The sequence below is a fragment of the Williamsia limnetica genome, from assembly GCF_003217475.1.
Taxonomy (GTDB): domain Bacteria; phylum Actinomycetota; class Actinomycetes; order Mycobacteriales; family Mycobacteriaceae; genus Williamsia; species Williamsia limnetica.
The window spans coordinates 172,480-228,807 of record NZ_QJSP01000010.1 but is presented as its reverse complement, the minus strand read 5'-3'; the positions used below and the strand labels follow the sequence as shown (position 1 = coordinate 228,807).

The 56,328-nt window shown below is 64.8% G+C and carries 58 protein-coding genes and 2 tRNA genes (2 of these 60 cut by a window edge); 42 read left to right on the top strand and 18 right to left on the bottom strand.

Annotated elements, in window-relative coordinates:
• On the bottom strand, positions 1-63 hold the start of the coding sequence (locus DFR67_RS18110; protein WP_110470873.1) for an MFS transporter. The gene continues 1,140 nt to the left of window position 1, outside the view; the window shows 63 of its 1,203 coding nt (coding positions 1-63); its start codon is at positions 61-63; the stop codon falls past the left edge of the window.
• Between the two features lie 122 nt (positions 64-185).
• Between DFR67_RS18110 and DFR67_RS18105 the strand changes: the two genes are divergently transcribed.
• The 7 genes from DFR67_RS18105 (at position 186) to DFR67_RS18075 (ending at position 4,733) form a co-directional block, all read left to right on the top strand.
• Positions 186-992, top strand: a complete 807-nt coding sequence (locus DFR67_RS18105; protein ID WP_110470872.1) for a fumarylacetoacetate hydrolase family protein — start codon at positions 186-188, stop codon at positions 990-992.
• A 4-nt stretch (positions 993-996) separates the two neighbouring features.
• Positions 997-1,824 carry an alpha/beta fold hydrolase gene (locus DFR67_RS18100; RefSeq protein ID WP_110470871.1) on the top strand — a complete coding sequence of 276 codons (828 nt, stop codon included), beginning with the start codon at positions 997-999 and terminating at the stop codon, positions 1,822-1,824.
• 65 nt (positions 1,825-1,889) lie between these two features.
• Positions 1,890-3,362, top strand: coding sequence for a glutamate--tRNA ligase (gltX, locus tag DFR67_RS18095; RefSeq protein WP_110470870.1), 1,473 nt, complete (start codon positions 1,890-1,892; stop codon positions 3,360-3,362).
• A gap of 101 nt (positions 3,363-3,463) precedes the next feature.
• Positions 3,464-3,535 (top strand) — tRNA-Gln (locus DFR67_RS18090).
• A 27-nt stretch (positions 3,536-3,562) separates the two neighbouring features.
• A tRNA-Glu gene (locus tag DFR67_RS18085) sits at positions 3,563-3,635 on the top strand.
• A 323-nt stretch (positions 3,636-3,958) separates the two neighbouring features.
• Entirely contained in the window at positions 3,959-4,384 is a 426-nt protein-coding gene (locus tag DFR67_RS18080) for a hypothetical protein (RefSeq protein WP_110470869.1), read from the top strand.
• Positions 4,385-4,508: 124 nt separating this feature from the next.
• Complete coding sequence (locus DFR67_RS18075; protein WP_146240471.1) at positions 4,509-4,733, top strand: hypothetical protein; 225 nt, start codon at positions 4,509-4,511, stop codon at positions 4,731-4,733.
• 74 nt (positions 4,734-4,807) lie between these two features.
• Here the strand turns inward: DFR67_RS18075 and DFR67_RS18070 are convergent, their stop codons facing one another.
• Positions 4,808-5,314, bottom strand: a complete 507-nt coding sequence (locus DFR67_RS18070; protein WP_110470952.1) for a pyridoxamine 5'-phosphate oxidase family protein — start codon at positions 5,312-5,314, stop codon at positions 4,808-4,810.
• Positions 5,315-5,424: 110 nt separating this feature from the next.
• Positions 5,425-6,144 (bottom strand): IclR family transcriptional regulator, encoded by a 720-nt coding sequence (locus tag DFR67_RS18065; protein WP_110470867.1) that lies wholly within the window; start codon positions 6,142-6,144, stop codon positions 5,425-5,427.
• Positions 6,145-6,216: 72 nt separating this feature from the next.
• On the opposite strand from DFR67_RS18065, the gene leuC reads away from it, so the two are divergent.
• From leuC to DFR67_RS18050, 3 genes are all read left to right on the top strand, one after another.
• Positions 6,217-7,659, top strand: coding sequence for a 3-isopropylmalate dehydratase large subunit (gene leuC / locus DFR67_RS18060; protein WP_425451297.1), 1,443 nt, complete (start codon positions 6,217-6,219; stop codon positions 7,657-7,659).
• Between the two features lie 26 nt (positions 7,660-7,685).
• Entirely contained in the window at positions 7,686-8,312 is a 627-nt protein-coding gene (gene leuD / locus DFR67_RS18055; RefSeq protein WP_110470951.1) for a 3-isopropylmalate dehydratase small subunit, read from the top strand.
• A gap of 129 nt (positions 8,313-8,441) precedes the next feature.
• Entirely contained in the window at positions 8,442-9,074 is a 633-nt protein-coding gene (locus DFR67_RS18050; RefSeq protein ID WP_110470949.1) for an HU family DNA-binding protein, read from the top strand.
• Positions 9,075-9,177: 103 nt separating this feature from the next.
• Here DFR67_RS18050 and DFR67_RS18045 read toward each other — a convergent pair whose 3' ends face one another.
• From DFR67_RS18045 to cofC, 3 genes are read right to left on the bottom strand one after another with little or no spacing between them, the layout of a single operon-like run.
• Positions 9,178-10,098 (bottom strand): NUDIX hydrolase, encoded by a 921-nt coding sequence (locus DFR67_RS18045; protein ID WP_110470866.1) that lies wholly within the window; start codon positions 10,096-10,098, stop codon positions 9,178-9,180.
• Positions 10,095-12,251, bottom strand: a complete 2,157-nt coding sequence (locus DFR67_RS18040; protein ID WP_245938033.1) for an RNA degradosome polyphosphate kinase — start codon at positions 12,249-12,251, stop codon at positions 10,095-10,097. The genes DFR67_RS18045 and DFR67_RS18040 overlap by 4 nt, the downstream gene beginning before the upstream one ends.
• Positions 12,252-12,306: 55 nt before the next feature.
• A complete protein-coding gene (gene cofC / locus DFR67_RS18035) occupies positions 12,307-13,002 on the bottom strand; it encodes a 2-phospho-L-lactate guanylyltransferase (protein ID WP_245938020.1) in 696 nt (231 codons plus the stop codon).
• Positions 13,003-13,146: 144 nt separating this feature from the next.
• Here cofC and DFR67_RS18030 point away from each other — a divergent pair, with 144 nt between their 5' ends.
• The gene (locus tag DFR67_RS18030) at positions 13,147-14,142 is read left to right on the top strand and encodes an NAD(P)H-dependent glycerol-3-phosphate dehydrogenase (protein ID WP_110470865.1); all 996 of its coding nucleotides are present in this window, start codon (positions 13,147-13,149) and stop codon (positions 14,140-14,142) included.
• A 22-nt stretch (positions 14,143-14,164) separates the two neighbouring features.
• On the opposite strand, the gene DFR67_RS18025 is transcribed toward DFR67_RS18030, so the two are convergent.
• Together DFR67_RS18025 and DFR67_RS18020 are read right to left on the bottom strand one after the other, a co-directional pair.
• The gene (locus tag DFR67_RS18025; RefSeq protein ID WP_245938019.1) at positions 14,165-14,698 is read right to left on the bottom strand and encodes a DUF3515 domain-containing protein; all 534 of its coding nucleotides are present in this window, start codon (positions 14,696-14,698) and stop codon (positions 14,165-14,167) included.
• Positions 14,695-15,003 (bottom strand): Lrp/AsnC ligand binding domain-containing protein, encoded by a 309-nt coding sequence (locus tag DFR67_RS18020; protein WP_110470863.1) that lies wholly within the window; start codon positions 15,001-15,003, stop codon positions 14,695-14,697. The genes DFR67_RS18025 and DFR67_RS18020 overlap by 4 nt, the downstream gene beginning before the upstream one ends.
• Positions 15,004-15,074: 71 nt before the next feature.
• Between DFR67_RS18020 and DFR67_RS18015 the strand changes: the two genes are divergently transcribed.
• The 3 genes from DFR67_RS18015 (at position 15,075) to DFR67_RS18005 (ending at position 17,398) form a co-directional block, all read left to right on the top strand.
• Entirely contained in the window at positions 15,075-16,043 is a 969-nt protein-coding gene (locus tag DFR67_RS18015; protein WP_110470862.1) for a thiamine-phosphate kinase, read from the top strand.
• A 138-nt stretch (positions 16,044-16,181) separates the two neighbouring features.
• Positions 16,182-16,703, top strand: coding sequence for a gamma carbonic anhydrase family protein (locus DFR67_RS18010; RefSeq protein WP_110470946.1), 522 nt, complete (start codon positions 16,182-16,184; stop codon positions 16,701-16,703).
• Positions 16,704-16,708: 5 nt separating this feature from the next.
• Complete coding sequence (locus tag DFR67_RS18005) at positions 16,709-17,398, top strand: uracil-DNA glycosylase (RefSeq protein WP_110470861.1); 690 nt, start codon at positions 16,709-16,711, stop codon at positions 17,396-17,398.
• 30 nt (positions 17,399-17,428) lie between these two features.
• Here DFR67_RS18005 and DFR67_RS18000 read toward each other — a convergent pair whose 3' ends face one another.
• On the bottom strand, positions 17,429-18,250 hold the full coding sequence (locus DFR67_RS18000) for an enoyl-CoA hydratase/isomerase family protein (protein ID WP_245938018.1): 822 nt from the start codon (positions 18,248-18,250) through the stop codon (positions 17,429-17,431).
• A 5-nt stretch (positions 18,251-18,255) separates the two neighbouring features.
• Positions 18,256-18,447, bottom strand: coding sequence for a 50S ribosomal protein L28 (gene rpmB, locus DFR67_RS17995; protein ID WP_084836679.1), 192 nt, complete (start codon positions 18,445-18,447; stop codon positions 18,256-18,258).
• 278 nt (positions 18,448-18,725) lie between these two features.
• Here rpmB and DFR67_RS17990 point away from each other — a divergent pair, with 278 nt between their 5' ends.
• The 3 genes from DFR67_RS17990 to DFR67_RS17980 are packed head-to-tail and all read left to right on the top strand — an operon-like array spanning position 18,726 to position 23,416.
• Positions 18,726-20,378: a DAK2 domain-containing protein gene (locus DFR67_RS17990; protein ID WP_110470944.1), complete on the top strand. Its 1,653-nt coding sequence runs from the start codon at positions 18,726-18,728 to the stop codon at positions 20,376-20,378.
• 13 nt (positions 20,379-20,391) lie between these two features.
• Positions 20,392-22,725 carry an ATP-dependent DNA helicase RecG gene (gene recG / locus DFR67_RS17985; protein ID WP_281268347.1) on the top strand — a complete coding sequence of 778 codons (2,334 nt, stop codon included), beginning with the start codon at positions 20,392-20,394 and terminating at the stop codon, positions 22,723-22,725.
• Between the two features lie 37 nt (positions 22,726-22,762).
• Entirely contained in the window at positions 22,763-23,416 is a 654-nt protein-coding gene (locus DFR67_RS17980; RefSeq protein WP_110470860.1) for an HNH endonuclease family protein, read from the top strand.
• Between the two features lie 82 nt (positions 23,417-23,498).
• Here DFR67_RS17980 and DFR67_RS17975 read toward each other — a convergent pair whose 3' ends face one another.
• Positions 23,499-24,305, bottom strand: a complete 807-nt coding sequence (locus DFR67_RS17975; protein ID WP_110470859.1) for a family 1 encapsulin nanocompartment shell protein — start codon at positions 24,303-24,305, stop codon at positions 23,499-23,501.
• A complete protein-coding gene (locus DFR67_RS17970) occupies positions 24,302-25,429 on the bottom strand; it encodes a Dyp-type peroxidase (protein ID WP_110470858.1) in 1,128 nt (375 codons plus the stop codon). Before DFR67_RS17970 ends, DFR67_RS17975 begins: the two co-directional genes overlap by 4 nt.
• A gap of 245 nt (positions 25,430-25,674) precedes the next feature.
• Here DFR67_RS17970 and DFR67_RS30555 point away from each other — a divergent pair, with 245 nt between their 5' ends.
• The 13 genes from DFR67_RS30555 (at position 25,675) to holA (ending at position 37,648) form a co-directional block, all read left to right on the top strand.
• The gene (locus tag DFR67_RS30555) at positions 25,675-26,301 is read left to right on the top strand and encodes a hypothetical protein (protein ID WP_158539985.1); all 627 of its coding nucleotides are present in this window, start codon (positions 25,675-25,677) and stop codon (positions 26,299-26,301) included.
• On the top strand, positions 26,213-26,992 hold the full coding sequence (locus DFR67_RS17960; RefSeq protein ID WP_110470856.1) for a crotonase/enoyl-CoA hydratase family protein: 780 nt from the start codon (positions 26,213-26,215) through the stop codon (positions 26,990-26,992). The genes DFR67_RS30555 and DFR67_RS17960 overlap by 89 nt, the downstream gene beginning before the upstream one ends.
• 155 nt (positions 26,993-27,147) lie before the next feature.
• Entirely contained in the window at positions 27,148-28,413 is a 1,266-nt protein-coding gene (locus DFR67_RS17955) for a glutamate-5-semialdehyde dehydrogenase (RefSeq protein ID WP_110470855.1), read from the top strand.
• 43 nt (positions 28,414-28,456) lie between these two features.
• Positions 28,457-29,338 (top strand): AAA family ATPase, encoded by an 882-nt coding sequence (locus tag DFR67_RS17950; protein WP_084894221.1) that lies wholly within the window; start codon positions 28,457-28,459, stop codon positions 29,336-29,338.
• A 5-nt stretch (positions 29,339-29,343) separates the two neighbouring features.
• The gene (locus tag DFR67_RS17945) at positions 29,344-30,771 is read left to right on the top strand and encodes a vWA domain-containing protein (protein ID WP_245938017.1); all 1,428 of its coding nucleotides are present in this window, start codon (positions 29,344-29,346) and stop codon (positions 30,769-30,771) included.
• A gap of 23 nt (positions 30,772-30,794) precedes the next feature.
• Positions 30,795-31,451 (top strand): nicotinate-nucleotide adenylyltransferase, encoded by a 657-nt coding sequence (gene nadD / locus DFR67_RS17940; RefSeq protein WP_110470854.1) that lies wholly within the window; start codon positions 30,795-30,797, stop codon positions 31,449-31,451.
• A complete protein-coding gene (gene rsfS / locus DFR67_RS17935) occupies positions 31,448-31,876 on the top strand; it encodes a ribosome silencing factor (protein WP_110470853.1) in 429 nt (142 codons plus the stop codon). The genes nadD and rsfS overlap by 4 nt, the downstream gene beginning before the upstream one ends.
• 40 nt (positions 31,877-31,916) lie before the next feature.
• The gene (locus DFR67_RS17930; RefSeq protein WP_211325098.1) at positions 31,917-32,585 is read left to right on the top strand and encodes a histidine phosphatase family protein; all 669 of its coding nucleotides are present in this window, start codon (positions 31,917-31,919) and stop codon (positions 32,583-32,585) included.
• A complete protein-coding gene (gene octT / locus DFR67_RS17925; RefSeq protein ID WP_110470851.1) occupies positions 32,582-33,316 on the top strand; it encodes a diglucosylglycerate octanoyltransferase in 735 nt (244 codons plus the stop codon). Before DFR67_RS17930 ends, octT begins: the two co-directional genes overlap by 4 nt.
• Positions 33,313-34,167, top strand: coding sequence for a DegV family protein (locus DFR67_RS17920; RefSeq protein ID WP_110470850.1), 855 nt, complete (start codon positions 33,313-33,315; stop codon positions 34,165-34,167). Before octT ends, DFR67_RS17920 begins: the two co-directional genes overlap by 4 nt.
• 101 nt (positions 34,168-34,268) lie before the next feature.
• The gene (locus tag DFR67_RS17915; protein WP_110470849.1) at positions 34,269-35,222 is read left to right on the top strand and encodes a ComEA family DNA-binding protein; all 954 of its coding nucleotides are present in this window, start codon (positions 34,269-34,271) and stop codon (positions 35,220-35,222) included.
• Entirely contained in the window at positions 35,219-36,622 is a 1,404-nt protein-coding gene (locus DFR67_RS17910; protein ID WP_158539984.1) for a ComEC/Rec2 family competence protein, read from the top strand. Before DFR67_RS17915 ends, DFR67_RS17910 begins: the two co-directional genes overlap by 4 nt.
• A 54-nt stretch (positions 36,623-36,676) precedes the next feature.
• Positions 36,677-37,648, top strand: a complete 972-nt coding sequence (holA, locus tag DFR67_RS17905; protein WP_110470941.1) for a DNA polymerase III subunit delta — start codon at positions 36,677-36,679, stop codon at positions 37,646-37,648.
• A 229-nt stretch (positions 37,649-37,877) separates the two neighbouring features.
• Here the strand turns inward: holA and rpsT are convergent, their stop codons facing one another.
• Positions 37,878-38,138 (bottom strand): 30S ribosomal protein S20, encoded by a 261-nt coding sequence (gene rpsT / locus DFR67_RS17900; RefSeq protein ID WP_084836694.1) that lies wholly within the window; start codon positions 38,136-38,138, stop codon positions 37,878-37,880.
• Positions 38,139-38,342: 204 nt separating this feature from the next.
• On the opposite strand from rpsT, the gene DFR67_RS17895 reads away from it, so the two are divergent.
• The 4 genes from DFR67_RS17895 (at position 38,343) to DFR67_RS17880 (ending at position 42,484) form a co-directional block, all read left to right on the top strand.
• Entirely contained in the window at positions 38,343-40,121 is a 1,779-nt protein-coding gene (locus DFR67_RS17895; RefSeq protein WP_110470847.1) for a circularly permuted type 2 ATP-grasp protein, read from the top strand.
• Positions 40,121-41,101, top strand: a complete 981-nt coding sequence (locus DFR67_RS17890) for an alpha-E domain-containing protein (RefSeq protein WP_210405209.1) — start codon at positions 40,121-40,123, stop codon at positions 41,099-41,101. Before DFR67_RS17895 ends, DFR67_RS17890 begins: the two co-directional genes overlap by 1 nt.
• The gene (locus DFR67_RS17885; protein WP_110470846.1) at positions 41,098-41,946 is read left to right on the top strand and encodes a transglutaminase family protein; all 849 of its coding nucleotides are present in this window, start codon (positions 41,098-41,100) and stop codon (positions 41,944-41,946) included. The genes DFR67_RS17890 and DFR67_RS17885 overlap by 4 nt, the downstream gene beginning before the upstream one ends.
• A 67-nt stretch (positions 41,947-42,013) precedes the next feature.
• Positions 42,014-42,484 (top strand): OsmC family protein, encoded by a 471-nt coding sequence (locus tag DFR67_RS17880; RefSeq protein ID WP_110470845.1) that lies wholly within the window; start codon positions 42,014-42,016, stop codon positions 42,482-42,484.
• A gap of 10 nt (positions 42,485-42,494) precedes the next feature.
• Here DFR67_RS17880 and DFR67_RS17875 read toward each other — a convergent pair whose 3' ends face one another.
• Together DFR67_RS17875 and DFR67_RS17870 are read right to left on the bottom strand one after the other, a co-directional pair.
• Positions 42,495-43,016 (bottom strand): type II toxin-antitoxin system PemK/MazF family toxin, encoded by a 522-nt coding sequence (locus DFR67_RS17875; RefSeq protein ID WP_110470844.1) that lies wholly within the window; start codon positions 43,014-43,016, stop codon positions 42,495-42,497.
• Between the two features lie 9 nt (positions 43,017-43,025).
• Positions 43,026-43,670: an alpha/beta hydrolase family protein gene (locus DFR67_RS17870; protein WP_110470843.1), complete on the bottom strand. Its 645-nt coding sequence runs from the start codon at positions 43,668-43,670 to the stop codon at positions 43,026-43,028.
• Positions 43,671-43,703: 33 nt separating this feature from the next.
• Here DFR67_RS17870 and lepA point away from each other — a divergent pair, with 33 nt between their 5' ends.
• Both lepA and DFR67_RS17860 read left to right on the top strand, forming a co-directional pair.
• Positions 43,704-45,614, top strand: a complete 1,911-nt coding sequence (gene lepA / locus DFR67_RS17865; RefSeq protein WP_110470842.1) for a translation elongation factor 4 — start codon at positions 43,704-43,706, stop codon at positions 45,612-45,614.
• Between the two features lie 19 nt (positions 45,615-45,633).
• Positions 45,634-47,664, top strand: a complete 2,031-nt coding sequence (locus DFR67_RS17860; protein WP_110470841.1) for a M3 family metallopeptidase — start codon at positions 45,634-45,636, stop codon at positions 47,662-47,664.
• Between the two features lie 102 nt (positions 47,665-47,766).
• Here DFR67_RS17860 and DFR67_RS17855 read toward each other — a convergent pair whose 3' ends face one another.
• Positions 47,767-48,366: a TetR/AcrR family transcriptional regulator gene (locus DFR67_RS17855; protein ID WP_110470840.1), complete on the bottom strand. Its 600-nt coding sequence runs from the start codon at positions 48,364-48,366 to the stop codon at positions 47,767-47,769.
• A gap of 90 nt (positions 48,367-48,456) precedes the next feature.
• Here DFR67_RS17855 and DFR67_RS17850 point away from each other — a divergent pair, with 90 nt between their 5' ends.
• On the top strand, positions 48,457-49,491 hold the full coding sequence (locus DFR67_RS17850) for an aldo/keto reductase (protein ID WP_110470839.1): 1,035 nt from the start codon (positions 48,457-48,459) through the stop codon (positions 49,489-49,491).
• A 75-nt stretch (positions 49,492-49,566) separates the two neighbouring features.
• Here the strand turns inward: DFR67_RS17850 and DFR67_RS17845 are convergent, their stop codons facing one another.
• Complete coding sequence (locus DFR67_RS17845; protein ID WP_110470838.1) at positions 49,567-51,579, bottom strand: glycoside hydrolase family 15 protein; 2,013 nt, start codon at positions 51,577-51,579, stop codon at positions 49,567-49,569.
• Between the two features lie 147 nt (positions 51,580-51,726).
• Between DFR67_RS17845 and DFR67_RS17840 the strand changes: the two genes are divergently transcribed.
• The 5 genes from DFR67_RS17840 (at position 51,727) to DFR67_RS17820 (ending at position 56,140) form a co-directional block, all read left to right on the top strand.
• Positions 51,727-51,927, top strand: coding sequence for a hypothetical protein (locus tag DFR67_RS17840; protein WP_110470837.1), 201 nt, complete (start codon positions 51,727-51,729; stop codon positions 51,925-51,927).
• 409 nt (positions 51,928-52,336) lie between these two features.
• The gene (locus DFR67_RS17835) at positions 52,337-53,407 is read left to right on the top strand and encodes a sulfate ABC transporter substrate-binding protein (protein ID WP_425451301.1); all 1,071 of its coding nucleotides are present in this window, start codon (positions 52,337-52,339) and stop codon (positions 53,405-53,407) included.
• Positions 53,404-54,252 carry a sulfate ABC transporter permease subunit CysT gene (gene cysT / locus DFR67_RS17830; RefSeq protein ID WP_110470836.1) on the top strand — a complete coding sequence of 283 codons (849 nt, stop codon included), beginning with the start codon at positions 53,404-53,406 and terminating at the stop codon, positions 54,250-54,252. Before DFR67_RS17835 ends, cysT begins: the two co-directional genes overlap by 4 nt.
• Positions 54,249-55,145, top strand: a complete 897-nt coding sequence (gene cysW / locus DFR67_RS17825) for a sulfate ABC transporter permease subunit CysW (RefSeq protein WP_110470835.1) — start codon at positions 54,249-54,251, stop codon at positions 55,143-55,145. The genes cysT and cysW overlap by 4 nt, the downstream gene beginning before the upstream one ends.
• Complete coding sequence (locus DFR67_RS17820; RefSeq protein WP_110470834.1) at positions 55,142-56,140, top strand: sulfate/molybdate ABC transporter ATP-binding protein; 999 nt, start codon at positions 55,142-55,144, stop codon at positions 56,138-56,140. The genes cysW and DFR67_RS17820 overlap by 4 nt, the downstream gene beginning before the upstream one ends.
• 84 nt (positions 56,141-56,224) lie before the next feature.
• Here DFR67_RS17820 and DFR67_RS17815 read toward each other — a convergent pair whose 3' ends face one another.
• Positions 56,225-56,328 carry the 3' portion of an alpha/beta fold hydrolase gene (locus tag DFR67_RS17815; RefSeq protein WP_110470833.1) on the bottom strand. It continues 736 nt past the right edge of the window, so the window shows 104 of its 840 coding nt (coding positions 737-840); the start codon falls outside the window, past its right edge; its stop codon occupies positions 56,225-56,227.

Sequence of the window (56,328 nt, the reverse complement as noted above, 5' to 3'; positions counted from 1 at the left end):
GGTCGCCATCGCGCCACACAAGGAGGCTGCGAGCATGGCCCAGCGTCGGGTGTCGGTGGGCATGATGCGAACCTCCTCTGTCTCACAATATGGAACTGTGTGCCCACATGTTAGAACACGGAACAGGCCCGTTCCAAGCGGACTCCCGCCGGTTGGGATACCGCTGGTGCGATAGTGTTGCCACCATGCGTCTAGGTCGAATTGCCAGCCCCGACGGGGTCGCCTTTGTCAGTATCGAAGGTGAGGACGGTGCCGAGACGGCACGTGAAATCGCCGAACACCCTTTCGGAACCCCGACGTTCACGGGCCGGAGTTGGCCACTCGCCGACACCCGGTTGCTGGCCCCGATTCTCGCCAGCAAGGTGATCTGCATCGGTAAGAACTACGCGGCTCACGTCGCCGAGATGGGCGGAGACGAAGCGCACCGGAGCTCGACTGGATCGGGCGAGGCGCCGGAGAACCCGGTGATTTTCATCAAGCCGAACACGTCGATCATCGGACCCCAGGTTCCCATTCTGCGCCCGAAGTCTTCCGATCGCGTCGACTATGAAGGCGAATTGGCGATCGTGATCGGCAGGCCGTGCCGCGACGTGAAGGCCTCGGCAGCCAAGGACGTCATCCTCGGATACACCGTCGGTAACGACGTCACCGCGCGCGATCAGCAAAAAGCCGACGGACAGTGGACGCGCGGCAAGGGGCACGACACCTTTTGTCCGTTGGGACCATGGATCGAAACAGAGCTCGATCCCAGCGATCTGGAGATCCGCACCGAGCTGGATGGTGAGGTGAAGCAGCGAAGCCGTACGAGCATGTTGCTGCACGACGTCGGTGAGATCGTGGAGTGGATCAGTGCTGTCATGACGCTCTTGCCCGGCGATGTGATCCTCACGGGAACCCCGGAAGGCATCGGGCCGATGAACGCCGGTCAGAAGGTCAGCGTGACGATCGAAGGAATCGGCACGCTCACCAACCCGGTTGCCGACAGGGGGTAGGGGAGTGCGTCCGCAACCGAAAACTGCTCAGGTCAACGGTATATCGATCAGCTACGAGGATTCGGGCGAGGGACCGTTGGTGGTCATGGTCATGGGCACCGGCAGCCCTGGTCGCGTCTGGAAGGCCAATCAGCAACCGGCTCTGGTCAAGGCCGGCTACCGCGTCGTCACCTTCGACAACCGCGGGATCGCGCCGTCGAGTGAGTGCCCCGGTGGATTCACCATCGCCGACATGGTGGCCGACACCGCCGCCCTCATCGAGTATCTCGGGGCAGGGCCTGCGGCCGTGATCGGAACCTCCTTGGGCGCCAAGATCACCCAGGAGCTCGCCCTCGCACGGCCGGATGTCGTGAACTGTGTTGCGATGATCGCGACGTACGCACGAAGTGGTCCGCTGCAGGAGTCGATCTCTGTGGGTGAGCGGGAGCTGTACGACCAGAAGATCACGTTGCCGCCGCGCTACCACGCCGCGATCACGGCCCATCTCAACCTGTCCCGGCACACACTCGATGACGACACGAAGGTGCGCGACTGGCTCGACGTCATCGAGTTCTCGGGCCAGGAGGTCACGGCGGGCGTGCGGGCGCAACTGCAGTTGCACGAGGGCGAAAAGAACCGGACCGCCGCGTACGCCGGGATCACCCGACCGGCCCTGGTGATCGGTTTCGCCGATGACCGGACCTTGCCGCCTCATCTCGCGAAGGAAGTCGCGGACGCGATTCCCGGTGCGACATACCGAGAAGTCGCCGCCGCCGGGCACTACGGCTATTTGGAACAGCCGGACGAGGTCAACGCGCTGCTCATCGACTTCCTTCGAGCCAACGTCGGCTGATCGGCCCGTCGCCGGCGAGCGCCCGGTCGGTGAGGCGATGATCCGCGAGCGATAGCCTGGACCTCATGAGTGATTCGCAGGTCCGCGTTCGTTTTTGTCCATCTCCGACCGGCACGCCCCATGTCGGGTTGGTGCGTACTGCGCTGTTCAACTTCGCGCACGCCCGACACACCGGCGGCACGTTCGTCTTCCGGATCGAGGACACCGACGCCGCTCGCGACACCGAGGAGTCGTACCAGGCAATTCTCGATGCCTTGCGCTGGCTCGGTCTCGATTGGGACGAAGGCCCCGAGGTGGGCGGACCTTATGAGCCATACCGTCAGTCCCTGCGCAAGCCGCAGCACCTGGAGGTCGTTGCCAAGCTTCTCGATGCGGGGGAGGCGTACGAGGCGTTCTCGACCGCGGAGGAGGTCGAGGCCCGTCATCTCGCCGCAGGCCGCAATCCGAAGCTGGGCTACGATAACTTCGATCGGGACCTGACCCCCGAGCAGAAGCAGGCGTATCGCGACGAGGGCCGACCTGCGGTGGTCCGGCTGCGGATGCCCGACCACGACATCGAATGGGACGATCTCGTCCGCGGAACCACCACGATCAAGGCGGGCACGGTTCCCGACTTCGCGCTGACGCGCGGCAACGGTGATCCGTTGTACACGTTGGTCAACCCCGTCGACGACGCCCTGATGGACATCACCCATGTGCTGCGCGGTGAAGACCTGCTCTCCTCAACCCCCCGCCAGATCGCACTCTACGAAGCCCTCACCCGCATCGGGATCGCCAAAGCAATACCGCAATTCGGCCATCTCCCCTTCGTGATGGGGGAGGGCAACAAGAAGTTGTCGAAGCGGGATCCGGAGTCGAATCTGTTCCATCACCGGGACCGCGGGTTCATCCCCGAGGGACTGTTGAACTATCTCGCGCTCCTGGGCTGGGGTATCGCCGACGACCACGACATTTTCGGTCTCGACGAGATGATCGCTGCCTTCGACGTTCGTCAGGTCAACTCCAACCCGGCCCGCTTCGATCAGAAGAAGGCCGATGCGATCAACGCGGAACATCTGCGCAGGCTCACGCCGGAGGATTTCGCGGGCCGCCTGCGAGCGTTCTTGGTCAATGCAGGCCAACTGAGCGAGCCCATCGACGCCACACAGTTCGCTGTGGTCGCCGATCTCGTGCAGACACGGATTCAGGTGCTGGGCGACGCCTGGGGGCTGATCGCGTTCCTCTACATCGACGACGCCGATTTCTCCATCGACGAGGCCGCCGCCCGTAAGAACCTCGGAGCGGATGCGGGGCCGGTACTGGACGCGACCATCGATGCGCTGTCAGCAGTCGATCAGTGGGCGACTGAGGGCATCGAGAGCGCCCTCAAGGAGGCGCTGGTGGAGAAGCTCGAACTCAAGCCGAGGAAGGCCTTCGGCCCCGTGCGTGTCGCGGTGACGGGATCACACATCAGCCCACCGCTATTCGAATCCCTGGAGTTGCTCGGGCGCGACCGGACCCTCGCCAGGCTTCGGGCCGCACGCGCGGACATCGCCTGAAAAAGGGCCTCTGAACTGGCGATTGTGGGTTCAGCCGAGGGGTTTGATACTCTTCTTCTCGGCGCTTTTCGCCGCAGCGCGAGCGGGTGAGAAGTACTTATTGGGGTATGGTGTAATTGGCAACACAGCGGTTTCTGGTACCGCCATTCTAGGTTCGAGTCCTGGTACCCCAGCGACTACAGCGTAAGCTGAGTCAGCTTGGCCCCGTCGTCTAGTGGCCTAGGACGCCGCCCTCTCAAGGCGGTAGCGCGGGTTCGAATCCCGTCGGGGCTACAAAAGAAAGACCCTCTCCTGCACAGCAGGGGAGGGTCTTTCTCTATCTGCTCGACGTGTCCGCGACTCGTCTGCCGGTGACCCGTTCGTCACCGAATTCGGCCCGCGTAGTGGCCACCGAGGGCAGACTGCCCTCGGCGCCCGCGGGAGGGACAGTATGTGGTGGCGCGACGCGGAGGCCCGCGCACTGCGGCCTCGGCAAATCGGACATCTGATTCTCACGGTCACGTTCAGGTCCACATCTGGCAAATCGGTTGTGGCTCAAATGTTTAGGCCTGATCACGAGTCGTCGCAAGTGTCCTGCCTGTGTGACAATTCGGCTCATGAAGCCCCTGCTCAAGATGTTGGTCGTCGCCGCTGCGATCCCGTTGCTGGGGGCCTGCGGGGACGCCGGTCAACCGATGGCGTTCGGTGGGTCCTCGGACGACGTTGCCGTCACGACGCCCGAAGGGCTTGCGCAGCAGTACGCGGGCGAACTCGAGTTCGACAAGGCCATCTGTCAGAACACCGGCGCTCGCGGTGATTGCCTGATCAAGCGGGACACCGTCCTGCACGCGATCCGGTCGAGCGCGCAGACCCTCGAGCCATCGTTGCTGCGGTCTGAACTGCTGGAGTCCATCGACGGCTGGGACATCGCTTACGACGAATGGAAGGCCGCGGGCTGCACCAACACCTCGATCGAACCCGAGTGCTGGACGCTGCCACTCGACGGCCAGTGGACTGAGGTGCGTTCGCAGCTCGGATTCTGATCGCTCGATCCCCAGCGACGTCCCAAACGCGCCATTTATACGAGGACGCACCACAAATTAGTGGTGCGCTCTCGTATGAGTGGCGCGTTTGCGGGTCGAGGACGCTGTGGCGCAGGATTGGACGATGACCAAGAAGCTGACAAAAAACGAGTTGCTGGCCGAACTCGACCTGCGGGTCGAGTCGGTGTCGCCGGACATGGCACCGGACGAAGCCGGTAACCAGACGTCGGACACCGCGGACGATATCCGATCGCGGGACGCGCAGTTGAAGCAGTGGCGCGATCAGGTGAAGGCGGCAGGAGACGACGATCCGATCATCGGCGAGATCGCTGCACGGCTCGATAGCTGACCCTGGCCCCGACGACGCACAACGCCCCGCCCATCGATTGATGGTCGGGGCGCTGTGGTGAGACGGAGCCCGATCTATTTGAGGTCGAGGAACTCGGCCGTGCTGCCGGCGATGGGGATCTCGGGGAGACCGAGCTTGCGGTGATCCCAACTACGGGTGCGGTCGGGCACGACGCGTACGGCGACGCGCTTGTTCATCATCTGGTCGACGAAGGGGCGAACCTCCTCGCTGTACGGACCGTTGTAGCGCTCCCACACGCTGATCCCGCATTTGAGGATCGAATCGGGGTCGTCGAGAATTTCGGCGTTTCCCTCGATGGACACCCCGCGCAGCGTGTCGTAGGTGTGCCCGTCCTCGATCATCACGGTGCACGTCGGGTTTCGCCGGATGTTCACGGCCTTCTGGGACTTGGCCTTGGTCTCGAACCAGATCTCACCGTCGATGACGGCGTACCACATGGCCACCAGGTGCGGCCGGCCCTGAGCCGACACCGTTGCCATCGTCGCGGTGCGGCTGCGGACGATGAACTCGGTGATCTCGTCCTCGGCCATGACGATCTTGCCGCGCTCGTTGGTTCCCACAGGTGTCCTTTCGCCTCCGGTGTGTGAGGTGGCCGCGTCGGCGGCCACACACCGATCGTGTTGTGATCCTTGCTACTCACAGTAGTGCCGCGAGATTTCCGGCTCGTGCCCTAGAGCCGTTTGTTGATGGCGTCGGCTGCGGCCAGGAGATCGGCAGCCCAGCGAGAGCCGGGCCGGCGCCCCATCCGGTCGATGGGCCCCGACACCGAGATCGCCGCGATGACCTCGCCGGCGTTGTCGCGCACGGGCGCCGAGACGCTCGCCACGCCTGGTTCGCGCTCACCGGCACTCTGCGCCCAGCCGCGCCGCCGGACCTCGAGCAGGGTGCGTTCGCTGAAGCCGTTCTCGCCCAGAAGGAGCCGTGCGGTGGCAGGATCCGCCCACGCCAGGAGGACTTTGGCGCCCGAGCCCGCGTTCATCGGCAGTCGTGCGCCGACGGGCACTGTGTCCCGCAATCCCGACGGTGGTTCGATCGCCGCGACGCAGATCCGGTCGGCGCCCTCACGGCGATAGAGCTGCACGCTTTCGCCCGTGATCTCCCGCAGCCGCGGCAACACCAGCGCGGCGGCCTCTCGGACGGTGTCGGTGGCCCCTGCTGCCAGCTCGCCCAGAACCGGTCCCGGACACCACAACCCGGAGGTGTTCCGGGAAAGCAGCCGATGCGTCTCGAGTCCGACGGCCAGTCGGTGGGCGGTGGCGCGTGGCAATCCGGTGCGCGCGCACAGCTCGTTCAGGTTGCACGGGCCTTCGGCGACGGCGTGCAGAACGGCGACCGATTTATCCAGAACACCGATTCCACTGGCCACCGGAGATGCGGTATCATTTCTCACAAGCCGATACTATGCTCTCGCATACTGAGATGCCAGCCCCAACTCGGTACTTGAAGAAAAGTGGTGATCACGTTGAGCGAACGTCCGTTGACCTTGGCTGAAAAGGTTTGGGAAGAACATGTGGTGGTGCGCGGTGAGGGAGACGGGGTCTCACGCAAGCCCGACCTCATATACATAGACCTCCACCTCGTCCATGAGGTGACGAGTCCGCAGGCGTTCGACGGTCTCCGCCTCGCGGGCAGGCCGGTACGCCGACCGGACCTGACGATCGCCACCGAAGATCACAACGTGCCGACGGTCGATATCGACCAGATAATCGCCGACCCGGTCTCCCGCATCCAGGTCGACACGCTGCGCCGCAACTGCGAAGAGTTCGGGATCCGCCTGCACTCCATGGGCGATGCCAGTCAGGGCATCGTGCACATCATCGGCCCGCAGCTCGGGCTCACCCTGCCGGGCATGACCGTCGTCTGCGGAGACAGTCACACCTCGACACACGGTGCCTTCGGCGCGATCGCGATGGGTATCGGCACCTCGGAGGTCGAGCACGTGATGGCAACGCAGACCTTGTCGCTGCGGCCCTTCAAGACGATGGCCATCACCGTCGACGGTGAACTGCCACCCGGGGTGACGAGCAAGGATCTGATCCTCGCCGTCATCGCGCAGATCGGAACCGGTGGCGGACAGGGCTATGTGCTCGAGTACCGCGGTTCAGCCATCGAGAAGCTGTCGATGGAGGCCCGAATGACCGTGTGCAACATGTCCATTGAGGCGGGTGCGCGAGCAGGGCTTATTGCACCCGATGACATAACCTTCGAGTACATCAAAGGTCGTCCGCACGCGCCCACCGGTGCCGACTGGGATGCTGCCGTGGCCAACTGGCGTGAACTCCGCACCGACCCCGACGCCGAGTTCGACGCCGAGGTCCACATCGACGCCGCGGCGCTGACCCCGTTCGTGACCTGGGGGACCAACCCCGGCCAGGGTGCGCCACTGGGTTCGCTGGTGCCCGACCCCTCCGAGATGGCCGATGCCGACAAAGCTGCGGCCGCCGAGAAGGCATTGCAATACATGGATTTGAAGCCCGGAACACCGCTGCGGGAGGTTGCGGTGGACACGGTCTTCGTGGGTTCGTGCACCAACGGCCGGATCGAGGATCTGCGGGCGGTCGCCGAGATCCTGGATGGTCGAACGGTTGCCGACGGCATCAGGATGCTGATCGTCCCGGGCTCCACCCAGGTTCGGATGCAGGCCGAGGAGGAGGGGCTCGGTGCCATCTTCGATGCGGCCGGAGCCGACTGGCGGCAGGCCGGCTGCTCGATGTGCCTCGGCATGAATCCGGATCAGCTCGCACCCGGAGAGCGCTGCGCGTCCACCTCGAATCGCAATTTCGAAGGGCGGCAGGGCAAGGGCGGACGCACTCACCTCGTGTCACCTGCCGTCGCGGCGGCGACCGCGATCCGTGGTCGCCTGTCCGCGCCGACGGACCTGCCCGATCTCGTGACCACGGTCTGAAACCCCGGCGACAAGGAGAAATGACGATGGAACCGATCAACAGCCACACCGGCATCGGCGTCCCCCTGCGCCGGGGCAACGTCGACACCGACCAGATCATCCCCGCGGTCTACCTGAAGCGAGTGACCCGCACGGGCTTTGAAGACGGCCTGTTCGCCGCCTGGCGCAACGACCCCGACTTCATCCTGAACACCCCGCCGTATGACCGCGGCTCCGTCCTGGTCGCCGGTCCGGACTTCGGTACGGGGTCGTCCCGAGAGCACGCAGTGTGGGCGTTATCTGACTTCGGGTTTCGGGTCGTGATCTCCTCCCGATTCGCCGACATCTTCCGCGGGAACGCCGGAAAAGCCGGTCTGGTGGCCGCGCAGGTCGAGCAGTCGGACGTCGAGCTGCTCTGGAAACGGCTCGAGGAGCAGCCCGGACTGGAATTGACGGTGAGCCTTGAAGATCAGACAGTCACCGCTGCGGACTTAGTGGTGCCCTTTGCAATTGATGACTACACAAAGTGGCGTCTGATGGAGGGTCTGGACGACATCGGATTGACATTGCGGCAGGTCGAGGCCATTTCTGAGTTCGAAAAGGTAAGGCCCGTATGGAAACCAAAGACCCTCCCGATACCCGTTTCGGGGGCCGCGGAGCGGGCCCTCCCGTAACCTGTTAGGCGGCTTACCTTTCGCCACGCCGAGCAAATTTAGCGTCGGACGTGGACGTTTTGCGATTTGACGTTTACCGTGTCCTGTAGCTGGCCCAAAGTGGGCCAACAGTCTGCGGAGGTTGAATCCATGAACAAGGCAGAGCTTATCGAGGAACTGACAACGAAGTTGGGGACCGATCGGCGCACGGCGACAGACGCCGTCGAGCACATCGTAGACACGATCGTGCGCGCGGTGAACAAGGGCGAGAGCGTCACCATCACCGGTTTCGGTGTTTTCGAGAAGCGGCGTCGCGCTGCCCGGGTTGCTCGCAACCCGCGCACCGGCGAAACCGTCAAGGTCCGTCCGACCTGGGTTCCGGCGTTCCGTCCGGGTGCTCAGTTCAAGTTGGTCGTAGCCGGAAAGCAGAAGCTGAGTGCTTCGGGCCCGGCGGTCAAGCGTGGCAGTGCAACTGCATCAGCTTCGCCGGCCAAGAAGACGGCAGCCAAGAAGGCTGCGCCGGCCAAGAAGGCAGCTCCGGCCGCCAAGAAGGCCGCCGCTCCTGCCAAGAAGGCAGCACCGGCCAAGAAGACCGTGGCGAAGAAGACCGCCCCGGCCAAGAAGGCCACTCCTGCCAAGAAGGCAGCACCGGCCAAGAAGACCGTGGCGAAGAAGACCGCCCCGGCCAAGAAGGCAGCACCGGCCAAGAAGGCCGCAGCTCCTGCCAAGAAGACTGCAGCCAAGAAGGCTCCGGCGAAGAAGGCTCCGGCCAAGAAGCGCTGAACCTAGACATCACAAGCCCCGGCAGACCTTCCCTCTGCCGGGGCTTGTCTTGTCTGTGCGCTCGTCGCCGGTCGCCGCTGGTGGGTGTGGAGGTACCCCTGGCTCAGTTCTCCGACGCGGCCAGCGGACTGTCGACGTGGCTCGCTGCGACTAGTTTCCCGTCGAGGAGCGCGAGCACCCAGAAACTGCCCTTCCGGTTTCGTGCTGCCGGGAGCTTGAGTTCGTCGTGGGCCGCCCACCATTTCAGTAGCGGCGGAATCACCTTGCCCTGACTGCACACCACGTGGGTACCGGCGCTCTGGCCGATGTCGCGGATCCGGCGTCTGCCGCTTTTCGCGTCGTCGGCGAACGCTTCTTCGGAGAGTGTCGGCTCCTCCTCGATGACGACCCCGAGCTCATCCGCCAAGGGTGCCACCGTTTGGCTGCATCGCACCCGGTCTGCCGAATGGACTGCGGTGGGGCCGAAAGCAAGCAGCTGCGAGAGCAAGGCCTCGGCTTGGGCCCGACCCACTTTGTCCAGCGGCCGCAGCCGATCGTCGCCGTGGTACCGAGACTTGCGACCCGCTTTTGCGTGCCGCACGAGCAGCAGTATCTGGAGTCTCGCGGGTAATTGCCGGAAGGTGCCCAGAACCTGTCGGTCGAGCCGGAACGATAGCAGCTCCGCAGCTGAATCCATTGATAGCCAACGTAATTCGTCGACCTCGTGGCTGGGCTCGAACGAGCCCCCCGTGACTTCGGCCGACCAGTAGTGCACGTGTTTACGGCCCGGGCCGCGAAGGTCGTAACTGACCATGCGGAGGTGACGACCGAGCCGCACACGGTAGCCGGTCTCCTCGCCGATCTCGCGAACGGCGGCGGAGAGCAGCGTTTCCCCCGGTTCGACTTTGCCCTTCGGCAGGGTCCAGTCGTCGTACCGCGGCCGGTGCACGAGAGCCACCTCCACGTCGCCGGTCGGGGTCTCGCGCCACACGACCCCGCCGGCTGCGTACACAACAGTGCCCGAGCGGCCTGCCGATTTACTCACTGGATCAGGTCGGCCCGGCTGCGGTTACGGCGCATCATCTGGCGCTGATGATCGCGCACATCCTCGCCGGGGGCGGGTGAAGCTGTCCAGCTTCCGTTTTCGCCGAGGATCCAGCATCGGGTCGCCGGATTCATCGCCGACGCGAAGACATCGTCGAGTTCGCGGGTCAGGCGCGGATCGCGAACCTGCGCCATCACCTCCACTCGGCGATCGAGGTTGCGGTGCATCATGTCGGCGCTGCCGATCCAGAACTCGTCGAGTGACTGGAAGTGCAGCATCCGCGAATGCTCCAGGAACTGCCCGAGGATCGAACGCACGGTGATGTTGTCGCTCATACCCGGCACGCCGGGTCGAAGCGCGCAGATGCCGCGGACCACGACCTCCACCGGAACGCCTGCCTGCGAGGCGCGATAGAGCGCGTCGATGACCTGCTCGTCCACCAAAGCGTTGGCCTTGAGCCTGATCCGTGCATCAGCGTGACCGTTGCGGTGTCGCTCGCTCTCGGCGAGGATCCTCCCGACGATTCCCGACCGGACCCCGTGAGGCGCCACCAGCAGGTTTCGGTACGCGACCTTCCGCGAATAGCCGGTTAGCGTGTTGAACAGGTCGGTCAGGTCGGCCCCGATGTCGGGAGATGCTGTGAACAAGCCCACGTCTTCGTACAGCCGCGCGGTTTTCGGATTGTAGTTACCGGTGCCGATGTGGCAGTACCGCCGAATGGTCGAACCTTCCCGCCGGACCACCAGACACGTCTTGCAGTGTGTCTTGAGACCGACGAGGCCGTAGACGACGTGGACGCCGGCCTGCTCGAGCTGTCGGGCCCACTTGATGTTGGCCTGCTCGTCGAATCGTGCCTTGATCTCTACCAGTGCCACGACCTGTTTTCCGGCTTCGGCGGCGTCGATCAGTGCGTTGACGATCGGCGAGTCACCGGAGGTCCGGTACAGAGTTTGTTTGATGGCGAGCACGTTGGGATCGGCCGCGGCCTGCTCGATGAAACGTTGGACGCTGGTGGAGAACGAGTCGTACGGATGGTGGACCAGGACATCACCATCACGCAGCGTCGAGAAGATGCTCTTGGGGGTTTCCCGCTCGCCGAAGGCAGGATGCGTCGCCGGCACGAAGGGAGGGTCCTTCAACGCCGGTCGGTCTATACCCGCGACCTGGAACAGGCATGAAAGGTCCAGCAGTCCGGGAACCTCTATTACGTCGCCGGGATCGACGTCCAGTTCGCGCAACAACAATTCGAGCATGTGCTCGGTCATGTCGTCGGCGACCTCGAGCCGTACCGGGGATCCGAAGCGGCGGCGGGCCAGCTCGCGTTCGAGTGCTTGCAGCAGGTCCTCGTCCCGGTCTTCCTCGACCTCGAAATCGGCGTTGCGGGTGATACGGAATGCATGGTGCTCGACGATCTCCATGCCGGGGAACAGCTGGTCGAGGTGTGCCGAGATGAGGTATTCGAGCGGGAGCAGTACGGCTTTGGCGGGCGTGGTGGCCGTTTTCGCATACCGCTCGCGGTACTGCGCGGGCATCAGCCGATCGACCCGGAGGAAACGGTCGACGTTGTCGGGGACCTTGACGCGAGCGAAGTGTTCGCCACCTTCGCCGACGTCCTTCACGGTCACAGCGAGATTGAGGCTCAGACCGGAGATGTAGGGGAAGGGGTGAGCGGGATCGACGGCCAGGGGAGTCAGGACCGGGAAGATCACCTCGTGGAAGTGCTCGTCCATACGCTGGCGTTCTTCATCGGACAGCGCCTCCCAGGTGACAACGTGAATATTGTTGTCGGTCAACGCTGGTCGGACCGAATCGAGGAAGGCCCGAGCGTGGCGCTCGGCAAGAACCTGGGTGCGCTGACCGATCAGTGCCAGCTGCTCGCGCGGCGACAGACCATCGGCGGAGCGAACGGACAGCCCTGTTTCGTGGCGGCGCTTGAGCCCGGCCACGCGGACCATGAAGAACTCGTCGAGGTTCGACGCGAAGATGGCGAGGAACTTCGCCCGCTCGAGCAGTGGCAGAGAGGTGTCCTCCGCCAGCGCCAGCACTCGGCCGTTGAAATCGAGCCAACTCAGTTCGCGGTTCAGATAACGATCTTCGGGCAGATCTGCCGTCTCGTTGGGCGTCGCTGTCGCCGCGGGCGGCGCGGTGGGCATCGACGGCGGGGGTGACGCGTTCTGACTGCCTTTTTCTGCTGTGCTCACGTACCCATCATGAACCATCCGCGGGCGCGGTCGCACCGGGAGTTTGAGTTTGTTCATGCAATTGCAAGCCGGAGACGACCAGCGAGGTCGCCCCGCCCAGGCCGATGTGCTGTGCGGTCAGCAGGTCATCGACGGTATCGACGTCCATCCTCAGGTCTGGCCACCGGTCAGCTCCTGCGGTGAGGTCGACTGCGCCGCGCCCGCGATGCTCAGATGCGGAGTTCACGCCGAACCGAAGCACATCGGCGCCACCGGGCATGTCGACGTTCAGGAAGAGTGCGGTGGTCCCTGTTCCGGAGTGATCGGGGATGTACGACCGCTCATGCTGCGCCGAGCGGGCCACCGCGGCGTGCAGGCTTGCCGGCCGTGCGGCAGGCAGGTCGGCCTGCAACACCAAGATTCGGTTGTCGGGCCACATCGAAAGGGCATGCTCGATACCGATTGCGAAGGCGTCGTTGAGAACCTCGCCGTCGTCGACGACCGTGGTGGCGCCGGCGTCCAGTGCGACCGCGGCCACCGAGCTGTCCGGGCTGACGACGACCAGTTGGTGCAGACCGGCGCCCCGCGCCGCGGCGATCGTGTCGGTGAGCATGGCGAGCACCAGTGCGCGCCGGTCGTCGGCAGCGATCACCGGGGTGAGCCGCGTTTTGGCCGCATCGAGTCGTTTCACCGCGATGACAACAGCCACCGCCCGCGTATCCATGCTCTCCATCATGGTCGTCGGCGAGCGTCGGGGAAACGGCACCCCTGTCCGCCGACGACCTCTGGTGTGACTCCGGGCACTAGGCTTGGGGGCGTCCGGACGAAGTCGGACATCGGTGCGCACTAGAGGTGAGGTGGTGGAGTCATGCGGGCGGTCGTCATGGGCTCGGGTTCATGGGGCACGGCGATGGCCAAGGTCCTGGTCGATGCCGGTACCCCGACGGTGTTGTGGTCGCGCCGGGCCGAACTGGCGAAAGCCATCAACGAGACGCACACCAATCCTGACTACCTTCCAGACGTCGCGCTCCCGGAAGCCCTGCGCGCCAGCGCCGATCTCGCCGAGGCGCTCGATCAGGCGGAGCTGGTCGTGTGTGCGGTGCCGTCGCAGTCGTTGCGCGGGAGTATGGAGACCTGGCTGCCGCATCTGAGCGACACCGCCACTCTGATGTCGCTGTCCAAGGGCGTCGAGACCGGGACCCTGCTCCGTATGTCCGAGGTCATCGCGCAGGTGACCGGGGCGCAGCCGGACCGCGTGGCGGTCTTGTCCGGTCCCAACCTCGCCCGAGAGATCGCGGTCGGCCAACCCGCCGCGACAGTGGTGGCGTGCACGGATGAAGACCGCGCGAAACAGATTCAACAGGCTTGCAGCACAAGGTATTTCCGTCCCTACACCAACACCGACGTGGTCGGCTGCGAAATCGGCGGGGCGGTGAAGAACGTCATCGCACTGGCGTGCGGGATGGCGTCGGGTGTAGGCCTCGGGGAGAACACACTGGCGTCGATCATCACTCGCGGCCTGGCCGAGACCATCCGACTCGGGGTCGCGCTCGGGGGCCGGCCTGAAACACTCGCAGGACTCGCGGGTGTCGGTGATCTGGTCGCCACCTGCTCATCACCCTTGTCCCGCAACCGCGCCTTCGGCAGCCGGCTGGGTGAGGGCAAGACGTTGGCGCAGGCTCAGGAAGCCACCAACGGACAGGTCGCCGAGGGCGTCAAGTCATGCACCTCGGTGCGGGCCCTGGCGGAAACGCACGGGGTCGACATGCCATTGACCGAAGCGGTACACCAGGTGTGCCATGAGGGACTCACTGTCACCGAGGCGATCTACTCACTGCTGGGTCGGCGTACCAAGCCTGAGTGAGGCGACCTGCCCGGCAGGCCGCTCAGCCGAGATCGATCGGTGCCGTCGGCAGGTTCTCGTCGATGAGAGTCGAAAGCTGTTGGATGGGTCCGTTGCCGACGTTCTCGGGGAGCCAGATCGCGACGTAGGGGCGATGGTCGACGGCGTACCACAGGAATCCCTTGGCCTCGGTCTCCGCGGAGACGAGGAACCACTGCACGGGGTCGACCACCTGTAGGCCGGAGGTGGGAGAGAGGGATTCGGGTCTGTCCACCCCGCAGCGCACCTGTACGGGTCCGGGGACCTGATCGCCGGGAGGCCAGCTGATCATGCCGTCGTCGGCTGTCTCGCGGTTTCCGAATCCTTCGAAGGTCTCCGGGAGAGCCGCGATCAATTTCGCGCAGTCGGGGGAGGCCTGCTCCGGCGCGGACATTGCTTTGAGCGGGGTGTCCGCTGACGTCGCGTCATCGGATTTCAACACCGCGTAAGTGATGAAGCCCACGATCACCATCACCGGAATGGTGATGATGCTTGCGATGACTGCCGGGCTCAGACGCCGGGTCGACCTTTCGCTCACGGGTGCCTTGGGCTGCCAGTGACAACCGGGCAGGTGAGGGTTCTGGTGATACCGTCCACGCTTTGAATCTGTGGCACAACCTGTTCGGTCAGCTGCGCCGCATCGGTGGCGTCAACCCTGACGATCACGTCGTATGGGCCGCTGACCTCCTCCGATGAGGCGACGCCGTCGATGCCGGCGATCGTCGCTGCGGCCACGGCAGCTTTACCGACCTCGGTTTGGATCAGTATGTAAGCCTGAACCACGGCGTTCCTCTCGTTCACGACGGTGATCAGCCGGTGGCTGACCCAAATACACTGGCACATATTCTCACCGACAACCGTGCCGTGAGGCGAATCAAACGTCACGAATGAGCTAGAGGAGAGGGTGGTCAGCAGTGTCGACCGATCCGGTCCGCACCGTCGGTGACGTCGGTGAGGGCGAACTGATCGACCTTTTCGCCGGCCCTGACGCGATCGACGACACCGACGCCGGAGTATTGATCGGCCCCGGTGACGATGCCGCGGTCCTGGCGGGCGGTGGTCCGGTGGTCGTCAGCACCGACGCTCTTGTGGACGGACAGCATTTCCGCCTCGACTGGAGCACACCAGGACAAGTCGGCGCGAAGGCCATCGTGGCCAATGCCGCCGATGTGATGTCGATGGGCGGACGGGTCACCGGATTCGTGGTCTCGCTGACGTGTCCGAAGGACCTCCGGGTGGACACACTGGTGGGACTGCGGGACGGGATGCGTTCGGCGGCGCGGCGGTACGGCGCGCAAGTGGTCGGGGGAGATCTCACCACGGGCAACCAACTCGTCATCGCGGTGACCGCGATCGGGGCGATGGATTCCCGTTCGCCGGTGCGGCTGTCGACCGCGAGGGAGGGGGACGTGCTCGCGGTGTCGGGAGAATTGGGCGCCTCGGGTGCAGGACTCGATCTCCTACTGGCGGGAGTGCCGGGATTCACCTCGCTCGTAACAGCGCACTGTGAACCGTCTCCGCATCTGTCTCTGGCGGCCGGAGCCGCGAGTGCTGGCGTGCACGCGATGACCGACGTCTCTGACGGCCTGCTCAGCGAACTCCGCACGATGGCACGGCAATCAGGGCACGCCATGCACGTCGATCCATCCAGGGTCCCGGTCGTGCCCGAGCTGGCCGCCGCAGCCGCTGCGCTGCACACTGATCCGCTCCGTTGGGTGCTCGGCGGTGGTGAGGACCATGAGTTGCTCGCCAGCTTTCCCGCCGGTGTGGTTCCGGTCGGGTGGACGGCCATCGGGACAGTTACGCGCCGGGGTGGCGGCCCCCCGGTGGTGGTGACGGGTATCGACGACGTCGACCTCGATCTCGGGTGGCGCACATTCTGACACCGCAAGGCTCCTTGTCAGATTTGCTACTCCCGCTCACACAACTCGGTCCCGCTCGGTCTGTAGAGCGAGCGGGACCGAGAACAATGAGCAGGACTTGCTCGAGCCGGGACTCGGGCTACCGATACTGTGATCGGCATGGCGATCTACGCACTCGACGACCGAACACCGCAACTGGGCGAGGGCGCTTACGTCCACCCTGACGCGGTCGTGATCGGCAATGTGACACTCGGAGCCGGCGTCTCCGTCTGGCCGGGTGCGGTCTTGCGCGGTGACTACGGCACCATCACCGTGGGCGATCGCACGAACATCCAGGACGGCACGGTCATCCACTGCACGCCGATCGATCCGACGGTCATCGGCGCCGGTTGCGTGGTGGGCCACAACGCGCATATCGAAGGTGCGGTGATCGGAGACGATGTGCTGATCGCCTCAGGATCTGTGGTGCTCAACGGTTCCAGGATCGGTACCGGTGCGATCGTCGGCGCAGGCGCCGTGGTGCCGTTCAAGTTCGAGGTACCCGAGAGGGCGATGGCGCTGGGCGTGCCCGCGAAGATCCGTGCGGGGTTCGAGGTGCCCGAGGGCCATATAGAGATGAACGTCGAGATGTACGCGCAGAACGCCATCTACTACCAAACTGCCCTGCGTCGGCTGGATTAGGCAGCATGAGTGACAAGACCGGGGCGCAACCCCTTTCGGCACTCATCGATCCCGGATGGGCGCAAGCGCTCGAACCGGTGGCGGCGGACATCGCGAAGATGGGTGAGTTTCTCCGCGGTGAGTTGTCAGCAGGCCGCACCTATCTGCCCGAGGGTGCAAATGTGTTGCGAGCCTTCACCAATCCGTTCGAGGACGTCCGGGTGCTGGTCGTCGGCCAGGACCCGTACCCGACGCCAGGGCACGCCGTCGGATTGAGCTTTTCCGTGGCCGAGGACGTGCGCCCGGTGCCGCGCAGTCTCGGCAACATCTTCACCGAATACTGCGACGATCTCGGCTATCCGCGGCCGTCGAACGGTGACCTGACGCCGTGGGCGAAGCAGGGTGTGTTGCTGCTGAACAGGGTGCTCACCGTGGCGCCGGGGGCGGCCGCGAGTCATCGCGGAAAAGGATGGGAAGCGGTGACCGAGTGCGCCATCAAGGCACTCGCCGCGCGAGATCAGCCGCTGGTCGCGATTCTGTGGGGAAAGGACGCGGCGTCGCTCGAACCGTGGTTACCAGGGGTGACCACCATCATCTCGCCCCATCCGTCACCGCTGTCAGCGCGGCGCGGGTTCTTCGGGTCGAAACCGTTCTCGAATGCCAATGCCGCGCTCAGAGAGCGCGGCGGGGTCGAAGTCGACTGGCGATTGCCGTGAGGGTTTTCGACTACCGAACAACCGTGACGATCACTTGCCGTTGAGGCTGGAGTAATCCGGTGAGCGCTTCGCGAGGAAAGCGTCGACGCCCTCGATGCCTTCCGGAACTCCGGAGAGGGCAGAGATGGAACGCGCTTCGGCGTCGAGCTGCTCGGCCAGTGTCGCGGCCGGTGAATCGGACAGCAGTGCTCGCGTTGCGGCGAGGGTTCGCCACGGTCCGGTGACGAGGTCGGCGGCAGCGGCCTCAGCAGTGGCGAGTACTTGCTCGTCATCGACCACTCGCGACAGCAGACCGATCTCGAGTGCCTCGGCGGCGCCGAGGATGCGGTTGGTCAAGATGATGTCGCGGGCGCGGGCAGTGCCGACGACCCTTGGCAGCGACCAGGTCAGACCACCGTCGGGCGTGAGCCCGATACCGACGTAGGCCGGTCGGAGTTTCGTGGCGTTTCCGCCGATGGCGACGTCGCAGTGGGTAACCAGGCTCATGCCCGCGCCTGCGGCCCATCCCTGGATGGCGCCGACCACGGGCAGATTGGCCCCGACGAGTGCTTTGACGAACTCGTGAAAATCGCCGGCCAGACCGGACAGGAACACAGGCCGGTCCGGCGCAGCTGCGAACGAGCGAACGTTGCCGCCGGCACAGAAGTTTGCGCCGGTGCCGAGCAGCAGCACCGCGCCGGCCTTGATCTCGCCGCGCGCAACCTTCAGCAATGCCTCGGTGCCGCGGTTGAAGCAGTCGCGATCCAGCGAGTTGCCTGCCTTTTCGGTGGCTACGGCGATACGCAGCACACCGTCAGCGGTGAGTTGGACCGAGTCGGACTCGGAGGCAACGCTCAGCTGTGAGTCAGACACGTGGGTCAGCCTCGAGAGACTTTGCCGGCCTTCAAGCAAGAGGTGCACACATTGATGCGCTTGCGGTTTCCGGGGGCGACCTGCGCACGAACGGACTGGATATTCGGGTTCCAGCGCCGGTTGGTGCGCCGGTGTGAATGCGAGACCGACTTACCGAAGCCGGGGCCCTTGGCGCAAACGTCGCAGACGGCAGCCATCGTCGAACTCCTTCAATGAGAAAATGGTGGTCACGGCCTATCGGTATCCGGCATGCACCGGTGTCCGATAGGCAACCCTGCAAGAATAGCGGCTCACCGGCGATGATCAAAACCGGCCTGACCTCACTTCGCTTCGTCTCCGTAAAATGGTGGAGCTCAGGCTCCGGCCTGAAGCACTGTGACGGAGCGACGTCGCAGGAGCTCGGCCGGCAACAGATTAGGCTGTGCGTCAGACCGAGGAGGTGCGGGCAGTGACAGAGCAGGTTGGGGCTCCCGCGATGGACCCGGGTCTGCTGCGCGATTGGATCCACGGCACCGTGACGAGCCTGGATGGTGTGCGGGCCGAGATCAACGATCTCAACGTGTTCCCGATCCCGGACTCCGACACGGGCAGCAATATGTTGCACACGATGATGGCGGCGGCTGATGCCGTGGATCAATTAGATCCCGACGCCGACACCGCGCAGGTGGCGCGAGCGATGGCCGACGGGGCTGTCTCGAAGGCGCGGGGTAATTCGGGGATCATCCTGTCGCAGGTGCTCGTGGGACTGGCCGACGCCGCCGAGGTCAACCAGATGGACGGACGGGTCTACTTCAACCGGCTCTGGGTCGCCGGACTGCGGTTGGGATCGCTGGCGGCGACCCGTGCGGTCAGTGAGCCCCGGGAGGGCACCGTGCTGACCTTGCTGCGCCGCGCAGGTGAGAACGCAGCGCAGCACACCGATGCCACTCCGGCCGACCTGGCCCGTGCGATCGCAGACGGTTGCGCCGATGACCTGGACCTGACGCAGGGGCAACTCGATGTGCTCGCGCAGGCGGGTGTGGTCGATGCCGGCGGCCGCGGGCTGTTGGTGCTGTTCGACGAGTTGGTTCGGGTTCTCACCGGCGTCTCCGCGCGCCGACGCCGGTATCAAGGCGCGCTCGCCGGTGGGGGAAACCGGGTGGGGCACGAGATCGGTGAGCCGTGCGACAGCGATGACGAGATGGATTTCGAGGTGATGTATCTACTCGAAGGTGCTCGAGCTGAACAGATCTCGACCCTCCGAGCGAACCTCGACGACCTGGGTGACGCGGTGGTCATCGTCGGTGACAGCGCCGACGCCGTGGCCGGAGAGAAGTTCTCCGTCCACGTCCACACGTGCGAACCCGGCCTCGTCGTCGAAGCGGGACTCGCGTTGGGAACGGTGAGCGACATCCGGATCAGTTGCTTTCTCCTCGACGCCCACCGCGGCCAGGAAGAAAAGGCGGGCCATCCGCCGCGCCGTAAACGTGCGGTGGTGGCAGTGGTGACCGGCGACGAGGCGGCTGAGCTGTTCGAGCAGGAGGGCGCGGTGGTGGTCCGGGCGGACTCGGGCGGAGCCGGCGAACTGGACGCGGACGCGCTCGCCAAAGCCATCATCGAGGTCGACAGCGCGCACGTGATCCTCATGGGAAACGGTGCACTGCCGGCCCAGGACCTGGTCGCCGTCGCCGCGGCGGCCAGATCGCGTGAGCGCTCGGTGGTCATCCTGCCTGGGGGTTCGATGGTGCAGAGCCTGTCGGCGATGGCTGTGCACGATCCGAGTCAACTCCCGGACGACGACGCCTACGCGATGGCAGAAGCCGCCGCGGCCACCAGGTTCGGTGCGGTGGTCACGGCAACCGAGAGGACACTGACCTTCGCGGGCACCTGCGAGCCCGGCGACCAGCTCGGCCTCATCGGTGACGGCGTGCTCGTCATTGATCCCGAAATCCTTGGTGCTGCAGCCGGTCTGATCGACCTACTGCTCAGTACCGGCGGTGAGATGGTCAGCGTGCTGGCCGGTCGCAATCTCGAGCCGCGCATCCTCGAACAGCTCGAGGAGCACGTGAACACTAACCACCCGGGTGTCGAGTTCGTGAGCTTTTCCGGGGGACAGGTAGGCGAGTTGTTACAGGTGGGTGTCGAATAGTGGTGACGCAGTAGTGGTTTCACAAGAGGGTCGCGCCATCGCGCCGTCGGTGACGCTGTCAGATTCGTTGGAGTCGGTGCTCGGTCCCAAGGCTGCCGAGATGCTGGATGAGCAGATTCACGTACAGACCGTCGGTGAGTTGCTCCGGTACGTGCCTGATCGATATGTCAAACAGGGAGACCTGTCAGGGGAGCGCAAACCCGAACCCGGGGAACGGCTGACGGTGGTTGCGCGGGTCGAGGACAACAAGACGATCCCGATTCGCAACTCGCGGAAGAAGATGGTCAAGCTCGTCGTCTTCGACGGGAAGTTCCGCATCGCCGTGACTTTCTTCAACTCCCCGTGGATCGCGGCCAAGCTGCCGAAGGGATCGCGGGTCATGATGGCGGGCGAGGTCAAGTACTTTCGCGACGAACTGCAATTGACCCACCCGAACTGGCTCAAACTGCCGGAGGACGGCACGTCGATCGAAGCCGACGACGCAGTCGGGTCGGTGCTGATGCAGGGCATTGCCAAAGCCCTTGCGACCGACGCCGGTGACGGTGACGGCTCGGACGGAACCCTCGATTTCTCCGACTTCCTGCGTGATGTGATTCCGGTCTACCGCGGGACGGCCAAGCTGCAGGCCTGGACCATCTGGCAGTGCGTGCGGGCGGTTCTCGGCGAGCTCGCGCCGATCGAGGATCCGCTTCCAGAAGATGAACGGGCCATCCGAGGTTTGATCGGCTCGGATGAGGCGTTGCGCAAGATCCATGTTCCGGAGGGTCAACACGACATCGACCAGGCCAGTGCCCGTCTCAGGTTCGATGAAGCGCTGGCGCTCCAACTCGCGCTCGCGCAACGCCGTCATGTGGATCGGGGAGCGACAGGGCCGTCGTGCCCGCACGTCCCGGGCGGACTCGAGGACAAGCTGCTGGACCGTTTGCCGTTCACCCTCACCGATGGCCAACGCGTGGTGATCGATGAGATCACCGCCGACCTGCAGGCTCCGCACGGCGCGGACCGGACCGCTGTGGTGTCGCCGATGAGCAGGCTCCTGCAGGGTGAGGTCGGCTCGGGGAAGACCTTGGTCGCGTTGCTGGCGATGCTCCGAGTGATCGACAACGGCTATCAGTGCGCCCTGTTGGCCCCCACGGAAGTGCTTGCGGCGCAGCATTTCAGAACTCTGGAGACGATGCTGGGTGGGCTCGCCAAGGAAGGCGAACTCGAAGGAGAAGAGGGGGCGACACGAGTCGCTCTGATCACCGGATCGATGAAGACGGCAGCCAAACGAACCGCCTTGCTCGAGACGGTCACCGGCCAGGTGGGCATCCTCATCGGAACCCACGCCCTGCTGCAAGACAACGTCGACTTCTTCAATCTGGGTTTTGTCGTTGTCGACGAACAGCACCGCTTCGGGGTGGAGCAACGCGACACCTTGCGGTCTCGCGGCCGCGATGGTGTGGTGCCTCACCTGTTGGTGATGACCGCAACCCCCATCCCTCGGACGGTCGCCATGACGGTCTTCGGGGACCTGGAGACCTCGACTCTCCGGGAACTACCTCGGGGCCGGCAGCCGATCACCACGAGTGTGGTGCCCCGCGGCAATCCCAAATGGGTACAACGGGTCTGGCAGCGCGTCGGCGAAGAGGTCGAGGCCGGCCGGCAAGTCTATGTGGTGTGCGCACGCATCGGCGACGACGGGACGCCTGCGGGCCAGCGGTCGCAGCAGAAGTCGTCGGAGGGTGCGGCCGAACCAGCGACTGCGGCGGTGGACATGTTCAAGACCCTCGGTGAGGGACCGCTCGGCGGGCACCGCATCGAGTTGCTGCACGGCAGGTTGTCGCCCGACGAGAAAAGCGAGGTGATGGGGGAGTTCACCGCCGGACACGTCGACATCCTCGTCTCCACCACGGTCATCGAGGTGGGCGTCGACGTCCCGAATGCCACCACCATGGTGATCGTCGATGCCGACCGATTCGGGGTCAGCCAGCTCCACCAGCTTCGGGGTCGTGTAGGGCGTGGTGGTTTGCCCGGATTGTGCCTGCTCATCACCGGATCGTCGGAGATGTCGCCGTCGATGGAACGGCTGCAGGCGGTCGCCGCGTCCAATGATGGGTTCGAGTTGTCGTACGTCGACCTCCGTCAGCGAAGGGAAGGTGATCTGCTTGGCTCGCTCCAGTCCGGGCAGACCTCATCGCTCCGGTTCCTCTCGCTCCTCACCGACGGCGATCTCATCGTCGACACGCGTGCGCTCGCCGACGAGGTGGTGGGCAGCGACCTCACGCTCGTCGAACACAAACCCATGGCGTCCCTCATCGACTCGATCCTGGGTCCGGTACGCCTGGCGTTTCTCGACAAGTCCTGATGGCGTAGGTCTCTCGTCTCGCTGGTGGGTGCTACTGATGGTGTTCGCGGTCACTGCGACACTCGCCGCCGGTACCGGCGTGCTGTCGCACCGCGGAGGAGGACCGTCGGCGGACGAGCGGCGAATGCTCGGGGAACTGTCCCTCGTGCCGGTGCTGGCCCAACGTCCGGACGCCACCGACTACGAGCGGAGCGCTTTCGGGCAGGCGTGGACCGACAACACCGATGCCGCCGGGGCGAACAACGGGTGCGACACCCGCAACGACATCCTGAATCGCGATCTGGGCGACAAGGTCCTGGCGGTGGTCGACAGTTGCGCGCGTGCGGTCGCCGCGGGTGAGCTTCGCAGTCCCTACAGTGGTCACTGGATCGTGTTCAAGCGCGGCAAGGGGTCTGGCGCCAAGGTCCAGATCGACCACATCGTGCCGCTCGCCTACGCGTGGGCCATGGGCGCACGTACGTGGAGTGGTGCGATGCGGCAGCGTTTCGCGAATGACCCCGCCAACCTGGTGGCGGTGGACGGCGAGGCGAACCAGGACAAGAGTGACTCCGCACCCTCGCGCTGGATGCCGGCGAACTCAGGATTCCACTGTCAGTACGCGGTTCAGTTCGTCATGGTGCTGCGGACGTACGGTCTGTATCTCGATCGGCCTTCCGTGCCCGTGCTCACCCGTGCCCTCGAACAGTGTTGAGCCTGAAAAACAAACCCAGTCGAATCAGGAAGACCCAGCTGCTGCAACATCTGGGTCTTCCGAATTCGCCTGTTTCTACGGGTCAGCCTGTCGTCGTGTCGAACGACACTGCCGCTTCGCCGGTGTAGACGAGGAACGTGAACGTCTCCTGCAGGTACAGGTTGACCGTCGAGGAGTCATGGGAGTCGTAACCGATCGACACGTCCTGTCCGATGGTGAGATCGAAGTCTCCGCCACGGGTGCTGAGCAGGAAGGCCGAGTCGATGGCCGGGGCCCAGATGATGTCTCCGTCGATCACGCGCTGTAGGTGCTGGATGATCGGATATCCGTGGTTGGACGTCTCGTTCACCTTGAGCCAGACCTCGGCGCTGAGCGCGAGAGAATACGGGCCTGCCACCGACGACAGGCGAAGTCGGCTCAGCGCCTGGCTGATCGCTTCGGGGTACTCGCGTACGTCGTCGGGGAGTTTGATGGGATCGCCCGGCGATTCGCTGCGGATACCCGTGATGCCCGCCGCCTGGTAGCCCTCGAACACAGCGCGGTCCTCGGCTTGTGCGAGTGTCCGGGCCGCGTCGATCACCGGGTCCCAGTCGGAATCCTGCGCACCGCGATCGACGTTGTCGACGGCGTCTCGGCTGACGGTGAAGGGCACCTTGAACTCGACGATGGACTGCGAGGTGCGGCTACTGGCCTCGATGCCCGCGACCGGCGCCGCGATGGGGTTGCGCTTGCCGGTGGTCACCGCGGCGAGTTCTAGTCCGAGCGGGCCGTTCACGTCCACGATGCGACGAGCGGCGCTGTTGCGCTTGAACGATCGGGTCGCCTCCTCTTCGATGGCCTCCCAGGCCGCCGTCGAGATGGGCGCTAGTTCGCGATGCAGGTTGTTCATTTTTCCTCCGTCGTCAGCTGGCGTCGCCGGTGCAGGGCGCCGATACGCAACGAACCCATGGTGGGTGCGAGTGGTGTCATCTCCGGGTCGGGGTCGACCGGGGCAGGTGCGGCTTGGCCGCGGTCTTTGGCGGCTGCGCCGCGGAACTCAGGTGGGTCGTCGAGAAAGTCGATCGTGGGCACGAAGTATCGGCTGCCCGTGACTGCGGTGGAGAAGTCGAGGAGCCTGTCGTAGTTGCCCTCGGGTTTGCCCAGGAACATGTTTCGCAGCATCTCGTCGGTCACCTCGGGTCCGGCGGAGTACCCGATGAAGTAGGTGCCGTATTCGGCCTGCCCGACGTTGCCGAACGGCATGTTGTCCCGCATGATCTGCACCTGCACGCCCGTGGCGTCTTCGATGACGGTCAGCGCCGTGTGCGAATTGGAAGGCTTTGTATCCTCGTCCATCTCAATGTTGTCCGACTTCGACCGGCCGATGGACCGTTCCTGCTCCTCGGTCGTGAGCGCGTTCCAGGCGGGCATGTTGTGCAGGTACTTCTGCACCAAGACGTAACTGCCGCCCGCGAAATCGGGATCCTCGCTGCCTGCGGTGACCGCCGTAACAGCCGCCGGTCCGTCGGGATTCTCGGTGCCGTCGACGAAACCGATGATGTCGCGCATGTCGAAGTAGCGGAAACCGTGGACCTCGTCGATGACGCGGGCGGCACCGTCGAGTTGTGTGGCGATCTGGGTGGCCAACTCGAAGCAGACATCCATGGTGCGGGCACGGATGTGGAACAGCAGATCGCCGGGGGTCGACGGGGCACTGTGAACGGAGCCGTCGAGGGGCACGAACGGTGCTAGACGGGCGGGGCGTGGGCCACTGAAGAGTCGGTCCCATACCTGCGATCCGATCCCGACGACACAGGTGGGCCGGGTGTCGGGGGCGCGAGAGGCCACTGAACGAATGAGTCCGGTGACACCTGAGAGAAAGTCCCATGTGTCGGATTCCCCACCGGGTTCGACCGTCGCCACCAGGAAGATCGCGGCCTCCGTCAGCGGTGACAGGATCGGCTGCGGGGTGGGGTTGTCAATGGGTGAGATGAGCTGACCTTCCGCCTGCTGCTGGACGTATGTGACAACCATAACTTCTGCGAGGCCATGCCGCCCGCACCGCTCGCGGTTGATGTCGAGTACTGCATATCGATGCGTCCCACCTACGGATCATTCGAACCGAAGTCCGCTGGGACACAGCCGCAAAGATCTCGTCAAAACTCTCGCCAGGACCTGTCGATCCCGTGACCTGAACCGTAGAACGGAGTGGTGATCAACGGTGAATGCTCGCGAGTGCGCGACGAAGAAGACGAACACAACGTGAGGGGTGGACGGCGGTGACCCTGACCGCGATCTTGCCGACCCTGCGCGCGAGCATTCCCGATCCGTTGAACACGGCGCTGTGGCCGGCGACCACTCGGGCAACCTTGACCGACGTCGTCATCGACGATGTGTCGATGAGCTACCTGATCGAGTTGTCTGGCGTTCCTGCGGTGTACCGGAGCCGAACGTCGGCCGGCGTCGTCGTGGTCATGAGGGTGTCGACTGCAGGGTCTACCGGCCACCGAACCCGCGCGATGACTGTCGACCCAGGAATTGATGACGGCTCTCCGGCGTGGTCCGAACTCAGGTTGATCGGTCGGATCTCGACCGCGCGGGTCGAGGCGACAACGGTGTACGGCCCTACCGGTCGGCCGTTCGGTCCGATGATGCTGCCCGCTGACATCTGCGAGGGAGATATCGTCGTGGCGCCTTGTGCGATGGCCGACGTCAACGATGGCGCTCTCGATCGCACTTCCGAGATGACGCGATCTGGCGGTCACAGCAGCGGCACCAGGGCTATGTTCGAGGGGTCTCATGTCGGAAGGTGGATAGATGACGGCCAGCGCGAATGTACTGGTGAGCCACGACGGCCCGATCACCACGATCAGCATCAACCGGCCGCAACGCCGCAACGCCGTTGATGGTCCGACTGCGGAGGCCTTGGCCGCGGCATTTCGCGACTTCGAGGGTGACGATGGTGCGGCGGTCGCAGTTCTGCACGGCGAAGGTGGAACCTTCTGCGCAGGAGCTGATCTGAAGGCCATTGCCGCCGGGGAGGCGCCCAACCGGATCGATTCGGCGGGCGACGGACCGATGGGTCCGACTCGAATGCGGTTGTCGAAACCGGTCATTGCCGCGATCGCCGGTCACGCGGTCGCGGGTGGTCTCGAGTTGGCACTCTGGGCGGATCTGCGGATCGCCGAAGAAGATGCGGTCTTCGGCGTCTTCTGTCGTCGGTGGGGCGTTCCGTTGATCGACGGTGGCACAGTGCGGTTGCCGCGCCTGGTCGGGACGTCGCACGCGATGGACATGATCTTGACGGGCCGGGAGGTACGGGCGAATGAAGCGCATCGGATGGGACTGGTCAATCGTATTGTCTCGCAGGGGGATGCGCTGAAATCGGCAAAGGAATTGGCGCGCGAAATCGCAGCCTTTCCGCAGACGTGCATGCGCCAGGATCGGTTGTCTGTTCTCGAGCAGGAGGGACTCGACGAAACCGGAGCCATGGACAATGAGTTCCGGCGTGGGATGACGTCCCTCAGCGCCGACACCGTTGCCGGAGCGACACGCTTTGCAGGCGGAGCGGGGCGGCACGGGTCGTTTGAGGCGTAGTCCGTCGATCAAGAAGTTCGCGCCACCTGCACGCGGACGCGACAGTTGCAGCCGGCGCGAACGTACGCAGGTGGCGCGAACTCACTGCGGACGCCCACGACACCTGACTGTCGGTCGCTGAGACCCGTGATGTCAGCACCGCCTATCCTGGGACGATGAGTGCTCCCACCACCACTCCCGCCGATGTCGAACAGATCGTGCGCGCGCAGGCCACCGCGTCGAAAGCTGCCTCTCGCGTCCTGGCAGGTCTGACCACGGACCGGAAGAATCGTGTCTTGCACGACGCCGCGGACGCCCTGCTCGCGCAGACCGGCTCGATCCTCGCTGCGAACGCCGAAGATGTCGCGCGTGCTGAGCTGGCCGGCACCGAGGAGAGCCTGATCGACCGCCTGCGACTGACCGCTGATCGGGTCGAGGGCATCGCGGCAGGACTTCGTCAGGTTGCGGCGTTACCTGATCCGATCGGTGACGTGATCCAGGGCAAGACGCTGCCGAACGGCATGGCCTTGCGGCAGGTCCGGGTGCCGCTCGGCGTCGTGGGCATGGTCTACGAGGCCCGCCCCAACGTCACCGTCGACGCTTTCGGTATCGCACTGAAGTCAGGCAACTCGGCGCTGCTGCGGGGATCGTCGTCGGCCGCGAGTTCCAATGCCGAGCTGGTCCGGATCCTCCGAGATACCCTCACCGCCGCAGGACTTCCCGCTGACGCGGTGCAGTTGCTACCGTCCGAGGATCGCTCGAGTGTCACCCATCTCATCCGTGCCCGCGGCCTGGTCGACGTCGTCATCCCGCGCGGTGGCGCAGGGCTGATCAAGGCGGTCGTCGAGAACGCGACCGTGCCCACCATCGAGACCGGTACGGGTAACTGCCACATCTACATCCACGCCGCTGCCGACCTCGACATGGCGGAGGATCTGGTGATCAACTCCAAGACCCGTCGGCCCAGCGTCTGCAACACCGCTGAAACGGTGCTCGTCGACAAGGCGATCGCCGAGACGGCGCTGCCGCGGCTGACCCAGGTGCTGCAGAGCGCCGGAGTGATCATCCACGGCGACGAGCCCGGCATGGTCCCGGCCACCGAGGAGGACTGGTCCGACGAATACCTGAGCCTCGACATCGCGGTGAAGATCGTCGGTGGGCTCGACGAGGCGGTCGACCACATCGACCGTTACGGGACGAGCCACACCGAGGCGATCATCACCGATGACCTGGCTGCAGCGACAGAGTTCACCAATCGCGTCGACGCGGCGGCGGTCATGGTCAACGCCTCCACCGCGTTCACCGACGGGGAGCAGTTCGGGTTCGGCGCCGAGATCGGTATCTCCACCCAGAAGTTGCATGCTCGCGGCCCCATGGGTCTGCCAGAGCTGACATCGACCAAATGGATCGCGTGGGGCAACGGGCAGACCCGGCCGGTGTGACCGACGAAGTCCAGGGTCAATCTTTCAATCTCTAGGAGAACCAATGGGCGTACAGCCTAGTTTCACCGACGTGCCCGGCGTACGCGAGACCCTTGCCGGGGTTGGTTACCTGGCCGACGAGGCTACGTCGACCTCGGTCTTCTTGGCGGACCGTCTCGGCAAGCCGCTGCTCGTCGAGGGACCTGCCGGTGTCGGCAAAACCGAGCTGGCCCGGGCGATCTCGCAGTCCACCAACGCGGATCTGGTCCGCCTCCAGTGCTACGAGGGCATCGATGAGGCGCGCGCGCTCTACGAGTGGAACCACGCCAAGCAGATCCTCGCCATCCAGGCGACCGGCCAGCGAGGTTGGGATGAGACCAAGGCCGACATCTTCTCGGACGAGTTCTTGCTCCCGAGGCCACTGCTGAAAGCGATCTCGCAGCCCGGTCCGACGGTGCTGCTCATCGACGAGGTCGACAAGGCAGACGTCGACATCGAAGGTCTGCTCCTCGAGGTACTCAGCGACTTCGCGATCACGATCCCCGAGATGGGCACCGTGGTCGCTGACCGCCGCCCCATCGTGCTGTTGACGTCCAACGCGACGCGCGAGCTCTCCGAGGCACTCAAACGCCGCTGCCTCTACCTCTACATCGACTTCCCGGATGCGGCGCGCGAACGCGACATCCTCGCCAGCCGGGTCCCCGAACTCGACGAGTCGGTGGCCAAGGAACTGGTTCGGATCATCGGGGTACTGCGCACGCTCGACATCCGGAAGAAGCCATCGGTCGCCGAGACCATCGACTGGGCGCACACGCTCCTTGCGCTGGGGGTCGGAGAAAAGCCCGGGTCGACCATCGACGAGGGCGTCATCGCCCGCACGCTCGGGGTGGTCCTCAAACACCGCCCCGATCTGGCGACCGCCCTCAAGGAACTGAAGCTCGGCTGAGGTCCGTGAACACCCCAACTGGTAACGCCCCCATCGCGAGTTCCCCGTTCATCACCCAGCTGACCGGGTTCGTCGACGACCTGCGAGGCCGGGGAATCGTGGTGGGCCCGGCCAACCTGATCGATGCCGGGCAGGCGACGTCCGTACTGGATCTGCTCGACCGCAACAGCTTTCGCGAAGGCATGGCCTGTACGTTGCTGCACGACAACGGTCATCGCCGGGTCTTTGATGCAGTGTTCGATCTGTGGTTCCCGCTCGGCATGGGGGAGCGCAGCGGCGATCAGGACGATGCGTTCGCGCTCGATGCCGACGGGAATGTCGACATCGAAGCTGTACGGGAGAGATTGGCCGAACTCCTCGCCGACGATTCCGCAGAAGCACAGGCCGAACTCGCCGCGTTCGCCGCCATGGCGGTTGCGCAGCTCGGGAGTTACCGCTCGTCGCGTGGCCCGGCGTTCTCGACCTATCAGGCGATGTCGACGATCAATCCCCAGACCCTCATCGCGCAGATCGCCGCCGCCATGGCCGGATCCTCCGGTGACGACGACCGATCCGGTACCGAGCCGGTGTTCCGGCGTGCTGCCGCCGACCGCGTCCGTCAATTCCGCTCGCTGATCGAGAGTGAGACCAAGCGGCGGATGGCCCAGCGCAACGGCCGCGAGCAGGTTTCGCAGTATGCGGTGCCGAACCTGCCGGAGCGGGTCAACTTCCTGTCCGCGGGCGCCGCGGACCTCGCGGAGGTGCGCCGCACCATCGCGCCGCTGGCACGGTTGCTGGCGGCCCGCCTCGAGGTACGCCGACGCCGCGCGCACCGCGGATCGATCGACGTGCGCAAGACGCTGCGGGCCTCGATGTCGACCGGTGGGGTGCCTATCGACCTGGTGCGTCGCAAGCCTCGCCCTGGCCGTCCGGAACTGGTGGTCTTGTGTGACGTCTCCGGATCGGTCGCCGGCTTCTCACAGTTCACGCTCCAACTTGTCTATGCGCTGCGTCAGCAGTTCTCCAAGGTGCGGGTGTTCGCGTTCGTCGACACCGTCGACGAGGTGACCGAGTTCTTCGACGGCCCTGACCTGGACTTCACCACCGCGGTGCGGGAAATGCTCAGCGAGGCGCGTCTGATCACCCGCGACGGCCATTCCGACTACGGAAATGCGTTCAGTGGTTTTGCGAGCGACCACCTGGACGCGCTCACCCGGCGCGGAGCACTGCTGATCCTGGGGGACGGCCGGAACAACTATCACGATCCGAAACTCGGTGCCCTGACCGAGATGGTCGACAGCACCCGGCACGCTTATTGGCTCAATCCGGAGGCCGCCCGCAACTGGGATACGGGCGATTCGGTTGCCTCCACGTACGCCGGGGTCATCGACATGCACGAGTGCCGGAACGCCACCCAACTCGGCAAGGTGATCGCCAACCTGCTGCCGGTGTGAGCTGATCAGTAGACTCACTGCTCATGCCCGACACCACACCCGAATCCCGAGTCTCGAGTGGTCGGCGCATCGGTGTGATGGGCGGGACGTTCGACCCCGTGCACAATGGTCACCTCGTCGCTGCGAGTGAGGTCGCAGACCGATTCGACCTCGATGAGGTCATCTTCGTTCCGACCGGGCGTCCGTGGCAGAAGTTCAAGGCCGACGCGGGTGTCAGTCCGCCAGAAGACCGCTATCTCATGACGGTCATCGCGACGGCATCCAATCCACGGTTCTCGGTCAGCCGGGTCGACCTCGACAGGGACGGAGACACCTACACCGTCGACACATTGCGCGACCTGAAGGCGCTCAACCCCGACGCGCAACTGTTCTTCATCACCGGCGCCGACGCGCTGGCCTCGATTCTGTCGTGGCAGGACTGGGAAGCACTGTTCGAGTTGGCGAGCTTTGTCGGGGTCAGCCGCCCGGGCTACGAACTCGGGGCAGCGCACCTCGAGCGACATCTGGAGAAATTACCCCCCGATACATTGCACCTGATGGAGATCCCGGCTCTCGCGATCTCGTCGACAGATTGCCGCAAACGTGCTGAAGGCGGTCGTCCCGTTTGGTACCTGGTACCCGACGGCGTGGTGCAGTACATCAGCAAACGAAAGCTCTACCAATCGAAAGGCATTTTGTGACAGCGTCACCCGAGGCGGTCTCCATCGCCACCGTGGCCGCCCATGCGGCGGTCGAGAAGTTGGCAACCAACGTCGTCGTGATCGACGTATCGGAGCAGTTGGTCATCACCGACTGCTTCGTGATCGCGTCTGCCGACAATGAACGCCAGGTCGCCTCCATCGTCGACGAGATCGAAGAGAAGCTGCGAGAGGCCGGCACCAAACCGGTTCGCCGCGAGGGCACCCGCGAGGGTCGCTGGACGCTGCTCGACTACATCGACGTCGTCGTCCACGTCCTCCACGAGCAGGAGCGCGAGTTCTACGCCCTCGAGCGCCTGTGGAAAGACTGTCCCGTCATCGACATCCCCGGTATCGAGTCCAAACCCCTCAGCAGCTACGGCGACGGCAGCGACGATGCGGAAAACCGGGAGGACGTTGGTGAGTGAGTCGCTGCGTCCAGACGGCCACGACTCCAGCGTCGAGCGGATGACGCCTGTCGTACGACGCCTGCTGCTGCTCCGGCACGGGCAGACCGAGTACAACGCGGCCAGCCGGATGCAGGGGCAACTCGACACCGACCTCTCGGCGTTGGGTGTCAAGCAGGCCGAGGCCGCGGCGAGGGTGCTGGCGGGTCGCGAACCCCGCCTCATCGTCTCGTCTGATCTGCGCCGCGCCCGCGACACCGCGGCAGCTCTGGCCGCACAGGTCGGGCTCGAGGTCGGCACGGACAAACGCTTGCGTGAGACCCACCTCGGGTTGTGGCAGGGCCTGACCCATCACGAGGTCGACGACCAGATGCCGGGTGCCCGGCGAATCTGGCGCGACGACGCGACCTGGCGGCCCCCGGAGGGCGAAAGCCGCACCGATGTGGCCACCCGCAGTGTGCCGGTGGTGGAGGAACTCGTCGCCGACCTCGGTGATTGGGGTCGGGGCGACAACGCCGACGCACCGGTGGTGCTGGTGGCGCACGGCGGCGTGATCGCCGCGATGACCGCGGGCCTGCTGGGCCTGCCGATCAGTCACTGGCCGGTGTTCGGGGGACTGGCCAACACGAGCTGGGTCCAGCTCAGTGGACACGGCGCCGACGACGAGACGACCTGGCGACTCGACGTGTGGAACGCGTCCGCCGAGGTCGCGGACGCTGCCGTGCAATGACCGCACCCAAACGCGATTCGTTGCTGGTGCTGTCGGACTCGCTCGCCTACTACGGACCCAAGGGGGGACTGCCGGCCGACGACCCGAGGATCTGGCCGACCCTGGTCGCCGACGAACTGGGGCTCGAACTCGAATTGTTCGGCCGCATCGGCTGGACCAGTCGCGACGTCTGGTGGGCCCTCACCCAAGATCCGCGGATCTGGGCGGCGGTCCCGCGGGCCAAAGCGGTGGTATTTGCGTTCGGTGGGATGGATTCTCTGCCGTCACCGATGCCCACCGCCCTGCGGGAACAGATCCGATACATCAGGCCGCCGTGGCTGCGGCAGCAGATCCGCACCGGGTACGGCTGGCTGCAACCGCGGCTGGCGCCCACCGGGTGGCCGCTCGCGTTGCCGCCTGCGTTGACCGGCGACTACCTGGGGAAGATCCACGAAGCCCTCGTCGCGATCCGCCCGGACCTGCCGATCGTGGCCTGCCTTCCGTCCACCCACCGCAGCCCGTACTACGGAAAAGTGCATTCGGGCAGACCGAAAACCGTTGCAGCCATGACCGCCTGGGCCGACAGAGTCGGGGTCCCGCTCATTGATCTGCTGCCGCCGACGGCGGCACACTTCGACCGCGGTGAAGGTAACCCGGACGGCATCCATTGGGGTTTCGGTTGCCATCAGGATGTCGCCGATCTGGTCCACGACGTCCTCGCGCGGACCCTGACGTCTACCGTGGTGTCGTGACCGTCGTCATCGTCACCGACTCCTCGGCCCGGCTGCCTGCAGCGATCCGCGAGCGGTATCGCATCGAACAGGTGCCCATGCATGTCCTGACCGCCGACCGCGACCTGCTCGAGGACGTCGACGACATCGGTCCGGAGATCTTCAACGACCCACAGACCACCACCTCCGGGGTGACCCCCGCCGACCTCGAGGTCGCCTACGAGAAGGCCATCGAGGCCAGCGACGGCGACGGCGTGGTGGCCGTGCACCTGTCCCGCCGATTCAGCGGCACGTGGGGTTCGGCCCGATTGGCCGCGGAGAAGTTTCAGGGACGCATCCGAGTCGTCGACTCCCGTACCGTCGGCCTCGGTGTCGGTTTCGCTGCGATCGCTGCGGCGCAGACCGCCGAGTCGGGCGCAGACATGGACCGCGTCTACGAATCGGCCATCAGGGTCGGTTCGACCACCGAATGTCTCCTGTGCGTCCAGCAACTCGAGAACTTGCGTTCGAGCGGGCGTATCGGTGCGACCACCCGCCTGTTCGCGTCCGCGTTGGCCATCAAACCCATCCTGCGGGTTGTCGATGGTTCGCTGGTGCTCAAAGAGAAGCAGCGCACCATGTCGAAGGCCATCGCGAAGATGATCGAGACCGCGGTCGACGTCGCGCAGCGTCGGCCGGTCACCCTCGGGGTGCAGCATTGCGAGGCCCCAGAACTGGCCGCGGAGATCACCGAGGCGCTGCGGTCCAAACTCACCATCGAGTCCTTGGTCGAATCCGACCTCGGTCCGGTCCTGTCCCGCCACGTCGGGTCCGGAGCGGTGGGCATCGCGCTGACGACCTCTCTCGATCCGATCGACCTCACTCCCAGGTGATATCGGCCGCGTTGTCCACAGTTCGGACGTAGTCCACAGGTAGTCGTCCGACGCCCCGTTCCGTGGCCGGTTTCGGTGGTCGACTTCTCTAGGTTTCGGCTATGAGTAGCAACCTGGACCGGTTGGCGGCGTCAGAACCGGAGTCGTATGGCCCACCACAGTCGTCCACGCCGGAACCTTCCGTTCCCGCGTGGCTGGGATCGGCGCAGTGGCTTCACGACAGCCCTGGACCGATCCCGGGCGCGCCCGACGCCGACCCGGGGGACAACCATGTCGAGCGAAGCGACCTGGTAGAGCGACGACGATGGAGTGACGACACCGACGACGACCCTTTCGGCATCGACGATGCAGAAACCGAGGGGCCGCTGCGGCGCCGGTGGAGGTCGACGCCCGCCGCAGCGATCGGTTTGGTGATCGTCGGCGTCGTCGCCACCCTCCTGGCGCTCTACACCGCCTTCGCCGACGGCACGAGCAGCACGGATGTGCCGGTGGCCTTTCCCGAGTCGGCCGGCGCGGCGCCGAGTCCGCGGGCGAGTGTGGTTACAACCCCGGATGCATCAAACGACTTGGTGATCAGCGTGGTGGGGCTTGTGCACAGGCCCGGACTGGTGCAACTGCCCCCGCAATCCCGGGTCGCCGATGCGCTCGAGAAGGCCGGCGGTGCGAAGCAGGGAGCCGATATCCTCTCTCTCAATCTGGCCCAGCCGTTGCGTGACGGGGATCAGGTCCTCGTCGGGTTCGCCGATCCGGCAGGTGGACCTCAGATGCGCAGCGCCGTGGTCGCGGTCGACGGTGCCGGGGGAGTCCCACCGCCGAGCGTCGGAACCACGACAGGCCCACCCGCGCCCTCCGGTGCCGACCAGTCGCGCGTCGATCTGAACACTGCGGCCGAAGCAGAGTTGGACACCCTGCCGGGGGTGGGTCCGGTGACCGCGGCCGCGATCATTGCCTGGCGCAACGCCAACGGCCGGTTCACCTCTGTGGATCAGTTGGCCGAGGTGGACGGTATCGGTCCCGCGCGGCTGGAGAAACTCAGGGACCGGGTCACGGTGTGAGCGCGGCAGTGGCGCCGGGAACCACGATCCTCGATGTACGGCTCGTCCCGGTCGCGCTGGCCGCATGGCTGATCACGGTGACAGGAATCCTTGCGCCGGTGAGCATCACCGCCGCAGTTGCGCTGCTTGCGACGGTGCTGACCATCACCGGAGTGACACTGCTGAAACGGGGTTCGACGATCTCGTGGATCCCTGTTCTCATCGGGATCGGTGGAATCCTCGCCGGGTTCGGCTGGGCCCTGGTGCTCCGGCAGCACCATCTGCAACTGAACCCTCTGGCAGACAATGGCATTCGCGGCGACAAGGTCACGGTCGGGCTGCGGGTGACCGATGACCCCAGGGCCATCGCGCGTACCGATCGAGTGGTGGTTGCGGTGACCGTGACCTCGGTCCGCCGGCGCGAGGTGTCGAAGGTCGCGGCGACGGTCCTCGCGCCTGCCGACGGATGGCTGGATCTCGCTCCGGGCCATCATCTCTCGGCGCTGGTGAAGGTCTCCGCGCCGCGTAGGCCAGACCTGACCGTCGCCACCCTGACCGCCTCGGGGCCACCTGCGGAGGTCCGGGCACCACCCTGGCACCAGCGGTACGCGACATATGTCCGAAGCCAGTTCCGAGAGCTCGCTTCTCGTGCCCTCGGAAGCCCGGAATCAGGACTGCTCCCAGGTTTGGTGCTCGGTGATGTCTCGGCACTCGACGAGAACCTGAAGGAGGACTTTCGGGCCGCAGGCCTGTCGCATCTGACCGCGGTGTCGGGGGCCAATTTTGCGATCGTCATCGGTGCGCTGTTGTTGACGGTGCGGGCACTGGGGGTGGGCCCACGCACCGCCGTGGCGCTCACGGGAGTCGCGATCGTGATCTTCGTGATCCTCGTGCGGCCGAGTCCCAGCGTGGTCCGGGCGGCGGTCATGGGCACGGTGGGGCTGTTGGCCCTGATAGTTCGCAGACGGGCCCAGGCAATGCCCGCCCTGTGTGCGGCAGTCATCATCCTGTTGCTGGTGTGGCCGGCGTTTGCGGTCCAACCCGGGTTCATCCTGTCTGTCGTCGCGACTGCGGGGCTGATCGTCATCGCGCCGGTGATCGTCGAATGGCTGCGGCGCCATCATGTTCCGCGGGGTGTCGCCGAAGCCCTTGCGGTGGCGATCGCGGCGCAATTGGTGACCACGCCTGTGGTCTTGCTGTTCAGTGGCCGGCTCAGTCTGGTCGCGGTGATCGCGAATCTGGCGGTGGCGGTGGTCGTCGCGCCCATCACGGTGCTGGGCACCACGGCGGCGGCCGTCAACCTCGTCTGCCCGCCGGTGGCGTTCCTGTTGGTCCGGTTCATCGGTCCGGAGCTGTGGTGGATGGTGTTCGTCGCGCAGAAGTGCAGTGCGTTGCCTCTGGCGACGGTGACGCTGTGGTGAGTGCGGGGGCGCCTGCTCGTGGTGCGGGGCGCGGTGTCGCCGGTCTCTGGCACCATGACGACTGTGAACAGCGTGCATCTGGTCCTCGGCGACGACGAATTCCTTGCCGAACGTGCGACAGGTGGCATCGTCGCCGCGGTGCGGGCGACGGTCTCCAATCCGGAAGACATCCCGGTGACGAGGCTCAGGGCCGGTGACGCCACGGCACCCGAGCTGGCAGAGCTGCTCAGTCCCTCGCTGTTCGCCGAGGACCGCATCATCGTCTTGGAGGCTGCGGCCGAGGCGGGTAAGGAGCCTGCCAAGCTCGTCGCCGAGGTGGCGGTGGAACCGCCCGAAGGCGTGACCCTGATCATCGTGCACTCCGGTGGTGGTCGGGCGAAGTCCATGGTGGGTGCGCTACGGAAAACGGGTGTCGAAGAACATGATTGTGCGAGCCTCAAGGGCAGTGCTCGCGCCGATTTCGTTCGCAATGAGTTGCGCCGCCACGGCGTCAAAGCGGGGCCGGACGTCATCGAAAAGATCCTCGACTCCGTGCGGGCCGATCTGCGTGAGCTGGCATCGGCCTGCAGTCAGCTCGCCGCGGACACAGACGGCAAGGTCGACGTTGCAGCGGTCGCGCGGTACTACTCCGGGCGTCCCGAGATCACCGGCTTCGAAGTGGCGGACAAGGCGGTGACGGGCGACCGGGCGGGTGCCTTGGAGTCGCTGCAGTGGGCGCACCATCATGGTGTCGCGCACGTGCTCCTGGCCGATGCCCTCGCCGAAGCGGTGCACTCCATCGCCCGCGTCCGCGGTGTGGGTCGCATGGATCAGTACGCGGCCGCCTCGGAACTGGGCATGCCGCCGTGGAAGGTGAAAAAGGTTCAGGGGCAGGCGTCGGCGTGGGATTCGGACTCGATCGCGAAGGCGATGTCCGTGGTGGCCACACTGAACGGTGAGGTGAAAGGGCAGGCGGCAGACGCCGACTACAGCCTCCAGCGCGCTGTCGCTGCCGTCGCCGATCTACGCCCGTCGCGCCGGCGGTGACACCAGTTCCCCGAAGTCGGAGGATCTGCCATTTCCTCCGACTGTTGTCAGTTCCTCCGGCTGGAGCGGGAGGATGTGGCCGAAGTCGGAGGAAGGCGTAGGTCCTCCGGTTTCAGCAGGCCGGGAGCAGTTGCACGACAAACACCGATCACCCCGGGCGACTGCGTGGGAGTCTCCGGGGTGATCGGTAGCTGTCAAGTTATGGGTGCCCGGTCATCGGGCGGGTAGATCAGAGCTTGTTGAGCGAGAGGGCCATCGCCGACTTCTTGTTGGCGGCCTGGTTCGCGTGGATGACGCCCTTGCTGGCAGCCTTGTCGAGCTTCTTGCCGGTGCTCACCAGGAGCTCCGAAGCCTTGTCCTTCTCACCGGCGGAAACAGCCTCACGGAAGGAGCGGATCGCGGTACGCAGCGACGACTTGGTCGACTGGTTACGCAGCTTTGCAGCTTCGTTGGTCTTGTTCCGCTTGATCTGGGACTTGATGTTAGCCACGCGTGTATTTTCCTTAGCTTCAAAGACAATGGTTTCGGTGCGAGACGAAGCCGGAGGCAGACCTCAGCCGTTGACTCAGCACCAGCGAACAACGTTACCAGCCGGACCGATGCCGACCCAAATTCCGGTGCCGGAGAAGCGTGATCCGAGGCAATCCTGCGCGCGGGACTGCCGAGAGCAGCCACTTGCGGCAACATGTGTCACATGAGTGCCGCAACAGCAGCAGGGTCAAAGCGCGCCGTGGCCACCCGCGCCACGGCGGCGAAGGTGTCCGGCGAGACGAAAACGGGCAAGAAGAAACCTGCCAAGGTGGCCGGGTCACAAGGCAACGGGGGTGCGGCGCCGGCGAAACGAGGCTCCACCAAGGCCGACGCCCGGCCGGCCGCGGCCTCGGGAATCTTCAATGGGTACGCCACCGGTCCCTACGGCGCCGCGTACGACGAGATGTTCGATCACTCCGACGTCCGTGGACCGTACAAGGGAATTCACAAGTCGCTGGGCGGCTATGACGGCGCTGATCTGGAAACCCGTGTCGACGCGCTGGGTCGCGCGTTCATCGATCAGGGCATCACCTTCTCGCATTCCGGGCAGGAGCGTCCCTTCCCGCTCGACGTTGTCCCTCGCGTCATCTCCGCCGGTGAATGGACCAAGCTCGAACGGGGCATCACCCAGCGCGTGAAGGCGCTCGAGATGTTTCTCGACGATGTCTACGGCGAGCAGGAGATCCTGCGAGACGGGGTCGTTCCGAAACGTCTCATCACGTCCTGCGAGCATTTTCATCGTCAGGCGATGGGCATCAAACCTCCGAACGGCGTACGTATCCACGTGGCCGGAATCGATCTCATCCGCGACGAACACGGCGACTTCCGGGTTCTCGAGGACAACCTGCGATCGCCGTCCGGGGTGTCCTACGTGATGGAGAACCGGCGCACGATGGCGCGGGTCTTCCCCGACCTGTTCGCTTCTCACCGGGTGCGCGCGGTCGGCGACTACTCCACACACCTGCTGCGGGCGCTCCGTGCCTCGGCGGCCTTCAACGAGGCGGACCCGAATGTCGTGGTCCTGACGCCCGGTGTTGCCAACTCGGCCTACTTCGAACACTCACTGCTGGCACGCCAGATGGGCGTCGAGTTGGTCGAGGGCCGAGATCTCTTCTGTCGGGACAACGTCGTGTACATGCGCACCACCGAAGGTGAGCAGCGCGTGGATGTCATCTATCGCCGCATCGACGACGACTTCCTCGATCCGATGCAGTTCCGCCCTGACTCCATGCTGGGCGTGGCCGGCCTGCTCAACGCAGCCCGGGCCGGCAACGTCGTGATCTCCAGCGCGGTGGGCAACGGTGTCGGCGACGACAAACTGACCTACACCTACGTGCCCGAGATCATCGAGTACTACCTGGGAGAGAAGCCGAGCCTCGGCAACGTCGACACGCTGCGCTGCTGGCTCGAGGACGAGTGCGAGGAGGTTCTCGATCGCATCGACGAACTCGTCGTCAAACCCGTCGAGGGTTCGGGCGGCTACGGCATCGTGTTCGGTCCCGACGCCACTGCCGACGAGCTGAATGTGTTGGCGCGCAAGGTACGACTGGATCCGCGCGGCTGGATCGCCCAACCAGTGGTGCAGCTGTCGACGGTTCCGACGAAAATCGGTGGCAAGCTCGCGCCGCGGCACGTGGACCTGCGGCCTTTCGCGGTCAACGACGGCGAATCGGTATGGGTGCTGCCGGGTGGGCTGACACGAGTCGCCCTGCCGGAGGGGTCATTGGTGGTCAACTCCAGTCAGGGCGGTGGATCGAAGGACACCTGGGTACTCGCGTCCCGGACATCGGCCGAGGAGCGCGAACTCTCCGGAGAAGAACTGGTGAGCAGTGATGCCCTGCAGGCCCCGAGTACCCCGACAGAACAGGGGCCGGACACCTCCTCGCAGCAGCAGGAACAGCAGCAGCAGCAGCAGCAACAGCAGGGTGGTGTGCGCCGATGATGCTCGCCCGTAACGCAGAATCGCTCTACTGGATCGGCCGCTATGTCGAGCGCGCCGACGACACCGCCAGGATCCTCGACGTCGCGGTTCATCAGCTACTCGAGGACGCCACGGTCGATCCCGATCGTCGCTGTCGGCTGGTGCTGCAGGTACTCGGGATGGAATTGCCGCCGAAGGACGAGGAACTCGACGCGTGGTCGCTCACCGACCGTGTCGCCTACTCGAAGAACAAACCCGGTTCGATTGTGGACAACGTCGGGCAGGCGCGCGAAAATGCCCGTGGTGCAAGAGAAGTCACATCGAGTGAAATGTGGGAATGTCTGAACACCACCTACAACGGTCTCGGAGACGCCGAGCGGCAGGCCCGGAAACTGGGTCCATACGAGTTTCTCTCGTACGTGAAGAACCGGGCCGCGATGTTCGCCGGGCTGGCAGATGCGACGCTCAGCCACGACGACGGATATCGCTATCTACTCCTCGGTCGTTCGGTGGAGCGCGTGGACATGACGATCCGGATGCTGCTGTCGCGCGCAGGGGACCGGTCGGGCTCGCCGGCTTGGGTCACCGTGCTCCGTTCGGCGGGCGCGCACGACACGTATCTGAGGACGTATCGCGGTGCCCTCGACGCGACGAGGGTCGTCGAGTTCATGTTGTTGGACAGGCTTTTTCCGCGGTCTGTCTTTCACGCGATCAGTTTGGCCGAGCAGCAGCTCCTCGAGCTCGACAACCGTCCGAGCAGGGTCGGCGCGCAGGCCGAGGCGCAGCGTCTGCTCGGCCGCGCCCGTAGCGGGTTGGAGTTCATGCAACCAGGAATGTTGTTGGACGACTTGCAACCCCGGCTGATCGACCTCCAAGAAACGTGCCGCGAGGTCAGTGAGGCGGTGACCGCCCAGTACTTCCACGTGTCGCCGTACGTCGCGTGGGCCGATGCCTCGGCGAGCGATTCCGTCGACCGATTCATCGAGGAGAGTGAACTGTGAGCTGGCGTCTGAGAGTTGTGCATTCCACCGGGTTCGCCTACAACGCGGCAGTGACCTCGTCGTACAACGAGGCCCGGCTCACGCCGCGCAGTGACACTCGGCAGAACGTGATCATCAACCGGGTCGAGACCATCCCGGCGACCAGGTCGTACCGCTACACCGACTACTGGGGCACAGCCGTCACCGCATTCGACCTTCACGCGCCGCACGAGGAGCTGGAGGTGTCCGGGTTGTCGGTGGTCGAGACCGAGCCCGACGAGATGCCGACGGAGGAAGAGCAGGTCGACTGGGAGGGCCTGGGCGCCTATGAGGTGCTCGATCGATACGACGAGGTGCTCAGCAACACCGGGTATGTACCGAACAGCAGGCAGTTGGCGCAGGTCGCCAAGCGCCTCACCAAGGGTATGAATCCGCAGGACGCCGTCCTTGCGGTCTGTCAGTGGGTCCATCAGGAAATGGAGTACGTCCCCGGCACCACCGGCGTGCACACCTCGGCTGTTGAGGCCTGGAAAGAGAAGAAGGGCGTCTGTCAGGACTATGCCCACCTGTCCCTGGTGATGTTGCGGAGCCTGGGCGTTCCGTCCCGCTACGTCTCCGGCTACCTCCATCCCAATCGCAAGGCGACGATCAACCGCACCGTCGAGGGCCAGAGCCATGCCTGGATCGAGGCCTGGACCGGCGGCTGGTGGGGCTATGACCCGACGAATGACGTATCGATCTCAGAGCAACACGTGTCGGTCGGTGTCGGCCGCGACTATTCGGACGTCACACCGCTCAAGGGCATCTACACCGGCGCCGGTGCCAAGGACCTCGAAGTGAAGGTCGAAATCACCCGACTGGCCTGAGCGCCAGCGTGGAATCCGGCTGGTTTTAAGGCGGCACCCAAGGGTGCCGGTCTGGCAGGGTCGTGTAATGACCACTGCAGCAAAACAATCCGTCGTTCCGTTCGTTGTCTCGGCCACCGGTACCGGCGTCGCCCAGCATCTGGTGACCTCGGGCAAAGGCCACGAGTTCGACACCGACGCCTACCCGGCGTTCGGCGGCAAAGACGAGGCACCGAGCCCCCTGTTCTACGCACTGGGCGCACTGACCTCCTGCAATCAGGTGACGGCGTCGTTGGTGGCGAAAGATCTGGGGATCTCGCTCGGTGCCTTCGAGTTCGAGGTGCAAGGCGACCTCGACACCGCGGTCTTGGTGCAGGGGGCCGACGGCAACGCCAACTTCGACAAGGTCACCGTGCGAGCCACCGTCGAATCAGATGCAACAGAGCAGCAATTCGCCCGGTTCGTCTCCGAGACCGAGCGTCGTTGCCCGGTCAGTCAATTGTTCGTCCGCAGCGGACTCGAGTTCGTCAACGAGTGGACGCAGGCTCCACTGTCCTGACCGCGCGAACTCACTGCCAGTTGTAGCTGCGTCGTAAAACATCGGCGACGCTATCGAACTGGCCGCGCGGCAGGATCGCGCCTTCCCGGCGGATGCCGTTCTCCGGGATGTCGAGGACGCGGTCGAGTCGCACGAAGCTCTCGCGGCGCATCCGATCCCAGTCGCCGGTGCCGATGCTGACCCAATTGGTGTCGCCGCGGTGATGGTCCTGGCTCGAGAGCATCAACCCGAGCAGGTCGGCGCCCTCGCGGCCGACGACCAGGACCGGACGATCCTTGCCCTGGGTGGCGTCGTCCTCGAATTCGACCCACGTCCAGACGATCTCGCCCGGATCGGCCGCGCCGTCGAGAACGGGGGAGTAGTCGATGCGGCGGGCCCGGTTCTTGGTGGGTGCGCTGCGAGATGGTGCTGGTCTACCCGATGGAGCAGACCGCTGGGACGGCGCACTGCTCGACTTCGTCAGTTCCCTCAGCAGACGTGGACCGTGTTGGCGGACCAGGGACATCGCGAGCGAGGTGAATTTTCCGGCCATCGCAACAGCCTATGCACCGACCCCGAAGAACTCGATGACGGCGTCCGCGGTGAGTGCGGGCGCCCCGGAACGGTCCGGCTTGAGGTCATGGCCGACCTTGGGCAGGTCGATCAGCCTCGTCGGCGCCTCGATCAGGCCGAGTGCGGCGGTCAACTCGTCGGTGGAGCCGAACGGATCACTGGCCCCGTGGACCACCAGCGTTGGCCGGCTGATAGCCGGCAGGTGTTCGGTACGCAGGCGGTCCGGTTTGCCCGGGGGATGCAGCGGATAGGACGTCAGCAGCAGACCATCCGCGATGGAGGGCTCCTCGGCCACCGCCATCGAGGCCTGCCTACCGCCGTAGGAGTGTCCGCCGACGACGAGCGGTCCGGAGGACTCGCCGCGGAAGGCCGCGCACGCGGCGACGATCCCGGCGCGATCACCGGCGGCACCCGACGGGCTGGGCGGCCCCTTGGGTCGTTTCTGGCGGTAGGGCAGATCGATGCGCGCCACCGCCACGCCGCGTTCGGTCAGGGCCTCCGCGATCGCTCGCAGGATCGCGGCGTTGTGGTTGCTGCCTGCCCCATGGGCCAGGACAACCACCGCCGCGGCGGTACCGGACGGTCGATGCAACGCCCCGACCACGCCTTCGGAGTCCCATTCGGTGACGGTCATGAACTCACGCTAACCGCTCTCGGGGCGCACCGAATGGCAGTCGCGGGCCCGGGCCATGAGAAACTGGGGGTCACGCGTTCCACACGAGGAGTGAGTTCAATTCCCAGGCTTTCCGATACCACGTTCACTGATCCGGCCAAGATCAGGAACTTCTGCATCATCGCCCACATCGATCACGGCAAATCGACGTTGGCTGATCGGATGCTCCAGGTCACCGGGGTGGTCGAAGGTCGAGACATGCGCGCTCAATACCTCGACCGCATGGACATCGAGCGCGAACGCGGGATCACGATCAAGGCCCAGAATGTGCGGCTGCCGTGGAATGTCGCGGGAACCGACTACGTGATGCACCTGATCGACACCCCCGGTCACGTCGACTTCACCTACGAGGTGTCGCGTGCGCTCGAGGCCTGCGAGGGTGCCGTGCTGCTGGTCGACGCTGCTCAGGGGATCGAGGCCCAGACCCTGGCGAACCTCTACCTCGCGCTCGACAAAGACCTCACCATCATCCCGGTGCTCAACAAGATCGACCTGCCTGCCGCCGATCCAGACCGGTACGCCGCGGAGATCGCCCACATCATCGGTTGCGATGCCGACGATGTCCTGCGGGTCTCGGGTAAGACCGGTGTGGGTGTCACCGAACTGCTCGACGAGGTGGTTCGGCTCATCCCGCCACCGGTCGGCGAGTCCGATGCCCCGGCCCGCGCGATGATCTTCGACTCCGTCTACGACACGTACCGCGGCGTCGTGACCTACGTCCGCGTCGTCGACGGCAAGATCGTCCCGCGCGAGAAGATCAAGATGATGTCGACCGGGACGACGCACGAGCTGCTCGAGGTCGGCATCGTCTCGCCCGATCCCAAGCCCTCGAAGGGTCTCGGGGTCGGAGAGGTCGGATACCTCATCACCGGTGTGAAAGACGTCCGTCAGTCCAAGGTCGGTGACACCATCACCTTGGCCAAGAATGGCGCCACCGAACCGTTGACCGGCTACCGCGAACCGCGTCCGATGGTCTACTCGGGCCTGTACCCGGTGGATGGCTCCGACTATCCGGTGCTGCGTGAGGCGCTGGACAAACTTCAGCTCAACGATGCCGCGCTGGCGTACGAGCCGGAGACGTCCGTCGCACTGGGATTCGGCTTCCGCTGCGGCTTCCTCGGCCTGTTGCACATGGAGATCAGCCGGGAACGGCTCGAGCGCGAGTTCGGGCTCAACCTGATCTCGACTGCGCCGAACGTCGTGTACCGGGTGGAGATGGAAGACGGTACCGAGCACGTCGTCACCAACCCGTCCGACTGGCCGGAGGGCAAGGCCCGCAACATCTACGAGCCCATCGTGAAGACCACCGTCATCGCGCCCAGCGAGTTCGTCGGCTCCATCATGGAGCTGTGCCAATCCCGCCGCGGCGAGCTCGGAGGTATGGACTACCTTTCGGAGACGCGCGTGGAACTGCGATACACGCTGCCGATGGCCGAGATCATCTTCGACTTCTTCGACTCCCTGAAGTCGCGCACCCGCGGGTACGCCAGCCTCGACTACGAGGAGGCCGGCGAACAGATCTCGAGTCTGGTCAAGGTCGACATCTTGCTTCAGGGCGAAGCGGTGGACGCTTTCAGCGCCATCGTCCACAAGGACGGCGCGGCCGGCTATGCCAACAAGATGACGACCAAGCTCAAAGAACTGATTCCGCGTCAGCAGTTCGAGGTACCGATCCAGGCCGCCATCGGATCGAAGATCATCGCCCGCGAGAACATCCGCGCGATCCGCAAGGACGTTCTCGCCAAGTGCTATGGCGGCGACATCAGCCGTAAGCGCAAACTGCTCGAGAAGCAGAAGGAGGGCAAGAAGCGGATGAAGACCATCGGTCGCGTCGAGGTCCCGCAGGAGGCCTTCGTCGCAGCGCTGTCGTCCGATGCTGCAAGCGACAAGCCGAAGGGCAAGTAGCGCAACTAGGATCGAGGCCATGTCTTCGAACCCGGTTCTCGCCCCGAGCCCGCACCTGCACGGCCTGCCCGATTTCCCGTCGATCAGCGACGATGATTTCGTCCCCGCGTTCGACGAGGCGATGGCCGCGCACCTGAACGAGATCGAGAAGATCGCGGGGGACAAGGCGCACCCCACGTTCGCGAACACCATCGAGGCGCTCGAGGCCAGTGGGCAGTTGCTCGCCCGGGCAGCAGGCACCTTCTTCAACCTCAGCGGCTCGGACACCAACCCGAAGCGCAACGCGATCTCCACGGAGCTCGCGCCGAAGCTGACGGCTCACGGCAACACCATTGCGCTGCATGCGGGGTTGTTCGCCCGGATCCAGACCTTGTTCGAGAACCGGGAATCGCTCGACCTCGACGAGCCGTCCCTGCGCTTGCTGGAGAAACGGTACCGAGGATCGATCCGTGCGGGCGCGGGCCTCGATCCCGCGGAGCAGGTGCGGATGCGGGAGATTTCCGAGCGGCTGGCCACGCTCACCACCGCGTTCGGACAGCGGATCCTCGACGAGAGCAACGAGTCGGCGGTCCTGGTCGACGACGTGGACAAGCTCGCCGGGCTCTCTTCCGGACAGATCGCCGCCGCGCGCCGGTCGGCGTCCGAGGCCGGCCACGACACCGGGTATCTGTTGGCCATCGAGCTGCCGTCGAGCCAGTCCACCGTCGCGGCCCTCGACGACGCGGACACGCGGCGGCGGGTGTTCGAGGCGTCGGTGAATCGGTGCGCGCGAGGCGGACCGAACGACACCCGCGACATGGTTCTCGAGATCGTCAGGCTTCGCGCCGAGCGTGCCCGGCTGCTCGGCTACCGCGATCACGCCGAGTTCGTGATCGCCGAGGAGACCGCGCCGAGCCCGGAAGCAGTCGAAGATCTGTTGACCGACCTCATGTCGTCGGCGATGCGAGCCGGTGGCCGCGAGCTCACCCGGCTGGCTCAGGACGTCGGTACGGACATCGGCCCCTCTGATCTCACCTACTGGCTGGCCAAGGACGAGCAGCAGCGGTCTGCGGTACCGCTCGGCGGGTTCTCCGACTATCTCGAACTCGATGCGGTGCTCAACCAGGGGGTGTTCTTCGCCGCCGGTCAGCTCTACGGACTCCGGTTCATCGAGCGGTCGGGTTTGCCGACCTATCACCCGGATGTTCGTGTGTGGGAGGTCTTCGATCGGTCGAATGCGTCCATCGGTCTGTTCCTCGGCGACTTCTTCGCCAGGCCCAGTAAGCGGGGCGGGGCATGGATGAACAATTTCATCGACCAATCGCTGCTTCTGAAGACCCGACCGGTCATCGTCAACGTCCTCAATCTGACGAAACCCGAACCAGGGCAACCCTGTTTGCTCACGGTGGACCAGCTGACCACGCTGTTCCACGAGTTCGGCCATGCGCTGCACGGGCTCTTGTCCACCGTGCGCTACCCATCGCAATCGGGAACCTCGGTGCCGCGTGACTTCGTCGAGTTCCCGTCGCAGGTGAATGAGATGTGGGCGCTGCACCCGAAGGTGTTGCAGCAGTATGCCAAACACCACCAGACCGGTGCGCCGATCCCTCAAGAATTGGCCGACGCCGCCCGGGCGAACGCCGATGTGGAGTCCGCGCACGGCACCATCGAATACCTGGCGGCGGCGATCCTGGACATGGCGTGGCACCGGGTCACGGTCTCCGACGACATCAGCGACGTGGAGGCGTTCGAGAAAGCCGCGCTGACGAAGGCGGGAGCCTCGGCCGATCTGATCCCGCCGCGATACCGGAGCGCGTACTTCAATCACATCTTCGGGGGCGGTTATTCGGCCGGGTACTACTCGTACATCTGGTCCGAGGTCCTCGACGCGGAAACCGAGCAGTGGTTCTTGTCCGGCGGCGGACTGTCGGCCGAACTGGGTCAGCGATTCGCCGAGACCACCTTGTCCCGCGGCGACAGCGTCGACCCGATCATCGCGCACCAAGAACTGCTGGGTCGTCCCGCCGAGATCGATCCTCTCCTGCGCCGCCGCGGTTTGCTCCCCACCTGATCCCGCAGCGGGGCGGGCCGCAAATCGCCGCCGACCGTGCCGATATCGCCGCCGACCGTGCCGATATCACCGCTGAGCGTGCCGAAAGTAGCTCGGCTTGAACTAGTTTCGGAAGAGGCCCGCGGCGATCGCGGCCAAAGCGGCGTCCGCTGCTCGTTCCGCATCGGCTGGGGTGAGTCTTTTTGTCGTGGTGAGAAACTGGTAGTAGAGAGGTGCCGAGACCTGTCGGATGGCCGACTCCGAGTTCGTTCCCTCAGGGGCATCGCCACGAGAGATGGCGTCGGTGACACATGGCGCCCATTCCGCCACTCGGGTGTCGTAGAAGTGCTCCAACGCCGAAGCGGTGACGCGGTCGCACGTTGCTGCGGCGATCATCGCCTTGAACAGCGGTCCCTGGCGTTCGTCTGACAAGGTTCTGTAAACCAGCGCTGCGTTGGCGTGCAGATCGCCTGACAACGAACCGGTGTCCGAGCGGGGCGAGGACTCGGCGGCCATCTCCGACAGCAAGTCTGTGACCAGGTTCGCCGCTGACCCCCACCGCCGATAAACCGTCGTTTTCCCGACACCGGCCCGAACGGCGACGTCGGTGAGGTCGAGTCCCGACAATCCGGATGCGGCCATCACATCGCCGGCGGCGCGAAGAACCGATGCTCGGACGGCGGCGGTTCGCCCGCCGGGTCGAGAGGTTCCGGGTTCGGTCATTCATCCAGTTTAACGGGAAGATGGTTCCTTTAGTGCATTTGACGTGCTACGTTCATCTAACGGGAAACATGTCCCATTAAAGGAGTTGTGATGGAGTATCGTCGGGTAGGCCAGTCGGGTCTTGTCGTGTCCGAATTGAGTTTTGGCGCAGGCACATTCGGCGGGGCGGGTGAACTCTTCGGCGCCTGGGGTGACACCGGGGTCGAACAGGCCAAAACTATCGTCGGCCTCTGTATGGATGCCGGGATCACCCTTTTCGACACCGCGGATGTGTACTCGGCGGGAGCGTCGGAGGAAGTTCTCGGCGCGGCCCTCGAAGGCCGCCGGGATGACGTGCTCATCTCGACGAAGGCAAGCCTGCCGACCGGCGACGGCCCCTTCGATGCGGGATCGTCACGATCGCGCCTGATCCGGGCTGTCGAACTCGCGCTGCGTCGGCTTCGGACCGATCGTATCGACTTGTTCCAGTTACACGCCTTCGATGCCCGGACGCCGATCGACGAGGTGCTCGGCACGCTGGATCTGCTGCAGCGACAAGGCAAGATTCGATACACGGGTGTGTCGAACTTTTCGGGTTGGCAACTGATGAAATCGCTCGCAATTGCCGAACGACAACGGTTCTCGCGTTACGTGGCGCATCAGGTGTATTACTCACTGATCGGCCGAGATTATGAGTGGGAGCTGATGCCGCTCGCCGCCGAGGAAGGTGTGGGAGCACTCGTCTGGAGTCCCCTCGGGTGGGGACGGCTGACCGGGAAGATCCGACGCGGACAACCGATTCCAGAAGGTAGCCGACTCCACACCACGGCCGCTGCCGGACCGCCGGTGGACGACGACGTTCTGTTCTCGGTGGTCGACGTTCTCGCGGCCATCGCCGAGGAGACAGGCCGCACTATCCCTCAGGTCGCCCTGAACTGGCTGTTGCGTAGGCCGACGGTGTCGTCGGTGATCATCGGGGCGCGCGACGAGCATCAACTGCGGGACAATCTGGGAGCCGTGGGCTGGGAACTCGCCCCCGAGCAGATCGCCCGTCTCGATGTCGTGAGCGCCGCAGACGCCCCGTATCCGTATTTTCCCTACCGACGCCAAGCAGCGTTCGCCCAGCTCAATCCGCCCCTGGTGTGACCGCATGCTCCGATCTTGGTGGATTTTGGCGACGCTGACCTGCGGAAATGGTCGCCAGAACCCACCAAGATCGGGTCAGTTCGCGGGGATGAACGTGCTGTGGCCCTGAGCTTCTTCGGCGCGGATGACGTGCATGACAGCGTTGATCAAAGCCAGGTGCGTGAACGCCTGCGGAAAGTTGCCCAGCTGTCGACCGGTGTGCGGTTCGATCTCTTCTGCGTAGAGCTTGAGGGGGCTGGCGAACGACAACAGACGTTCGCAGAGCACCTTCGCGCGCGGCAGTTCGCCGATCTCGACCAGGGCAGAGACCAGCCAGAACGAGCAGATCGTGAACGTGCCCTCTTCGCCCGAGAGCCCGTCGTCGGTCTCTTCGACCCGGTATCGCAGGACGAGCCCGTCCTCAGAGAGTTCGTCGGCGATGGCGAGCACCGTGTTGCGCACCCGCGGGTCCTCGGCCGGGAGGAACCGGAGTAGAGGCACAAGCAACAGCGACGCGTCGAGGGCGTCGCTGCCATAGCGCTGGGTGAACACGCCCCGGTCGTTGACACCGAACTCGAGGATGTCGGCCTTGATCTCCTCAGCGATCTCGGTCCACTGCATGACGTATGACTTCTCGCCGTGGATGGCGGCGAGCTTGGCGCCCCGATCCAGCGCAATCCAGCACATGACCTTCGACGAGGTGAAGTGCTGCGGCTCGCCCCGTACCTCCCAGATTCCGCGGTCGGGCTGGCGCCAGTGCTTGATCGCCTCTTCGACCTGGGCCTTGAGGACGGGCCACAAGGTCTCCGACACAGTCTCGGTGGCCTTGGTGTTGAGGTACACCGAGTCGAGCATGGTGCCCCAGATGTCGTGTTGTTTCTGGTCGTACGCGCCGTTGCCGATCCGTACCGGTCGCGCTCCGTCGTAGCCGGACAGGTGGTGCAGTTCCGACTCCTCCAGGGTGCGCTCGCCTCCCACGCCGTACATGACCTGCAGTGGATGGTGTTCGCCGTTCGTCGCTCCCGAGACGTCGGCGATGAAGGAGAAGAAGTCGCTGGCCTCGCGGTCCAGTCCGAGGGTGTACAGGCCCCATAGAGCGAAGGTCGAGTCGCGCACCCAGGCATACCGGTAGTCCCAATTACGTTCGCCCTGGGGTGTTTCCGGCAACGACGTGGTGGCGGCGGCCAGGAGTGCGCCGGTCGGGGAGTAGGTGAGGCCTTTCAGGGTGAGAGCGCTGCGCTGCAGATAGTTGCGCCACGGGTGGTCAGGGAAGCGGCCCACGTTGATCCACTGACGCCACGACTCGGAGGTCTCCCACATCATCTGCGCCGCTTCGGCCCAATCCTGCGGGGCCGCCGGGCTGCCCCAACTCATCGCGACGAACTCGTTGTCGCCCTCCACCATTCGGGTGCGTGCCCGCGCTTCCCGGCCCTCGAGACCAAGCTTGAGGCTGGTGGTCAACCGCAGCGACCGGGCGTCGCCGTCCACCCCGGTCGCTGTTGCGATCGCCTCGCCGTACGCCGGGCCCGAGTACTCCCATTTGGTACCACCGCGGTGGTAGTCGAATGCAGGCTCACAACTCAGTGCCAGTTCGACGGTGCCGTTCACACAACGTACGGTCCGGAGCAGGATGTGTTTGGCATCCCAGTCCGTCGGCGTGCGGCGATGGGTCCGTGAGCGCGCCTCGTTGTCGTGCCAGGGACCCATCACCAGCGCATCCCGCACGATCAACCATCCGGTGTCGGTCTGCCACGTGGTCTCCACCATCAGGCTGCCGGGCAGGTAGCGGCGGTCGACTGGAACGTTGACGCCATATGGGGCCAGCTTGAAGTGACCGGCACTGCGGTCGAGCACTGCCCCGAAGACACTGGGCGAATCGGGGCGGGGAACACACATCCACTCGACCGAACCATTGCGCGCGATCAGGCAGTTGCACTCACAGTCGGACAGAAATGCGTAGTCGCCGATGGGTGGGAACGCGTTCTGGGGCACCGGGGGAGCCGAGGCCGGCGACGGGGTGTTCAGTGGGGAGTTGCCGCCGTGGGACGCTGTTCTCGGTCCAGGCGCGGTGAGGTCAGCGCTGCTACTGCCCTCAGATGTGGTTGTCATGGATCTATCATGCTGTCGTGGGGTGCCTGCTGCCACCGATGCGACAATTCTCGTCCAAGTCATCTTCTCGGTGAATCGGTGGCCAGGTCAGCGCGGTGCCGCATTTTGAATCACGGTGAACAAAAGTCGAGACGGTAGGGTGACGGAGTGGATGAAGTGACCCGCTGGTGGGACGGCGTCGAGGAATGGTTGACCTCGCTGTCCTTTGTTCCCCAGATCTTGGTGTCCGCCGCCATCGTCGTACCGCTTGCGATCGGCCTGTCCTATTTGATGAACCTCCTGGTAGATGGCTCGTTTCGGCTGTTCGATCGCCGCGAGTCGACCGACGTCGAAACCGGAGAACAGTGATGCCCCGCTCGAAGGTGACAATGGCCCTGATCGGCCTGATCGTTCTCGTCGTCGTGGCCTGGTTGTTGCTGCGCTGAATGCCGTGTGAGCAAGACCTCACTCACGCGCTTCTGACCCCGTTTTCAGCTGCTACTGTTCGGCCTATGTCAGCACCCAGCGGTTACCGCGTGCGCCACACCCTGGCGCTGTTCGCGGTCGACTATCGCTGCGTGTTCGACGTTCTGTGTCGCTGATCGACATGTCTGCGGCTTCGTCCTGCCGCCGATCGGCATTCAAGGCTCTGACCTGAACACAACTGACTCTGACCTGAACAAAAATAGGGGACACAACCGTGCTTTTTCGATCATCCCGATCTGCGCCGCGAAAGCGAGGGCGGAGTCGACCAGGGAGATCCGCTGCTGCGTCGATCATCGTGCTCGCTGTCTCTGCGCTGGTGCTGTCCGGTTGTGGCGGCGGTTCCACCGATGAACCGGGTGGCCAGGACATCTCCAGCGGGTCCAAGCACCTGAACCTGTATGCCTACGCGGTGCCGAAGATCGGCTATGACGAGATCATTCCGGCGTTCCGCGATACCGAACAAGGTGGAGACATCGGCTTCGCGGCGTCCTATGGCGCGTCCGGTGACCAGTCGCGCAAGGTCGCACGCCGAGTTCCCGCCGACGTCGTCAACTTCTCGGTCGCCCCGGATGTCACCCGCCTGGTGAAAGCAGGTGTGGTGGACAAGGACTGGGCCGAGCAGTACCCCAACGGCAGTACGCCGTTCGGATCCGTCGTCGCTCTGGTCGTTCGCGAGGGCAACCCGCTCAACATCCGCACCTGGGATGACCTGCTCAAGCCGGGCATACAGGTGGTGACCCCCAACCCGGGTAGCTCGGGCTCAGCGAAGTGGAACCTGCTGGCGCCGTTCTCGGCCAAGAGCAAGGGTGGTCTCGACGAGCAGGCCGGTCTGGATTACGTCGCCGAACTGGTCCGCGACCACACCCGCATCCAACCCAAGTCCGGCCGTGAGGCGACCACCGCGTTCGAGCAGGGACAGGGTGACGTGCTGATCAGCTATGAGAACGAAGCGATCTTTCTCAAGAACCAGAATGGGACCGCGAAGCCGGGTCAGCGGGTCGACTACGTCATCCCCCCGGAGACGTTCAAGATCGAGAATCCCGTCGCCGTGGTGAACCTCAGCAAGGAGAAGGAAGCCGCCAACGAGTTCGTCAGCTATCTGTTCACACCTGCGGCGCAGCGGATCTGGGCTGAGCAGGGCTTTCGGCCGGTCGATGAGACCGTCATCGAGGAGACCAAAGATCTGTTCCCCGGTGAGATAGCGAAGCTGTGGACGATCAAGGAACTCGGCGCGGTGCTCGGGGAGGGCACGGCCGAGGAGAACAAGGGCAAAGACCTCAAGGGGTGGCCCGCGGTGGACAAGGCGCTGTTCGGAACTTCGGGCGCCATCACAGAGATCTATGACGCCGGAGGCAAGGTATGACGACCACGGTTACACCGCTCAAGCCGTTGCCTTCAGGGCCGGCGAAACGAACGTGGGGAAGCGTGGGACCGCTCGGCGTGGGTGTCGCCGGGCTGTGGTTGAGCATCATCGTGCTCTTGCCGCTCGCCGCGATCACCAGTGAGGCGTTCGACGACGGCTGGAGCGGTTTCTGGACCGCGGTCACCGATGAGAACGCGATCGACACGCTGAAGGTGACCGTCCTCGTGTCGCTGATCGTGGCTCTGATCAACGTGGTGATGGGCACCCTGATCGCCTGGGTTCTCGTCCGCGACGAGTTCCCCGGCAAGCGGTTCGTCAACTCGCTCATCGACTTGCCGTTCGCGTTGCCGACGATCGTCGCCAGCCTGGTGCTGCTGTCGCTCTACGGGCCGAACAGCCCGATCGACATCGAGCTCAACGCCACCCGGCCGGCACTGGTCATTGCGCTCGCGTTCGTCACCCTGCCCTTCGTGGTGCGTCAGGTGCAGCCCGTGCTGATCGAGATCGACAAAGAGGTCGAAGAAGCCGCGGCTTCTCTCGGCGCTACCAACTGGGTCATCTGGTGGAAGATCATCTTTCCCGCGCTGGCCCCCGCTGTGCTGTCCGGCGCGGGCCTGGCGTTCACCCGGGCGATCGGCGAGTTCGGCTCGGTCGTCCTGATCGGCGGCAACATCCCCGGCGACACCCAGGTGGCGTCGCAGTACATCCAGCAGCAGATCGAGATCGACGCGCCCGTCGACGCAGCTGCCATCTCGGTGGTGCTGTTGCTCATCGCATTCGTGGTGTTGCTGGTACTGCGGGTCGTCGGTCGCCGCACGTCCAAGCGTGAGGAGCAGAACCGATGAAACTGTCCGCATTCCCTCGGCTCACCTTGCGCACCATCGCGCTGGTGTACCTGTTCGTCCTGCTCGTGGTGCCGGTGGCGCTGATCTTCTACAGGTCTTTCGAACACGGCATCGTGCAGTTCTGGGAGTGGATCACCACTCCAGCCGCGATCTCGGCGCTGCAACTGAGTCTGTTGATCGTCGCGATCGTGGTGCCGCTCAACGTCGTGTTCGGTGTATTCACCGCGTTGGCGATCGTCCGGGGACGATTCCGTGGACGGGGCGTCGTCGAGGCCATCGTCGACCTGCCGTTTGCGGTGTCACCGATCGTGGTCGGCGTCGCCCTGATCCTGCTGTGGGGGTACGGCGGTTGGTTCGGGGGTCTGGAAAGTGTCGGATTCACCGTCATCTTCGGCCTTCCGGGCATGGTGCTGGCGACCCTCTTCGTGACGCTGCCATTCGTGGTGCGTGAGGTCGAACCCGTGCTCCGTGAGATCGGAACCGAGCAAGAAGAGGCCGCCGCGACATTGGGAGCCAGTGGCTGGCAGACATTTTGGCGGATCACCCTGCCGGCCATTCGGTGGGGCCTGTCGTACGGCGTTGTCCTGACCGTGGCCCGGGCACTGGGCGAATACGGTGCCGTGATCATGGTGTCGTCCAACCTGCCGGGCGTGTCGCAAACCCTCACGCTGCTGGTGTCGTCGCGGTACACCGACGACTACAACGAGTACGGCGCCTATGCGGCCGCGACTCTGCTCATGATGATCGCCATCGTGGTGTTGCTGCTCATGACCCTGGTCGAAAAGCGCACCGGCACCAACCAGATCGAACGCCGGAAGGCGAGCAACGAGACCGACGCGGTCACCGCCTCGAACGCGGCAGCCCCGAAAACGCAGGAGAGTGAACTGGTATGACCATCTCGGTGATTGATGCGAACAAGCGATACGGGGACTTTGCCGCGCTCGACAACGTCTCGATCGACATCCCCGTCGGTTCCCTGACCGCACTTCTCGGACCGTCGGGTTCGGGGAAGTCGACGCTGTTGCGGGCCATCGCCGGCCTCGACCAGCTGGACTCGGGCACGGTGCTGATCAACGGCGACGACGTGACCAGAGTGTCGCCGCAACGACGCGACATCGGCTTCGTGTTCCAGCACTACGCCGCCTTCAAACACATGACGGTGCGCGACAACGTCGCCTTCGGTCTCAAGATCCGCAAGCGGCCGAAAGACGAGGTCAAGGCAAAGGTCGACGAGCTCCTCGAGGTCGTCGGACTCGCAGGTTTCCAAACCCGGTATCCGGCTCAGCTCTCCGGCGGCCAGCGTCAGCGCATGGCGCTGGCCCGCGCGCTGGCTGTCGATCCCAAGGTGCTCCTGCTCGACGAGCCCTTCGGCGCCCTCGACGCGAAGGTCCGTGAAGACCTGCGGGCGTGGCTGCGCCGGCTGCACGACGAGGTGCAGGTGACCACCGTCCTGGTCACCCACGATCAGCAGGAGGCGCTCGACGTCGCCGACCGTATCGCGGTGCTGAACAAGGGGCGGATCGAGCAGATCGGTTCTCCGGCCGACCTATACGATCGCCCGGACAACAAGTTCGTGATGTCCTTCCTCGGCTCTGTCGCCAAACTCAACGGAGTTCTGGTGCGCCCGCACGATATTCGTGTGGGTCGGACACCTGATCTCGCTCTGGGCTCGGCGGAACCGAATGCAGCGGAGACCGGTGTCCTCAAGGCAACCGTCAAACGCGTGGTCTACCTCGGCTTCGAGGTGCGGGTCGAACTGGAGAACGGCGCCACGGGCGAGGACTTCCATGCGCAGATCACCCGCGGCGACGCGTCCGCGTTGGGTCTGAACGACGGCGACGAGGTCTACGTCCGGGCGACCCGGGTTCCGGACGCCGCACTCGCCTGACCCTTCGCGCCGCAAACGCTCCACAAATACGAGGACGCGCCACCAATAGGTGGCGCGTCCTCGTATTTCCGGCGCGTCTGTGCGTCAGGTGGATAGCAAGAACTCGCCGATGAGCTCGGCGGTGCGCTGGGGTTGGTCGAGCATGATCAGTACGTAGGCGTCGTCGATGTCGGCAAGTTCGCCTTTGG

What these genes read in the sequence shown, in the direction of transcription:
- DFR67_RS18105 (WP_110470872.1), top strand. Translation starts at nt 186, where the DNA reads ATGCGTCTAGGTCGAATTGCCAGCCCCGACGGGGTCGCCTTTGTCAGT.
- gltX (WP_110470870.1), top strand. Translation starts at nt 1,890, where the DNA reads ATGAGTGATTCGCAGGTCCGCGTTCGTTTTTGTCCATCTCCGACCGGC.
- DFR67_RS18080 (WP_110470869.1), top strand. Translation starts at nt 3,959, where the DNA reads ATGAAGCCCCTGCTCAAGATGTTGGTCGTCGCCGCTGCGATCCCGTTG.
- DFR67_RS18075 (WP_146240471.1), top strand. Translation starts at nt 4,509, where the DNA reads ATGACCAAGAAGCTGACAAAAAACGAGTTGCTGGCCGAACTCGACCTG.
- leuD (WP_110470951.1), top strand. Translation starts at nt 7,686, where the DNA reads ATGGAACCGATCAACAGCCACACCGGCATCGGCGTCCCCCTGCGCCGG.
- DFR67_RS18050 (WP_110470949.1), top strand. Translation starts at nt 8,442, where the DNA reads ATGAACAAGGCAGAGCTTATCGAGGAACTGACAACGAAGTTGGGGACC.
- DFR67_RS18040 (WP_245938033.1), bottom strand. Translation starts at nt 12,251, where the DNA reads ATGCCCACCGCGCCGCCCGCGGCGACAGCGACGCCCAACGAGACGGCA.
- cofC (WP_245938020.1), bottom strand. Translation starts at nt 13,002, where the DNA reads ATGGATACGCGGGCGGTGGCTGTTGTCATCGCGGTGAAACGACTCGAT.
- DFR67_RS18030 (WP_110470865.1), top strand. Translation starts at nt 13,147, where the DNA reads ATGCGGGCGGTCGTCATGGGCTCGGGTTCATGGGGCACGGCGATGGCC.
- DFR67_RS18020 (WP_110470863.1), bottom strand. Translation starts at nt 15,003, where the DNA reads ATGTGCCAGTGTATTTGGGTCAGCCACCGGCTGATCACCGTCGTGAAC.
- DFR67_RS18010 (WP_110470946.1), top strand. Translation starts at nt 16,182, where the DNA reads ATGGCGATCTACGCACTCGACGACCGAACACCGCAACTGGGCGAGGGC.
- DFR67_RS18005 (WP_110470861.1), top strand. Translation starts at nt 16,709, where the DNA reads ATGAGTGACAAGACCGGGGCGCAACCCCTTTCGGCACTCATCGATCCC.
- rpmB (WP_084836679.1), bottom strand. Translation starts at nt 18,447, where the DNA reads ATGGCTGCCGTCTGCGACGTTTGCGCCAAGGGCCCCGGCTTCGGTAAG.
- DFR67_RS17990 (WP_110470944.1), top strand. Translation starts at nt 18,726, where the DNA reads ATGGACCCGGGTCTGCTGCGCGATTGGATCCACGGCACCGTGACGAGC.
- DFR67_RS17980 (WP_110470860.1), top strand. Translation starts at nt 22,763, where the DNA reads ATGGTGTTCGCGGTCACTGCGACACTCGCCGCCGGTACCGGCGTGCTG.
- DFR67_RS17975 (WP_110470859.1), bottom strand. Translation starts at nt 24,305, where the DNA reads ATGAACAACCTGCATCGCGAACTAGCGCCCATCTCGACGGCGGCCTGG.
- DFR67_RS17970 (WP_110470858.1), bottom strand. Translation starts at nt 25,429, where the DNA reads ATGGTTGTCACATACGTCCAGCAGCAGGCGGAAGGTCAGCTCATCTCA.
- DFR67_RS17960 (WP_110470856.1), top strand. Translation starts at nt 26,213, where the DNA reads ATGACGGCCAGCGCGAATGTACTGGTGAGCCACGACGGCCCGATCACC.
- DFR67_RS17955 (WP_110470855.1), top strand. Translation starts at nt 27,148, where the DNA reads ATGAGTGCTCCCACCACCACTCCCGCCGATGTCGAACAGATCGTGCGC.
- DFR67_RS17950 (WP_084894221.1), top strand. Translation starts at nt 28,457, where the DNA reads ATGGGCGTACAGCCTAGTTTCACCGACGTGCCCGGCGTACGCGAGACC.
- nadD (WP_110470854.1), top strand. Translation starts at nt 30,795, where the DNA reads ATGCCCGACACCACACCCGAATCCCGAGTCTCGAGTGGTCGGCGCATC.
- DFR67_RS17930 (WP_211325098.1), top strand. Translation starts at nt 31,917, where the DNA reads ATGACGCCTGTCGTACGACGCCTGCTGCTGCTCCGGCACGGGCAGACC.
- octT (WP_110470851.1), top strand. Translation starts at nt 32,582, where the DNA reads ATGACCGCACCCAAACGCGATTCGTTGCTGGTGCTGTCGGACTCGCTC.
- DFR67_RS17915 (WP_110470849.1), top strand. Translation starts at nt 34,269, where the DNA reads ATGAGTAGCAACCTGGACCGGTTGGCGGCGTCAGAACCGGAGTCGTAT.
- holA (WP_110470941.1), top strand. Translation starts at nt 36,677, where the DNA reads ATGACGACTGTGAACAGCGTGCATCTGGTCCTCGGCGACGACGAATTC.
- DFR67_RS17895 (WP_110470847.1), top strand. Translation starts at nt 38,343, where the DNA reads ATGAGTGCCGCAACAGCAGCAGGGTCAAAGCGCGCCGTGGCCACCCGC.
- DFR67_RS17890 (WP_210405209.1), top strand. Translation starts at nt 40,121, where the DNA reads ATGCTCGCCCGTAACGCAGAATCGCTCTACTGGATCGGCCGCTATGTC.
- DFR67_RS17880 (WP_110470845.1), top strand. Translation starts at nt 42,014, where the DNA reads ATGACCACTGCAGCAAAACAATCCGTCGTTCCGTTCGTTGTCTCGGCC.
- DFR67_RS17875 (WP_110470844.1), bottom strand. Translation starts at nt 43,016, where the DNA reads ATGGCCGGAAAATTCACCTCGCTCGCGATGTCCCTGGTCCGCCAACAC.
- DFR67_RS17870 (WP_110470843.1), bottom strand. Translation starts at nt 43,670, where the DNA reads ATGACCGTCACCGAATGGGACTCCGAAGGCGTGGTCGGGGCGTTGCAT.
- lepA (WP_110470842.1), top strand. Translation starts at nt 43,704, where the DNA reads ATGGCAGTCGCGGGCCCGGGCCATGAGAAACTGGGGGTCACGCGTTCC.
- DFR67_RS17860 (WP_110470841.1), top strand. Translation starts at nt 45,634, where the DNA reads ATGTCTTCGAACCCGGTTCTCGCCCCGAGCCCGCACCTGCACGGCCTG.
- DFR67_RS17855 (WP_110470840.1), bottom strand. Translation starts at nt 48,366, where the DNA reads ATGACCGAACCCGGAACCTCTCGACCCGGCGGGCGAACCGCCGCCGTC.
- DFR67_RS17850 (WP_110470839.1), top strand. Translation starts at nt 48,457, where the DNA reads ATGGAGTATCGTCGGGTAGGCCAGTCGGGTCTTGTCGTGTCCGAATTG.
- DFR67_RS17845 (WP_110470838.1), bottom strand. Translation starts at nt 51,579, where the DNA reads ATGACAACCACATCTGAGGGCAGTAGCAGCGCTGACCTCACCGCGCCT.
- cysT (WP_110470836.1), top strand. Translation starts at nt 53,404, where the DNA reads ATGACGACCACGGTTACACCGCTCAAGCCGTTGCCTTCAGGGCCGGCG.
- cysW (WP_110470835.1), top strand. Translation starts at nt 54,249, where the DNA reads ATGAAACTGTCCGCATTCCCTCGGCTCACCTTGCGCACCATCGCGCTG.
- DFR67_RS17820 (WP_110470834.1), top strand. Translation starts at nt 55,142, where the DNA reads ATGACCATCTCGGTGATTGATGCGAACAAGCGATACGGGGACTTTGCC.